The organism is Streptomyces sp. x-80 (genome assembly GCF_046549095.1).
GTDB lineage: Bacteria > Actinomycetota > Actinomycetes > Streptomycetales > Streptomycetaceae > Streptomyces > Streptomyces celluloflavus.
Map to the genome: position 1 here is coordinate 448,083 of NZ_JAJPWM010000002.1, position 57,671 is coordinate 505,753.

Here is a 57,671-nt window from a genome sequence, read left to right on the forward strand (position 1 = left end):
TGAACCACGGAAGCGAGGCCGCCGCATGAGAATCGAAGGCCTCCACTGTCCTCACCACGTCATGCCAACGTGTATGTCAGCCCCTGACAAGCAGTGCCCTGGCCGCGTAGTACGCATGCAGCACCCGGACTCCGCCGAGAGCATCCCGCCAAGGACGGCACACCCTTCTGCGGTTCGACAAGTCGCGCGGAGGCATCACCGTGCTCTCCATTCGACTGCGCCCGTGGGGGCGTGAACGACGGGATGGGCGAGGAGAGCACAGAGCCCTTTCGGCCGAAGGTACCGAACTGGGCGTCGGCGCGTGCACCGCTGTGGCGCCGAGGAGTCGGCAGCGTAGAAGTTGATCGCGAGCACCGGAAGGTCGCGGGACGAGACTCATTCAGCATGCATAGCCCCCCCCGCGCCCCCTCCGTTTGGCATGGACGTCACGGACCAAGCGCGGTGCTTGAACTGATCACCTTTGAACAAAAGGGGCGAAGTTGATGACCTTGACGCTTTCGGGCTCCGCCTGACCGAACGCGCCTGGTACGGAGCGGGACGACGGATAGGTCCTACCTCAGGGTTCATGCAGGGTAGAAGAGATTACCCAATGCAAACATACAGACGCGACAGCCGATGCCACAAAGAAAGAAATTTGCCACATTCAGGCAAATCCTGTCATATTTCGATCAGCCAACCTCGGGGCCGGCCCACATCTGCAATGCTGCACGAAAGGAAACAGCGGGCTTAGGTCAGCTGCACTCTTTGTGGAATCGGGAGAATTCTGCCCATGCGCACCGAGACGATGACGGTCACGCCTGACATCTGCACCAACTGGATGAAGAACAGGATCTGCAACCGCGTACCATTGCGTGGTTATAACGTCGAGAAGTTCCGGGAAATCCTGCAGGCGAAACAATTCCGAACAACCCACCAAGGCTTCGCGCTAGACTTGCACGGTTGCCTTATCGATGGACAGCATCGAGCACAGGCCATCATCGACACGGGAATCTCCGTGACCGCACAGGTCACATACGACCTGGACCCGGATATCTTCGCCGCCATCGATGGGGGCCGTGTGCGGACCGCGGGCGACCACGTGGCCCAGGCATCCGGAATGGCGCAGAACAGTGCCAACTATTACGGCGCAGCGTTGAAGATCCTGCGCAACCGAGCTGAGGGCCTGCACTGGACCCGTTGGTCTACGGGAAAAATCACTGCTGACGAGATTCCCGACCTCATGGCGTCCTGGCCCATCCCGGAATCCCGGATCAACTACATGCTTGCGAAGGGGCGACAGTGCCACGCCAGCGGCACAGGACTGCTCATCAGCCACCAGATCATCCTGGAGAAGTGGACCGAGCACGTCGCTGAGTTCTTCTTCAGGGGCATCGGTGACGCAAGTCGCGAGTACGTTGGCAAGGACCCCAGGGCCGTTTACACGAACACCATGCTGAACGTGAACAAGGGCGCCATCAGCAGGGACAGCGTCCAACAGTCAGGGCAAGCAATCAAGGCCTTCAACGCACTCGTCGCAGGTGAGACCATCGGCACCCTGAAGAAGATGAAGATGGGCGGCGTCAAGGTCGTACGTAACCGTAAGACGGGCGAGGAGATGGAGCAGCACTACCTCGCAGATCGCTTCCCCAGTGTCATCGACATGCAGACCATCAGCCAGAGCTGGCTGCACATCGCGGACCAGTAACAGCCCTGTCGGATTGGTCGATCCTGGGTGTTGAGTTCGGCATGGCGGCATGGCGAATCTAATACTCCAGCAGCATCTCGCCAGCTGACCTATGAGTTTCGATGGCCACTGAAAGCAGTAGGGCAGAACAAGCAACTTCGGCACAAGCTGATGGCATTCGTGGGCGCACGCGTCCGCGTTGGTACTGCGACGGGAAAAGTAGGCGGACAATGGCCACATAACCAGAGGAACATTTGGAATGTCCTAGTGCCGTGGGTCCGCATGATCGCCTGCTTGAGTGGCCGACTTGCTCGCGTGGCATTGGCTCAGGATGCGAGTCGCGTGCGTGCGTGGACTGCCCGACACTGGGCACCAAGCACGGGATCGGGTGCGCAACCGCTCAGCAGCTTCCCCAGGAAAAACAGCACCGCGCAGCAGCGTCGCGCAGCCCCCGGCAAGGATTCGATCCCACTCCTAAAGTGGGTGTCGCAGGTTCGAATCCTGCCGGGGGCACAGACCGAAGGGCCAGTTCGGAGGGTTGATCCTCTCGAACTGGCCCTTGCTCGTGATGCACGACCGTGCCGCAGAGTCCACTACGGGTCCACATTCCGGATTCCAAGAACTCCTGACGAAAAGCTCTGCGCGCTGATGGGGTCACTCCGGGACTGAATATCCGGAGCGCGGGGAGGCACGGCCGTGCCGTGGGATGTCTGGGATGTCGACGATGACGAGTTGTGGGCGGGCAGTGATCGAGCCGCCGGCGCCCAGAGTCAAGCGTCGGGGCCGGCGTCCGGGCGCAGGTAGCACGTTTAGCGGCTGCAACCGGAGTCCATGAACGTTCCCCGTGGGCCGACGGTGCCGCCGTGCGCGACGCGGTACGGCACAACGCGGCACGACGCGGTACGGCACACCGCGAGCGCTCCCCCGCTTCGCGCGGAGGTGGTCCGTCCACAGGGCGCGATAAAAGGCAGCGGTCGACAAAAGACAAAGGCAAGGAGTTTTCCCACTCCTTGCCGCTCTCAACATATAGCGGATGGGGTCCCTTGTGGCAAGGCCCCGGTTGCGGCGCAGAATCTCCGGCCGAGGACAGAATCTGCGGAAACGAGAGTCGCGAAATGCGTGTGTTGTTGTCGACGTACGGGTCGCGCGGGGACGTCGAACCATTGGTGGGGCTCGCGGTGCGGTTACGGGTGCTCGGTGCGGAGGTGCGGGTGTGGGCGCCGCCAGATGAAGGCTTCGCGCAGCGGCTGGCCGGTGTGGGGGTGGCGCTGGTGCCGGTCGGCCGGTCGGCGCGCGCTGACGGCAGCGGCGCCGGAGCCGTCGGCGCTGCCCCGGCGCGCGGCCGAGTTGATCGCCAACCAGTTCGATGCGGTCAGCGCGGCGGCCGAGGGGTGTGATGCGTTGGTGGCAACCGGCGTGATGCCGGCCGCGGCCGGCGCGCTTTCGGTGGCCGAGAAGCTGGGCATCCGCTCCGTGTCCGTGACCTTCCAGCAGCTAACCCTGCCGCCGCCGCTGGCGTACCCGGGCCGGCCGTTCCCGCCGGAGGTGACCGACAACCGGTTGCTGTGGGACCTGGACGCGCAGAGCATCAACGCGCTGTTCGGTGCAGCGCTCAACACCAGCCGGGCGTCGGTCGCTCTGCCTCCGGTGGACAGCGTCCGCGACTACGTCATCGGCGACCGGCCGTGGCTGGCGACGGACCCGGTCCTGGACCCGTGGCAGGAGATGCCGGGCCTCGACATCGTCCAGACCGGCGCGTGGTTCGTGCCCGATGTCCGCCCGCTCCCGGCCGAGTTGGTGGCGTTCCTGGATGCCGGTACACCGCCGGTGTACGTGGGCTTCGGCAGCATGCCCATGCGCACCTCGACGGACACCGGCCGGATGGCCATCGAGGCGATCCGCGCGCAGGGCCGCCGCGCGCTCCTCGCCGGTGGCTGGGCCGATCTGGCCCTGATCGACGACCAGGACGACTGCTTCGCCGTCGGCGAGGTCAACCAGCAGGCACTGTTCGGCCGGGTCGCCATCGTCGTGCACCACGGCGGCGCGGGCACCACGACGGCGGCCACCCGGGCCGGCGCGCCTCAGGTGGTGGTACCGCAGGCGACGGACCAGCCGTACGGGGCCGGCCGCGTCGCCGGTCTGAGTATCGGCGCGGCACACGACGGTCCGACCCCGACCACCGAGTCCCTGTCGGCCGCACTCAGGACGGCCTTGGCCCCGGGGACCCGCGCACGGACGAAGGCCGTGGCCGGCACGGTCCGTACCGACGGGGCGGCGGTGGCCGCGAAGCTGCTGCTCGACGCCGTCAGCCGGGGAAAGCCGCCCATGTCCGCGTGAACCACGCGGAATCTCCGGGCCAGAACCCAGAACCCAGAACGCGAGAACGCAGGGCGCGAGAACCCAGGACACGAGAACCCGCAGACCCGCGAACCCCGAATCCGCGAATCCGCGAACCCGGCGACCTGAACCGACAACAGCCATCGGGTCCGCGTCGGGCGGAGCGTTGTTCGCCAGGGCCACCGGGCTCGTCGCGCCGGCCCGCACGCCTTGCCGCGCACCCGACGGTCGGCCGCCCGCACGCCTTGCCGCGCACCCGACGGTCGGCCGCGAGCCACCCCAGATCGGAGCGTATGCCGTGAACCCCCTGACCACCAGCGCGTTTGACCTTCCCGACCACCTCTTCCCCAAGGCCGACCCGACGCTGATCGACGGCGACGAGCGGCACTTCGCGGCCATCGCGGAGAGCCTTGAGCAGACGATCGCCGAACTGTCCGGCCGCCTCGATGCCGAGCGCAGGGCGCCCGGCGGCGTGGGCCGGCAGGCGATGGACCGGGACGCGGAGATCCACCGGCTGACCGCCCGCCTGCGCGCGCTGCGTCGCTTCGGTCTGGACCTGTGCCTCGGACGCATGGTCGGCTCGGACGGCCCCGAGCCCGTGTACGTAGGACGGCTGGGCCTCACCGACAGCGCGGGGCGTCGGCTGCTGCTCGACTGGCGCTCCCCTGCGGCTGAGCCGTTCTTCGGAGCCACCCTCGCCAGCCCGATGGGGCTGGCGAGCCGCCGCCGGTATCGCTGGGCCCGCGGCCGGATCAGCGACTACTGGGACGAGGTGTTCACCTCCGACGGGCTTGAGGGGCACGTCGCGCTCGACGACCAGTCCGCCTTCATCGCCGGCCTGGGCGGCAACCGGTCGTCCCGCATGCGGGACGTACTCGCCACCATCCAGGCCGACCAGGACGCCAATTCATCCGGGCGGGCTCCCGCGGCGCTCTCGTCGTCGACGGCGGTCCGGGTACGGGCAAGACCGTCGTCGCGCTGCACCGCGCCGCCCACCTCCTCTACTCCGACCCTCGCCTCGGTCACCGCCGGGGCGGCGTGCTGTTCGTCGGTCCGCACCAGCCGTACCTGGCCTACGTCGCCGATGTCCTCCCGAGCCTCGGTGAGGAGGGTGTGCAGACCTGCACGCTGCGGGATCTCGTCGCCGAGGGAGCCGGAGCGGCGATCGAGCCCGACCCGTACGTGGCTCTGCTGAAGTCGTCCGCGGCTCTGGTGCGGGCGATCGAGCCGGCCGTCGGTATCTACGAGGAGCCGCCCACCGAGGGGGTGACGGTGTCGAGCCACTGGTCCTACATCTGGCTGAGCGCCGACGACTGGACGGCGGCGTTCGAAGCGGTGGAACCCGGTACTCCGCACAACGAGGCGCGCGACCGGATACGGGAGAAGCTGCTCACGATCCTGATGGACAAGGACGACAGCGACGCTGCTCCGGAGGTCGCTGCTGCGGGACAGGGAGCTGATCAGGACCCTCAACCGCGCCTGGCCGATGCTCGAAGCGACCGACCTCGTCGGCGATCTGTGGTCGGTGCCCGCCTGTCTGCGCAAGTGTGCGCCCTGGCTCGGCCCTGATGACGTTCGCCGGCTCCAGCGCGCGGACGCCCATGCCTGGACGGTGTCCGACCTGCCACTCCTGGACGCGGCACGGCAGCGGCTCGGCGACCCGGAGGCGTCATTCCGCAAGCGCCGGAACGACGCTTCCGTCGCCGCCGACCGCGCGCGCAGGGCCGTCGTCATCGACGGTCTGCTGGCGGCCGATGACGACGGTGAGGGTGCGGTGACGATGCTGCGTGGACAGGACCTTCAGGGCAGCCTGATCGACGAGAGCGCACTGCCCGGCGCCGACCCGGATCTCCTCGCCGGACCGTTCGCGCACATCGTCGTGGACGAGGCGCAGGAACTGACCGACGCGGGGTGGCAGATGCTGCTGCGCTGCCCGTTCCGGAGCTTCACCATTGCCGGGGACCGCGCCCAGGCCAGGCACGGGTTCGCGGAGTCGTGGCAGGAGCGGCTGGCGCGGGCCGGGCTCGACCGGATCGACGTCGTCTCCCTGAGCATCAACTACCGGACGCCGGAGGAGGTCATGGCGGAGGAGGTCATGGCGGAGGCCGAGCCGGTCATACGGGCCGAACTCCCGGACGCCAATGTGCCGGCCTCCATCCGCAGCAGCGGCATCCCCGTCGTCCACGGCTCCGATTCGGATCTGGACTCGGTCCTCGGCACCTGGCTCGCCGCGCGCACCGACGGGATCGCCTGCGTCATCGGCGATCCCGCGTTCCGGGCGACGTCCCGCGTACGGTCGCTGACCCCGGAGCTGTCGAAGGGGCTCGAATTCGACCTGATCGTCCTCATCGACCCGGAGGTGTTCGGCAAGGGTGTGGAGGGAGCGGTCGACCGCTATGTCGCGATGACCCGGGCGACGCGGCAACTCGTCATCCTCACGAGCTCCTGACGTCGGCCGGACGAACGCCCGCCGGCGGGCGAGGGGGTGGCGTTCCCGGACGTCGGCACACCACCGGTGTACGGGGCTTCGGCAGCATGCGCGGTACGCCGTACCAACAGCGGACCGCCAACGGCTTGCGTCGGTAACGGAGTTGGAAACGGGCCGGGGGACATGCGATGGCGACCACCCGGCATCTCGCCCTCGGACTTGCCGTCACTGGCGGCGCGTGGCGCCGGAGCACTCACGAACGTGCGCTGCCGGAGCAGCAGCCTGCTCACAGCGCCCGGTCTCACCGGTCCGCCTGTGCCGTCTCGACGATGCGGCGGAGTTCGGCGATGTGCCCGGCCAGGGCCCGTCGCCCTTCCGATGTGAGCGCGAGCCAGGTGCGCGGATGAGAGCTGCCGCGCACCTTGGTGACGGTGACGTAGCTCGCCGCTTGGAGGACCTTGACGTGTTTGCTCAGCACCGAGTCGCTCACCTTGAGCGCATCGCGGACCACGGAGAACTCCATGGCGTCCACCGCGGCGAGCGTGGTGCAGATCCGCAACCGGTTCGGTGCGTGGATCACCTCGTCGAAGGCCGCGTCGGTCATCGGCCGGCCTGGATGTCGTGCCGCGCGACCGCGTCGACGCGGTACCCCACGGCGATGGTGAACACCCCGACCACCAGCCCGGCGCCGGCGATGGCCCAACGCATCCCCGCACCCCACTCCAGGTACATCCCGGCCACGACGACGAGCACGGAGGCCAGCGCGTAGATGCCGAAGAGCCTGGTGGCGCCGGGAGTTGCCGTGTAGCGGTCGAAGGAGACGCCCGTCGCCCGCCGGACCGTCAGGCCGAGGACGGCCACCACTGCGACGAGCAGCGGAACGGCCCACGAGGCCATCCGCAGGCTCATCGAGAGGAAGAGCAGCGCGAGCGTGACCCCCATCCCCACGTGGTACCACCAGGGGCTGGCGACGTGCGCCGCCACCTGGGTGCGGGAAGCGGCGACGGCGTCGAGGGCCTCGCGTGCGGAACTGGCGTCCATACCGTGAGAGTTGTGTGTACTGTTTTCCATGTTGGAAAACAGTACAAGCCACTTTCCAACACGGCAAGTGGTGACATCGGTGCGGTGCGGAGCCGGCTGACCACCCGCGGCGGGCGGCTCGGCACACGCTCGGCACCCGAGGGGTGCGGGGCGTGACGAGGGGACCTACCTCAGGGCTACCCTCCCCGAGGCGGACGCGGCACCCGGTATCGCGGCCGTCCGGGAGGCCCTGCGGGCATCCCGTGCCGCTCCCGTCACCGAGTCCGAACTCGAACCGGTCCGTACCTTCTGCGCCGCCCAACTGCTCGGCGCGTTCGACTCTCCGGCGGCCAAGGCCGATCTGCTGCGCGATGGCGTCTCCGCCGGCAGACCGGTCGACTGGGCGGAGCACCTCCCGGACCGCCTCCGGCGGACGACGGCAGCGGAAGTCGACGCGGCGTGCGCCGAACTGTTCCCCGTCGACGCCATGACCCTGGTCGTCCTCGGCAAGCCCGGTCCGGTCTCCGAGGTGACGTCCCGGTGGACCGCGGGGCTCGACGGTCAGGGCGGCGGCTGCCGGAGCTCGTCGGTCAGTCGCCGGCAGGCCGGGCGCGTGCCGTACCGGGGCGGCGGGGTTCAGGCGGCGGTGATCCCGGATGCCGCGAAACGGGCTTCCGGCCGCCTCTTCCGGGCGGGCGGCGGGCGGCGACGGTCACCGTGCCCGGTCCCCGACGCGGGCTTCCGGCCCAGGTCAGCGAGGTGGCGGGCCGGCGCCGCCGCCGGGCCGGGTGGGGCGGCGGTCGTGAGTTGTCCACAGGCTCAGCGGGCGCACCCGCGAACTCGTACGCTTCAGGGATGGCTCTGGCGGACGTGGAAGTGGTCGTGGACATGGATGTGGACAGCGCGTCGGATGACGTGAGCGAGGCGGTGCAGGTGCTGCGCCGGGTGTTCGGGTACGACGCCTTCCGCGGCAGTCAGCAGGAGATCATCGAGCACGTCATAGGGGGCGGGGACGCGGTCGTCCTGATGCCGACCGGCGGCGGGAAGTCGCTCTGCTACCAGATTCCCTCGTTGGTGCGCAGCGGGGTGGGCGTGGTGATCTCGCCGCTGATCGCGTTGATGCAGGACCAGGTCGACGCGTTGCGGGCGCTGGGAGTGCGGGCCGGGTTCCTCAACTCGACGCAGGACCTGGAGGAGCGGCGGCTGGTGGAGGCCGAGTTCCTGTCCGGGGAGCTGGATCTGCTGTATCTCGCCCCGGAGCGGCTGCGGGTCGAGCAGACGCTGAATCTGCTGGACCGGGGGAAGATCTCGCTCTTCGCGATCGACGAGGCGCACTGCGTCGCCCAGTGGGGGCACGACTTCCGGCCGGACTACCTGGCCCTGTCGATGCTGCACGACCGCTGGCCCGAGGTGCCGCGGATCGCCCTGACCGCCACCGCGACCGACGCCACGCACACCGAGATCACCTCCCGGCTGCGGATGCCGGACGCCCGGCACTTCGTCGCGAGCTTCGACCGGCCCAACATCCAGTACCGGATCGCGGCGAAGAACGAGCCGAAGCGGCAGCTGCTGGAGCTGCTGCGGAGCGAGCACGCCGGGGACGCGGGGATCGTGTACTGCCTCTCGCGCGCGTCGGTGGAGAAGACCGCGCAGTTCCTGGTGCAGAACGGGATCGACGCGCTCCCCTACCACGCGGGGCTGGACGCCCGGACCCGCGCCGAGAACCAGTCACGGTTCCTGCGCGAGGACGGCATGGTCGTGGTCGCCACGATCGCGTTCGGCATGGGCATCGACAAGCCGGATGTCCGGTTCGTGGCACACCTGGATCTGCCGAAGTCGGTCGAGGGGTACTACCAGGAGACGGGCCGTGCGGGGCGTGACGGGCAGCCGTCGACGGCCTGGCTCGCGTACGGGCTCCAGGATGTGGTGCAGCAGCGGAAGATGATCGACGGGTCGGAGGGGGACGACGCGCACCGGCGGCGGCTGTCCTCGCATCTCGACGCGATGCTCGCGCTCTGCGAGACGGTGCAGTGCCGGCGGGTGCGGCTGCTGGCGTACTTCGGACAGCAGAGCGGCCCATGCGGCAACTGCGACACCTGCCTCGCCCCGCCGCAGACGTGGGACGGCACGGTGCCCGCGCAGAAGCTGCTCTCGACGATCGTGCGGTTGCAGCGCGAGCGGGGGCAGAAGTTCGGGGCGGGCCAGATCATCGACATCCTGATGGGGAAGAAGACCGCCAAGGTCATCCAGTTCGACCACGACGCGTTGAGCGTCTTCGGCATCGGCGAAGATCTGCGGGAGGCCGAATGGCGGGGCGTGGTACGGCAGTTGCTCGCCCAGGGGCTGCTCGCGGTCGAGGGTGACTACGGCACCCTGGTGCTCACCGAGGCGAGTTCCGAGGTGCTGCGCGGCGGGCGCGAGGTGCCGATGCGGCGCGAGCCGGAGAAGGCCCCGCGCGCGGCGAAGGCGAAGTCCCGGCGGGCGGCACCGGTGGATCTGCCCGAGGAGGCGCTGCCGGTCTTCGAGTCCCTCCGGGCCTGGCGGGGCCGCACGGCCAAGGAGCAGGGCGTCCCGGCGTACGTGATCTTCCACGACGCGACGCTGCGCGAGATCGCCACCGCCCGGCCGTCGAGCACGGCCGAACTGGGCACGGTCAACGGCGTCGGCGAGAACAAGCTCGCGAAGTACGGGCAGCAGATCCTGGATGTGCTGGCGGGGCGGGAACCGGACGGCGGAGCGTCGGACGGCACCACCTCGGATCCGGCGTCCCCGGCGTCGGGGTCGGGGTCAGCCCCGGCGGCATCAGCATCGGCCTCAGAATCGGCATCGGCATCGGCTTCGACATCGGCTTCGGGCAGGTCGTCGGCGGGGGCGGGCAGGCCGGGGGCCGGTGCGTTCGGGGCCGGTGCGCTGGAGGAACCGCCGGAGGAGGGCATCCCGCCGGAGCCGGAGGACGACATCGACTGGTGAGCCGAGGAAGTCGAAGGTCCGGGAGAGCCGGGGGTGCGGGAGCGGGGGAGGGTCAGGGCTGAGCCGGAGGTGCCGGCCGGTCCGGCGGCCGGGTCCCGTGGCCGGCGGCGGGGCCGGGTGCCGGCTCGGACGGGGGCAGGCGGAGGACCGCGCGGGCACCGCCGTCGGGGGCGTTGGTGAAGCGGAGGCCGATGCCGAGGACGCCGGCCTGGCCGACCGCGATGGTCAGGCCGAGGCCGTGGCCCTTGCCGCGGCCGGGGGCGTCGGTCCGGAAGCGCTGCGGGCCGTGGTGCAGCAGTTCGCCGGGATAGCCGGGCCCGTGGTCGCGCACCTCGACGGTCGGGGTGCCGCCGGGCGGCACGTCCACGGTGACCACGACCGGCGGCCCGCCGTGCCGGTGCGCGTTGATGACGAGGTTGGCGACGATGCGGTCGAGGCGCCGCCGGTCGGTCTCGACGACCGGGTCGGCGGCGATCCGCACCTCGGTGTCGAGCCCGGTGGCGCGTACCGAGCGTTCGACCAGCGTGCCGAGTCCGTACGGGGCGAGGTCGGCGTGCTCGGTGCCCGAGTCCAGCCGGGAGATCTCCAGCAGGTCCTCGGTGAGCCGGTGCAGCGCCCGTAGCCGGTCGTTGATCATCTCCTTGGGACGGCCCTCGGGGAGCAGCTCGGCCGAGGCGAGGATGCCGGTGAGCGGGGTGCGCAGTTCGTGCGCGACATCGGCGGTGAAGCGCTGTTCGGCCTGAAGGCGGCTCTGGAGCGAGCCGGCCATCGAGTCCAGGGCCGCGGCGACCGCCGCCACCTCGTCATGGCCCGCCGGACCACGGGACGGCTGGTCACGTGAACGGCCGCGGGGATCACCCGCCGGCCCGCCGCCCGGCACCGGACCCGGTCCAGGGCCGGAGCCAGGGCCCGCGGCATCGCCGACCCGTGCGTCGAGGTCGCCCGCGGTGATCCGGCGGGCGACGGCCGCGGTGGCGACCAGCCTGCGGCTGATGCGCTGGGCGAGGAAGAGCCCGGCGAGCGCGACGGCGGTGGCGGCGAGTACGGCCGAGCCGAGGATGGCCGTATCGAACTTCTCCAGGGAGCGCTGCGTGGTGCCGTACCGCGTCCACACCGCCATGACGTGATCGCCCGCGGGTGCCGCCGCCCACATGACGGACTGCCCCCGGTACGTCCCGACCATGCTGCCGCGATCGCCTTCGCGCACCAGCTGTCGCAGCGGTTCCGGGATGTCGGGCGGATCGAGGACGGAGTTGATGCCCTCGCGCGAGGTGCCGTACTCGAAGAGGTCCAGCGCGGTGTCGAGGTCCGCGCGGGCCTCCTTGCGGACCTGGCCGACGGTCTGCCGCGCCACCGCGTTGTGGACGAGGACGCCGAGGACCGCGGCCACCGCGCAGCACACCGCCGTCACGGTCAGCGCGATCTTCCAGCGGAGGGAGAGCGCCCGGCGTCTCACGGACCGCCTCCCGGGGGCGACGGCCGCACTGCGACGGAGGGCGCGCCGGTGCGCCGGAGGCCGGCGGTCCGCTTGCCCGCGCCCGGAGCGGCCGTCGGCTTACGGGCCTCGTCGAGGGTGAGGTCCCACAGGCCCATCGAGTCGCCGTTCCAGACATAGTCGGTGACGCTGACGTAGCGCGGGTCCTCGGTGGGCTGGCGGACGGCGAGATGCCCGGCGGCCAGTTCGACTCCGGCCAGCACACCGCGCACGAACAGTACGCGGGTGACGACCTGGTCCCGGACGCTGTAGACGCGCAGTTCGCTGGTGCGGCGGTCGAGGTCGACGACGGTGATCAGGTCGGGTCTGCCGTCGTCGGTCAGGTCGTACAGGAGGGGACGGCGCACGGTTTTCGGGTCGGGTGGCGGGCGTCCTTCGGCGGCCAGGTCCGCGTCGAGGACGGCGAGCGGGTCGGCGGCCGTCATATCGCCGCCGGGGATGCGCGGCACGCCCGGTACGGGTTTGAGGGCGGCCGGGTTGTCCTCGCGGTTCGGCGGAGCGGGCGAATACTCCGGCCACAGTGCGAGCGGCGCCTTCACCTCCCTGGCCCGCCCGTCGCTCTTGAGCCCCTCCAAGCTCGCGCATCCCGACCCGAGAGCGAACGGAACCAGCACGGCAAAGGAGGCCAGCGCCACCCGCGCCCGCCGTCGCCGCATGCTGCCACCGCCTTCCCCGGGCGCACCGGCCGGCCATCCGGTCCGGGTCGCGCGCCTCTCGTCTGCGTCATGCCTGCCACGTTCGGTGCGCACGATCGTCACGCCCGCCACACCCGTCAGATCTGTCGCGCCTTCCTTGCCTTCCTTGCCTTGTGCCGCATCCAGCAGTGCATAGCGGAACAGAACATCACCAAATTACCCAAGGTGGCGGAGGAGGGAATCTCCAGAGGGCCATTCCGACGGCTGCCCGGCCGGCTGCCGGAATGGCTCTCCCAGCGGCCGGTCTGGCTGTCGGCCTGGCTGTCGGCCCGACCGGCGTCCTGACGGACGCGCGTGCCGGATGCGTGCCGGATGTGCCGATGGCGGTTCCGGCCGCTGTTCCAATGACGGTCCCGTTAGCGGTCCCGTTGGCGGTCCCGTCGCCGGTTCCGGTGGCCGTCCCGGTAGTCGTTCCGGCGCCCGTTCCGGCGCCCGTTCCGGAGCGTTCCGGCAGCCGCGCCGGCGGTGTTCTGTGACACGACTGACCGTAGAGATCTTGGTGACTGTTACACAACGGACGGATCGCCGTTAAGGACGCTCCATAGCGTTCACCCTGTCAGCAAGCCGCCGCCCACCGCCCGTACCGGGTTCCGGGCCGCGCGGCCCTCAGCACCCGGGGCGGTACCGGCCGCCGACAATGAGGAGTACCCATGCGGGCCCAGCGCCGCTCCGTGATCCGTTCCGCCACCGTCGCGACCGGCGCACTGGCCGCGCTGCTCCTGCCGATGGGCGCCGCCTCCGCCGCCGACTCCACCCTGCCCACGGACGGCCGGACCTCGATCATGCTGCCCGACGACGGGCTGGCCGGGGTGGCCGAGCGGGTCGGTCACCTGCCCAAGGCCGCGCTGATCGGCGGCGCGAGCGCCCTGGCCGTCGCGGGTGTAGGCATCGCATGGCGCCGCCGACGGCACGGGCACCCCGCCGTCCGCACGCACCAGGCGCACCAGGGAAGCCACGCGTAACACGCCTGAACGGGATCCCGGTCCCGCCGGATCCCCGCGCCGTACGGCACCACCGGCCGTCCCGCACCCTCTCCGCCCACACCCCCTCGGCCGCAGGCCCCGGCCCGGCTCCGGCCCCGGGCCTGCCCGCACCTGTCGCCGGCCACCTATCGCCGGTCACCGCTCCCCGCCGTCCCCTCCCCCGCCAGCCGCTGCACCTCCGCGTACCCCGGCACGCCGTACCCCGCTTCGGCCGCCCCGCCCGGTTCCCGCCCCGTACGGACGGACTCCGCCGCCGCCAAGGTGGCCCGCAGGGCCGTACGGAAGAGGAGCGAACCGGTGCTGATGCGGCGCACACCGAGTTCCGCCAGCCGGCCGACGGTGTGCCGTCCGGGGGCGAAGAGGATGTTCAGCGGGGCCGGTACCGCGGCGACCAGGGCCGATACGTCCTCGTCCGCGACGACGCCCGGTACGAAGATGCCGTCCGCACCCGCGGCCAGATAGGTCTCGGCGCGCGCGAGGGTCACCGACAGGGGCGGCGGGGTGTCCACCAGCCAGTGGGTGTCGATGCGCGCGTTGAGGAAGAGCCCCGGCACCCGTTCCTTGACCGCGCGGATCAACTCGGCCTGGCAGGACGGGACTTGCAGCCCGCCGCCGCCCGGCAGCCCGTCCTCCAGATTGATGCCCGCCGCGCCCGCCGCCGCCACCTCGGCCGCCAGGCCGGCGACGCGCTCGGCGCCGCCGCCGAATCCGCCCTCGATGTCCACCGTGTACGGGCACGGCAGCCGCTCCCCGAGCCGCCGCGCCAGGGCCAGCGTCGCGTCCCTGACCTCGGCGAGGCCCTGCCCGTCGGGCCGGCCGTGCGCCGCCGCGACACCCAGGCTCGTCGTACCGATCGCCGCGTACCCGGCACCGGCGAGCGCGACGGCCGAGGCGACATCCCAGGCGTTGGGCAACAGGAGCGGTCCGTCGGCGCGATGCAACGCGTGGAAGACGGACGCGTAGGGGGCGGGCTCCCGGGAGGCGGGCTCGCGGGAGGCGGCGGAAGCGGGGCCGGAGGTGCTCATACGGGCACCGTAGGGGCGGCACGTTTCGGTGGCCGCCGAAGCGTCACGGCGGACAATGGACCCATGACGAACAGGGCATACAGTTCCGAGCTCGCCCAGCTGGCCGGGCTGCTCGCGGACCGTACCCGGGCCGCGTTCTGCCTTGCGCTGCTCGACGGCCGGGCCTGGACGGCCGGTGAGCTGGCGGCGTACGCGCAGGTGGCGCCGTCGACCGCGAGCGAGCATCTGAACCAGCTGACCGAGGGCGGACTGCTCGTCGAGCGGCGCCAGGGCCGGCACCGTTACGTCCAGCTCGCGAGCCCGCTCGTCGCCGAGCTGCTGGAAACCCTGACCGCCCATCTCGATCCGCCGGCCACGAAGCCGCGCGGGCTGCGCGCCGCCAACGCGTCCGCGGCGCTCGCCCGTGGCCGCACCTGTTACGACCACCTGGCGGGGCGGCTCGGGGTGGCCGTCACCGACGCGATGACCGGGCGCGGGCTGCTCGACCAGGAGGGCGGGTTCGCGCTCACCGACGCGGGCCGCGCGTGGCTCACCGGCGAGCTGGGGATCGAGCCGGCCGCGCTGCGCGCCGGACGCCGGCCGTCGGCCCGTGGCTGCCTCGACTGGACCGAGCGGCGGCAGCATCTCGCGGGCGCGGCCGGCGCCCGGCTCTGCGACCGGCTGCTGGACCTGCACTGGATCCGGCGGATCGGCACCGGCCGCGCCGTACGCCTCACCCCGGACGGCGCGACCGCGCTGCACGACCTCCTGGGCCTCGACGGCCACGCGGCGGACCTCATATGAACCGGCGGATCTGACGCGTACGAGCAGATCCGACGTGCACCCGTCCGTCCGCTGCGACCCGGCAGACCTGACTCGACCCGGCGGATCCGGCGTGCACCAGCGGACCTGACGCGGACCGGCACCCGCAGCCCGCCACCCCGCCGGCACCTCAGCAGGCACACCGGCCCCGCCCGCCGCCGCCCGTCAGGACCCCCCGCACTCCCCCGGCCGCGCGTACACCGTGATGCGGGCGCCGTGGACCTCGGTGCTGCCGCACACCTCGAACGCGCCCCGCAGCGTGGTGCGTTTGGCGATTTCCTGGTCGTTGCCGTCGAGGGGCTGGTCGTCCGGGTCGCCGGCGACGACGATCCGGCGGGCGGTCAGCATCCGGTCGCGGATCGTGTCGCCGGACCGCTCGGTGCCGTAGAGGGTGTGCGAGGCCACCGGTCCCTTGGCCAGTGCGAGGTCGGTCAGGCCACGGAACTGATGCGGCTCCACCGCCGCCCAGACCCGGCGGCGGGACGGCATGAACAGCAGCCCGTCGCCCGGCCGGGCCACCTCGCGGACGGCCTGGGCGACCGCGGTCACGTCATCGACCCGGCTGTCCGGGCTGCGCAGATGGACGTCGACGGGCAGCAGCGCCGCCAGGACCAGCACCACCGCCATCGTCCACCGCAGCCGCCGGCCGCGGGTCTGGCCCCGCTCGCCGACCGGCCGCAGCAACCGGGCCAGCGCGGCGCCGGCGAGCAGCGCGAAGCCGGTCACGTAGTAGAGGACGTAGCGGTCGACGTAGGCGGGCTCGACGTGTGAGAGGAGGAGCAGGAGGAGGGTGGGGAGCAGGAGGAGGGCGATGCCCATCGCGCGCAGGCCGATCGGGCCGCGGGAGCGCACCGGAACCCGGGCGCAGGCGATACCGGCGACCGCGAGCACCGCGAAGGTCAGCAGTTGGACGGGGTCCGGCCACATGAGCCAGCTGACCTGCGCCGACTGCCGGATGCTGAAGATCGCGAGCGGGGCCAGACCGGCGAGTACGGCGGCGGCCGACAGGAGCCAGGAGCGCCGGACGCGGCGCGGCAGCCGCGCCAGGATCAGCGCGGCGCCGTGCGCCGGCAGTGCCAGCGCGGCGAACTCGTGCAGCAGGCAGGCGACCAGCATCAGGGCCGTATAGCCGAGCCAGAGCGCTCGGCGGGGCCGGGCGGCGGCCGTCACCAGCAGATACGTGGCCCAGACGACCAGCGCGCAGACCATCGCGTAGGAGCGGCCCTCCTGCGCGTACTGCTGCACGACGGGGATCAGCGCGAAGGTGACGCCCGCGAGCAGCCCCGCCCGCCGCCCGACCAGGCGTTGGCCCAGCAGCGCGACACCCGCCGTGGCGGCCGTCATCGCGGCCACGGACGGCAGCCGCAGGCCGATCACCGGACCGAGGAAGCCGTCGAGGGTGCCGTCGTAGACGATGAACCAGACGTGCATCAGCACGTAGTACAGACCGTGCACGACATCGACGTGTTGCAGCGTCGGCCACAGGTCGGCCAGGCTGCGGTGCGCCATGTCGTAGGTGACGGCCTCGTCCCGCCAGATGGCGCCCTGCCGTCGGATACCCCACGCGCCCAGGAGCAGCATCAGCCCCGAGGGTGTCAGCACCACCGCGCACCGAGCCGCCCACGCACTCAAGGCGGGCACGGCGGACGCGTACGTCTTCTGTGCTTGCGCTACATCGATGACGGACTCCGAGGACGAACTCCGGTGGCGTACCGGCGTACTTCGATGGCCTGGGTGGACGCCCCGGTCCGGCGGCCTGCGGCGGTGGACCGGGACGGGGCCCGGCTCCCCGGGGCCGGGCCGGACGGTGGCTCCGGACCGGTGGCCCGGCCCGGAGCGACCCCGGTCAGCTGATGCGCGTCAGCTTCGCGCCGAACGTCGGCTCGACCAGATCCTTCTGCAACGCCACCGGCACCTTCTGCACGCTCTCGCCGTTGCCGACCGTCAGGACACCGATCTCGGTACCGGCCTTCGCCGTGTGCGGCACGGCCTTGCCGCCGTTGCCCATGGAGAAGGTCGCCTTCATCCCGGGCCAGCCGACCGCCTTCAGGTCCTTGGTCGCGACGACCGGCGTCCGGCCGCCGAGCCCGTCGTCCACGTAGCCGACGACCTGGCCCTTCTTCACCACGGTGTCCGAGACCAGCGCGTCCCGCACCGCCTTGATCACCTTCTCGCTGTTCTTCAGGGCGAGCGCCAGGTGGGCGTTGGAGTCCTTGCTGGTGGTGTGCTGGCCCATGGTCACGCCGAGCAGCGTCTGCGTCTCACCGCCGACGGTGCGGTAGGCGACCCACATGAACGCGCCGCCGGCCGCCGAGCTCGAACCGGTCTTGATGCCGCGCACCACGCCCGGCATCGTCGTGAGCAGGCTGTTGTTGGCGTACAGCGTCTCCGGCAGGCCCTCGATCTTGACGTTCTCCATGGCGACGATCTCGCGGAAGACGTCGTTCTTGATCACCTGTTCGGCGAGCTTGAGCTGGTCGGCGGGGGTGCTGACGGTCTTCTCGTCCAGGCCGCTGGGGTCGGTGTACGTCGTCTTGGTCATCCCCATCTGCTTGGCGGCGTCGTTCATCTTCTTCACGAACGCCTCCTCGGACTGGGCGTCCCAACGCGCCAGCTGGCGGGCGGCGTTGTTGCCGGACGGGATCATCAGCATCTGGAGCATCTGGTACTCGCTGAACTTCTGTCCCTCCTTGACCGGCACCCTCGACTCGTCCCCCTTCTTCGAGTCCGCCTCCGCCTTGGCGTCTATCGTGATCGGCTCGCCCTGCTCCTTCTTCTTCAGCGGGTGGTCGCGCAGGATCACATACGCGGTCATCACCTTGGCGACGCTCGCGGTCGGTACCGGCTTCTCCTGGCCCGACGTGCCCAGGCTGCCCACGCCGACGACCTCCGCCGTGGCCTGCCCCTGATCGGGCCAGGGCAGATTGAGCTCACCGCCCTTGAAGGTGAACGCGGCCTCCGCACCGACGGCCAGCTTCGGGGCCGGCACCGGGCGCACCGCCTGGACGACCACGAAGATGATCGCCAGCAGGACGGCCAGCGGGGTCCAGATCTTGAACCGGCGGACGGTCGTACGCAGCTTGGTCTCGGGCGGCGGCGGGGTGTTGGTGAGCTTCGCCAGCAGGTCGAGCGGCGGCAGCGGCTCCTGCCGGGTCCGCTCGGAGTCGGGCAGCGCGCCGGATCCGGCCTTCGGCTGGGCGGCCGCGGAGGCTCCGGTCTCGGTGGGGGCGGCGTCGCCGACGGCAGCCGCGGTGGCTCCGGTGACCGCCGCGGACGGCTTGGCGCCGGAGGTGGCGTCCTTGTCCTTCGCGGCGGGAGACGACTGCTCGCCGCTGTCCTTGTCCGACGCCTTGTCCGACGCCTTGCCGAGGGCCGCGGCCCCGGCCCAGCCGGGCGCCCGGTCCGCCGTCTTGCCGAGCGACCGCTCCGCCGCACCGGTGTCCGCCGACTTCAGCGCCACGAACTGGCTGGTCCGCTCGGCATCCCGCTCGGCCGCGCGCGCCCCGTCCGCGTCCTCGGCGCCGTCGCCCTCGCTGCCGCCGTCCTTGCCCTGACGGCTTTCCTTGCCCCGGTCCTTGGCCTCGCTGTCCTCGGCCTTGCTGTCCTTGGCCTCACTGTCCGCGCCTTCGCCGTTCCCGGCTTCGCCGGATCCGGACTTGGACGTCGTCTTGGACGCTTTCCCGCCGGATGCGGACTTGCCGGATGCGGCCTTACCGCCGTCCACGGGCTCCGCGCTGCCTGCGGACTCGGCGTCGTCGGCCCCGGGCTTGAGACCGTCGGACTTGTCCCCGGACTTGCCCCCGACGGGCTTGTCCCCGACGGACGGCGCGATCTTGAAGATGGCGGTCGGCTGGTCGACGGGCTGCTCCGCCTGGTCCTCGGTGGCACCGCCCCCCTTCGCCGCCCCGTTCGCCTTGCTCTTCGCGATAGTGAACGTACGGGTTACGGTATCGACGGACGCCTCATCGTCGGCACCCTCGGCCAGAGCCGCGCCGGCACCCTCGCCGCGCCCCTGGCCCGCGCTCCGGCCCTCGTCCTCGGCCTTGCCCTTGCCCTTGCCCTGGCTCTGACCCGCGCTCCGGCCCTTGCCACCGCTCTTCTGCGCGCCGAGCGTCGCGAACACGGCCGTCGCCTTGTCCACCGCCTCCGGTGCGGGCTCGTCACCCCGGACGCCGTCCTCGGCCCCGCCCGCCGACCTGGCGCCGGCACCCGGCTCGACCTCCGTCCCGGACTTGGCCTCCGCCCCTGCCTCGGACTTGGCGCCACCCGCAACCACGGCCGCTGCCGCGTCCGCAGCCCCGTCCACGTCGGCATCGCCGTCCGCGCTCCCGGCGACGGCCTCCGCCACCGCCGCCTTCGCGCCGGTCTCCGCGCCCAGCTCCGCACCGGCGGTCACCGCTGCCGGCTCGCCCTTCGGCCCAGCCTCCGGTCCGTTCTCCGGAGTGGCCTCCGCCTTCGCTTCCACCTTCTTCTCAGCCTTCTTCTCAGCCGTCATCGCGGGCTTTGCTCCCGGCTTTGCGACGGCATCATCGTCGCCATCACCGGCCATCCGAGCAGCGCCCACCGGGCCACCGGCCCCGCCGTCGCCGTCCCCGCCGTCGCCGTCCCCGCCGTCGCCGTTCCCGCCGTTCCCGTCCCCGTCGTCCGTGGGAGCCGTACGCGCGGCCGTGGCGCCCCGCGGGCGATCACCGCCGCCCGGGGTCCCCACAGTGCCCACAGCGCCCACAGTGGCCCCCTGAGCCGCCTCGGACCTCTGCGCGGACCCGTCAGCGGGTTCCCCGGCCGACACCTCGTCCGGCTCCCGACGGAAGACCGCCAAGCGCGGATCACGTTCGCTCCGCGCCGTCTCCCCCGACGGCTGCTTCCTGCCCGACTTGTCCGGGGACTCGCCCGCCACCGATGTCTCCTTCGTACGTCGTACTGCTGCCTGGCCCAGTGTTCCCAAGTGTCCTGTGTTCGCGCGGCAGCACCCCGCCGCCACGCGAACCACGGCCCGCCGCACCCCACGGAAGGCGTCGCCGACGTGCTAGACGAGCACGACATACCTACAGGTTCCCTACCGAACCCACCACGCACTCTCGACAGATGAATGTGAGAGGGGTCACCCTGTCATTCATCCACGCGGGGAGGCATGGATGGGCAGGAGCCGCAGAACAATTCCGGAGGAGCTTCTGCTGCTCGCTTTGGACCCGACCACGGGCACCACAGCGCAGCCGCAGTCGCTCGACCTCGGCCTGGCCGGGGCCCAGCTAGTAGAGCTGGCTCTGGCAGGACGGATAGCCCCGGACGGGGATCGTATCGCCGTGGTGATGCCACGGCCGACAGGAGATCCGACTCTGGACTCCGCGCTGGAACTGCTGCGCCGACGCGGCAGTCCGGTGCGGGCGGTCCACTGGATCGGCGGGCCCCGGCTGGGGCTCCGCCAGACGTATCTCTCGCATCTGGAGCGGTGCGGCATGGTGCATGCCGTGGCGGGACAGATGTGCGGGGTACTGCCGACGACGCGCTACCAGGCGACGGAGACGGCCATCAGCCGGGAGATCAGGGCCCGGCTGGACAACGCGATCCGCACCGGCGTACCGCCGGACCCGCGGACCGCGGCGCTCGCCGCGCTGGCCCATGCGGTCGGGCTCGGCAAGCATCTCTACCCGGGGAACGAAGGGCGCTCCTCGCGCTCCCGTCTCCGTGACCTGATCCGGCACGACCCGATGGGCGGGCTGGTCGCGCACGCCGTCATGGATGTGCAGAACGGCGCCGCCGCACAGCCCCGGCGGGCCCAGGCCGCGGGTGCGGCCCCGGGACCGGGACCAGGGCCTGTCCGGCAGCCGGCGGCCCGTGCCACGGCGGACGCGGCCGGTGTGCCGCTCCAGTCGCGGCACGGCCACGGCAGCATGGCCCGAGTCGGCGCCCGCTGACGTACGGCACCGTGGCGCCGGGCATCACTCGCACCCTCCGCAGCACGGACGCCCCGGCACCGCGTCCGCCCTGACCGCACCGACCGCACCACCGTCCCCACCATCCCGTTCGGGAGCCGCGGCAAGAAGCGCGGGGTGGCGGGCCGGCCGTTCCGGACGACGGCCGTTCCGCCACCCCGCGTGCGCATGCTCGATTGCCTTCTGTGTGCATTTCACTGCGCAGCGTCGACCTGGAGTGGCACTCTGCTGAGCAAGAACAGAGAGCAGTACGGAGCCGGAGGTGCACGTCCCGTGGCGTCCAACGTCAATCCCACCGTCAGACGACGCCGGTTGGGCCAGGAGCTGCGCAGGCTCCGGGAGCTCAAGGGCATGACGGCGGAAGAGGTGGCCGAGCGTCTGCTCGTTTCCCAATCGAAGATCAGCAGGCTGGAGAACGGCCGCCGCAGCATCAGCCAGCGCGATGTCCGTGATCTGTGCGGTGTCTACGAGGTGGACGATCACCGCATAGTGGATTCACTGATGCAGATGGCCAAGGATTCGCGGCAGCAAGGCTGGTGGCACGCGTTCGGCGACATCCCGTACAGCGTCTACATCGGTCTGGAGACCGAGGCGGCCTCGCTGCGGGTCTACGAATCGCTGCTGGTGCCCGGCCTGTTGCAGACCCCGGGCTACGCCGAGGCGGTGATCCCCGGCACGGTCCCGGAGCTGGCGCCCGACCAGTTGGAGAAGCGCATCCAGGTGCGGATGCGGCGCCAGGAGCGGGTCAATGACCCCGATCGCCAGCTGCGGCTGTGGGTGGTGCTGGACGAGAGCGCGCTGCGGCGGGTGGTCGGCAGCCATCTGATCATGCGCGAGCAGCTGGACTATCTCGTCGAGGTGAGCCTGCTGCCGCATGTGACGGTCCAGGTACTGCCCTATGACACCGGTGCGCACGCCGGGATGTCGGGGACGTTCTCCATTCTGGAATTCGACGATGCCGCCGATTCGAGCGTGGTCTACATCGAGGGTGTCACCAGCGATCTCTATCTGGAGAAAACCAACGATGTGCACAAGTACACGATCATGTACGAGCATTTGCGCGCACAGGCGCTGAACGCCGACAAGAGCCGGCAGTTCATTGCCGATACGGCACAGATGCACGCGGACGCCTCGGGGTAAGGCGAGACCGCGTCGAGGACGAGGCGGGGACGGGCCGGGGACGGGTTGAGGACGGGCCAAGGACGGGTTGAGGACGAGGTGAGAGGGCCGGACATCGCCGCGGATTAAGACATCCCGACGAAAAGGGCCGCACGGTACACCGGGGTCACCCTCCTTGAAAAGAGATCAGGGAATACGCCATTCGGACGGGTGAATGCCCCCTGTCGCCAGTGATGTCGGCGCGTAGCGTCAGCACTACCGAATCCGCAGCAACTCAGAATGAGTCGGAGTGAACATGGTTATTCAGCCCAATTCCGCATTCTCTTGGACGAAGTCCTCGTACTCCGGTGGCAACGGCGCCTGCGTGGAAATCGCCGTCCCGACCACCGAAGCCATTGCGGTACGTGACTCCAAGGACCCTGACGGTCCGCGTCTCACCTTCGACAACTCCGCGTGGAGCAGCTTCGTCTCGGGTGTCGCCGGTGGCGCGTACCCCCTCGCGTGATCTGACCGCTCGCCTATCGCAGTTCGCGTAACCGCACCACAGACACGGGCCCTCTCGACTGGATCGCCGTCCCGGCCGAGGGGGCTCGGCCATGTCCGCCGACGGCCGGGCACCGGGTTCGAGCCCGTCACACCCGTACGGCCGTCACACCGAGCGGCCGCCGCGCCGAGCGGCCTCCCGTATCCGTCGGCGCCCCGTACCCGTCAGCCTTCCCGCTCAGCGCAGTTCGGCGACGTACCGGTCCGTCCCCGGGACGGTCGGGATGAACGGCGCCACCAGTTCCACCCGGCCCAGCCCGGACCGCGCGACATCGGCCCCCAGATCCGCGAAGTGCGTGGCCCAGCCGTCGCGCGGGTCCTCCTGGAGGAACCACAGCAGCGTCAGCCGGGTGCCGACCCCCTCGACCTGCTTCACATACGCCATCCGGTCCGCCGGCAGCGGTGTCGGCCGGAAGACGGTGACCATCGCGGCCGGTGAGCCCGCCAGGCGCCGCGGCAGCCGCCGGGCGCAGAGCCACTCCAGCAGTTCGGCTCGGCGCTCGGGCCGGTCCGCGTCGATGACCTCCAGGACGAGCCCCGCGTACGGGTGGTCCAGCGCGTGGAAGTCCCGGGGGCCCGCCGCGCCGTCCCGGTAGACCGTCGCCGCATGGTCCTGGAAGGCCGTGAAGACATGCGTACGGCCCTGGTAGACGCGGCCGTCCCGGTGGAGGCGCTTGTTGATGCCGACGGTCCACTTCATGTGCGCGTCGTAGCGGCCCTCGGTGACCCAGTACGTGGAGAGGTAGCAGCCCGCCGTGACGGGCCGGGCGACCGCGGACCGCTCCGGGTAGCGCAGCAGTTGCAGTTCGCGGGTGGCAACCCAGCGGCGGCCGGCAAATATCCACGGCATCGCCATGGCACCCGCGATGTAGTGATCGTCCTCGTACCAGCGGTTGTAGGCGTATTCATGGCCCGGATGCGGTTCGACCATGGTGATCAGCGCATGCCCGGGGTGCACGCCGTACGGACCGACGGCCGCCAGGTCGGCGTAGACCGCGTTCATCTCACCGGGCTCACGCGTCTCATCACGAGGCTCACGCACCTCATCACGCGGCTTGCGCGGCTCACTTGCCTCGCTCGCCCCGCCCGCTCCGTTCGCCTCACCCGCTCCGTTCGCCTTGTCCGTCTCGGTTGCCCTGTCCGTCTTGGCTGCCTCGTTCGTCCCGACTGCCTCGTTCCTGATGTCTTCCGTCATGACAGACAGGTGTAGCTGACGCATCGTCAGAATGGGAGGGGGCGCGAACTCGGCCGGCCCTGGCCCGAACGCCGAGCAGGGCGGAATGGCTCAAAGTTGAACAAAGCAGACAAAAAAGCCAACCGGCTCACCATGTGGGCACCCCTGCACAGACGCAGAGCGACCGCCTAAACTCGCTGCATCCCACAACTATCGCCGGTCAACGCAGCATCTGGCGCGTAGTACGAGCGATTGGAGTCGCCATGCCGGACGCGATCCCTGCCGACGCATCCGCCCCCGTCCCCCCGCTCGCCGCCCGCGCGGCGCGTACCGGCAGCTCGCCCGTACGGGACATCCTGGCGCTCACCGCCCGTCCCGAGGTCATCTCGTTCGCCGGTGGCCTGCCCGCGCCGGAGCTGTTCGACGCGCCGGGTATCGCGGCGGCCTTCCAGCATGTGCTAACGGAGCACCCGCGGCAGGCGCTCCAGTACTCCACCACCGAGGGCGATCCGGCGCTGCGCGCGGCCGTCGCGGCGCGTACCACCGCGCGCGGGCTGGCCACCGCTCCGGACGACCTGCTCGTCACCACCGGTTCGCAGCAGGGCCTCTCGCTGCTGTCCACCGCGCTGCTCGAACCGGGCGATGTGGTGCTGGTCGAGGACCCCTGCTATCTCGCGGCGCTCCAGATATTCTCCTTCACCGGCGCCCGGGTGGTGCCGGTGCCGACCGACGACGAGGGCCTGGACCCGGCCGCGCTGGACGAGATCGCCGCCCGCGAGCGCCCCAAGCTGCTCTACATCGTGCCGACCTTCCAGAACCCGACCGGCCGGACGCTGTCCGCGGAGCGGCGGGCCGCGGTCGCGGCGGTGGCCGCCCGGCGCGGACTGTGGATCGCCGAGGACGATCCGTACGGCGAGCTGCGCTTCGAGGGCGAGCCGGTGCCGTGGGTCGCCTCCTTCCCCGGCGCCGAGGACCGTACGGCGCTGCTCAGTTCGTTCTCCAAGGTGGTGGCGCCCGGTCTGCGGCTGGGCTGGCTGCGCGCCCCGGCCGCCCTGCGGCGCGCCTGCACCATCGCCAAGCAGGCCGCCGATCTGCACACCTCGACCGTCGACCAGGCAGCTGCGGCCCGGTACCTGGCGGTCGAGGACCTGGACGCACATCTAGTGCGGGTCCGCGACGCGTACCGCGAGCGGCGCAACGCCCTGGTGGACGGGCTGGCCGCCGCGCTGCCCGAGGGCTCGCGGTGGAACCGTCCGGCCGGCGGGATGTTCGTGTGGGCGACGCTGCCCCAGGGGTACGACGCGACGGCGCTGCTGCCCGAGGTGGTCCGGCACGATGTCGCCTACGTCCCCGGCGCACCGTTCTTCGCCGGGCCGCCGGACGCCGCCGCCGTCCGGCTGTCGTTCGTGACGCATGCGCCGACGGAGATCGTCGAGGGGCTGGGCCGGCTGGCGGAGGCGCTGCGGAACGCCCGCCGGGCGGGGTGAGGCGTCCGGGTCGGGGGTGAACCGGCAACCGGCCCCAACTCCTGGGCCAGGTACTGCGGTTGGGCGACGTCCGGTGACTCCTGGCGCGCACCCGGCACACCCTCGTCCGTCCTGCGGTGCCGCGTGGGGCCGGATTGCGCGAGGCGCGCGAGGCGGCAGATCTTCGATCCGGCCCCGGGACGGGCGGGCCGGGAGACGGACGGCCGGACTGGCAGGCCGGGAGACGGACGGCCGGACCGGCAGGCCGGGAGACGGGCGGCCGGACCGGCGGACGAGCGGCCCTGGCCTTCCCGACACCCCCGGGCTTACGCTGACGACCCGTCAGACGGCCTCCGGAGCCCGGGAGATACTCATGCTGCTGCGCGACAAGACCGTCATCGTCTCCGGCGTCGGGGCCGGACTCGGCCATCAGGTCGCGGCGGCCTGCGTGCGGGACGGCGCGACGGTGGTCCTGGGAGCCCGTACGGAGGCGAATCTCGCCGCGTCGGCCGCGCGGATCGACCCCTCGGGTACCCGCACGGCCTGGCGGGTGACCGATATCGGCGACGAGGCGCAGTGCGAGGCGCTGGCGGCGCTGGCCGTGGAGCGGTTCGGGGGCATCGACGCGGTGATCCATGTCGCGGCGCTCGACTCGCTCTTCGGCGGCCTGCGGGACGCCGACTTCGAGTCCTGGCGCGCGGTCGTGGACGTCAACCTCTTCGGCACGCTGCGGATGACCCGCGCCTGCCTGCCGTCGCTCACCGCGCGCGGCGGCGGGTCGGTGGTGCTGATCGGCACCCAGTCGTCGGTGGCCGCGCCCTCGCAGGTGCAGCAGGCGGCGTACGCGGCGTCCAAGGGCGCGCTGGTCTCCGCGATGTACTCACTGGCGCGCGAGCTGGGCCCGGACCGGATACGGGTCAACACCGTGCAGCCCGGCTGGATGTGGGGCCCGCCGGTGGCGGCGTATGTACGGTTCACGGCGGATGCCGAGGGCGTACCGGAATCCGAGGTACTGGGCCGGCTGACCGAGCGGATGGCGCTGCCCGAGCTGGCGACGGACGCGGACGTGGCCGAGACCGCGGTCTTCCTGGCCTCCGACCGGGCGCGCGCCATCACGGGCCAGTCACTGCTGGTCAACGCGGGTGAGCTGATGCGTTAGCGCCGTGACCGGCCGCGCTGGTCACGAGCGGACCGCCGCGTTCGGTGCCGTCGTGAGCTGATGCGTTAGTGCCGTGACCGGCACTGTTCGCCCCGTGCGGAGCATCGTCCGGTGCGTGTGATCGTAAGGCGGCCGGAAGTCCTGGTAGCTCCGCTACCAGGACTTTTGGGCAACGCGGCGAGCGTACGTGTGGGCGGCGCGACGGGGCAAAGCTTGCCGGGAGGGGCACTGGCCGCCCCCGCCCCCTCCCCCTCCCCTCCACCCCCTCCTTCAAGGAAGCACATATCCATCGGTGCGCGGCAGCGCATACGGGCGAGTCGGCGCATCCGGGCAACCCGGCGCGGACAGGCAAGTCGGTGCGTATGGGCAAGTCGGTGTAGCCGGACAACTCGTTACGTACGGGCAAGTGGGTGCGTACGGGCAGACGGCGCCCGGCGAAGTGTCCGCTCATCGTGTGTTCGGCGTCACGTTCGGGACAACGCCCAAGCGGGTCAAGAGACGGCAAAATCGTTCGGTTAGCTGATCCCCGTTCATATCCATGACTCTTCATGCTCTTGACCGGTCCGCTCGTTGAGCGGTTCAATCCCCCAAGTCCCCGCTCCTGTGCGGGGATACCGCCCCACAGGACGTCACGGCGAAGTGATCCACGTTCACAAGGCGGACCCCTGGAGGGGGCATGAACAGTCTCGACTGGGCCGTGCTCATCGGCTACTTCGGCGTGATGATCGCGATCGGTGTGTGGTCGCACCGGCGGGTGGACGACGTCGGCGACTTCTTCACCGCGGGCGGCAAGATGCCGTGGTGGCTGTCCGGTATCTCCCACCACATGTCCGGCTACAGCGCGGTGATGTTCACCGGCTACGCGGGCATCGCCTACCAATACGGCATCACCTCCTACGTGACCTGGTCCTTCCCCATCGCCATCGGCATCGCCATCGGCGCCAGACTCTTCGCGGGGCGGCTGAACCGGCTGCGCTCGCGGCTCGGTGTCGCCTCGCCGCTGGAGTACCTCAAGGACCGCTACAACATGCCGACGCAGCAGGCGCTCGCCTGGTCCGGCGTACTGCTGAAGATCGTGGACGTGGGCGCCAAGTGGGCCGCCATCGCCACCCTGTTGTCCGTCTTCACCGGGATGTCGCTGAACCAGGGCATTCTCATCACCGGCGTGATCACCGGCATCTACTGCACGGTCGGCGGGCTGTGGGCGGACGCGCTCACCGAGCTGGGCCAGTTCGTCATCCAGTTGCTGGCGGGCGTGGCGATGCTGGTCACCGTCCTGGGTGAACTGGGCGGCTTCAGCGCGCTGTGGACCGTATGGGACAAGCTGCCGGACACCCACACCCAGCCGACCGTCGGCCCGTACACCCTCACCTTCCTGCTCGCGTATCTCTTCATCAAGACCTTCGAGTACAGCGGCGGTATGTGGAACCAGGCCCAGCGCTATATGGCCACCCGCGACGCCAGGCAGGCCAAGCGCTCGGCGCGGCTGTCGGCGGCGCTGTGGTTCGTCTGGCCGCTGGTCCTCTTCTTCCCGATGTGGGCCGCGCCCCTCCTGGTCAAGGCGACGAAGCCGGACGCCTCGGACTCGTACGCGCTGCTGACCGAACGCCTGCTGCCGCACGGTCTGCTGGGCCTGGTGGTCGTCGGCTTCTTCTCGCACACGATGGCCATGTGCTCCTCGGACGCCAACGCCATCTCCGCGGTCTTCACCCGCGATATCGCGCCCGCGCTGCCGAAGCTCGGCGCGAAGGCCCGCAGCTGGTCGCACAAGGCGGGGCTGCTGGCCGCGCGGCTGTCGACGGTGTCCTTCCTCGCGCTGTCGATGGCCATCGCGACGCAGGTCAACTCCCCCACCTTCAAGGACATCATCACGGTCGTCATCAAGTGGGTGGCCGGACTCGTCGGGCCGATCTCCATCCCGTTCCTGCTCGGCATGCTGCCGGTGTTCCGCAGGTCCGGTCCGACGGCGGCCCTGGTGTCCTGGGCGGCCGGCCTGTTCGCCTTCTGGCTGACGAACTACGGGCTGGACGGCGTCCAGCTGCAAATCCAGATCGTGTCGCCGGTCGCGACCTCGCTGGTGCTGTTCGTCCTGATCGGGTTCCTCAGGCCGGAGGACACCCCGGAGCGGGATGCGCTGCTGGCGCGTATCAACTCCGGTGGTGACGGCGACGGGGACGGGGAGCGGGGTGACGGTGCGGCCGCGGGGGCGGCAGCTGTCGCGGGGGATGTGCCCAAGAACGGGTGGGACGGGCTTACGGGACCGCCGACGGGCGGGCGTACGGGCTGACAGCGGGCTGACGGCCCGGCGGACGTGCGACAGGCAGGCGGCAGGCGGAGGTGGCAGTCGGGCAGTCGGGCGGGCGGGCGGCCCAGGCGGAACCCGGCCCGAGCTGTCCGGCCGCTCAGGAGGCCCCGGCCCGTCGGGCCCCGGCCGGTCGAGCGGCGGCTCGGGCCGGAAGACGGCGTGGCCCGGTCAGGCGCGCGGGTAACGGGCGAGCCAGCCCGGTGCCGAACCGGCCGGGCTGTGCAGCGCGGCCCCCTGTGTCATCTCCATCGCGAAATCGTCGGCCAGCTGCAAGATCGTGTCCCGGCCCTCCAGCTCGACCAGCCACACCGGCGGCAGCGCCGTCTCGCCGTGCAGTGTGCCCAGCAGATTCCCGCAGACGGCGCCGGTCGAATCGCTGTCCCCGCCGTGGTTGACGGCGAGCAGCAGCCCATGGCGGATGTCCTCGGCGACCAGCGCGCAGTACACACCCATCGCCAACGCCTCCTCCGCCGTCCAGCCCTCCCCCAGCGACTCCACCCGCTCCGCCGTCGGCGTGCCCTGCCGTACGGCGGCGAGCGCGCGCTGGAGGGCGTCGGTGGTCTCCTCGTGGCCGGGGCGGGCGGCCAGCTGCGCCAGCGCCTTCCGCACGGCGCCGTCGAGGTCCTCACCACGGGCCAGCGCATGGCTGATGACCGCGAACGCGCCGGCCGCCAGATAGCCGGTGGGGTGGCCGTGCGTCTGCGCCGCGCACTCGGCGGCGAGCTGGAAGACCAGCTGCGGCTCCCAGCCGACCAGCAGACCGAACGGCGCGGAGCGCATCACCGCGCCGCACCCCTTGGAGCCGGGGTTCTTGGGCTGCTCCAGCGTGCCCATCGTGTCGTCGCCGAGACCCGACAGACAGGCCCGGCCGGGCGCCCTCCGGGAGTACAGCCACTCCTCGCGGGCGAGCCAGCCGTCGTCCTTCTTGCGCTCGTCCGGGCCCCAGTCGCGCTGGGTGGCGGCCCAGCGCAGATAGGCGCGGTGGACGTCGGTGGGTGGGTGCCAGGCGCCGGTGTCACGGCGCACCTGGGCCCGGATCAGGCCGTCCACCGTGAACAGGGTCATCTGGGTGTCGTCGGTGACCGCACCGCGCCGCCCGTAGGCCGGCACGTAATCCGTGACGCCCTCCTGGCCGTGCGCCTGGCGGATCGCCGCCAGGGAGTCGAATTCGATACCCGCGCCGAGGGCGTCGCCGATGGCGCCGCCGAGGAGGCAGCCGCGCACCCGGCTGCGGAAGTCCTGCTGTTCGGCGCGGCCCCAGATAGCGGTGTTGTCTGCCGCTGCGCTCACTGCGCCCCTCCCGAAGCTCGCCTCGTCCCGGGGCCCGGTGGGCTCCCCTGGCGCAGCACTGTAATCGACCACGAGTGATCAACTTGGGGTCGGCGGCGTATTGCGCACAGTCACCGGGGAGACGGTTTCCGGTCGGTACACAACCGGCGGGTAACGTTCACCGGCCTCCACCGGTCTCCCACCGGCCGTCAGCAATCTCCACCGGCCTTCACCGACCCGTCGGCCCGATCGGCTCCGGGTGAGGGTGCGGCGCATCGGCAGGAGTACGGACGTGCCGCTCCGCACATCGCCTCGAACACCCACCCGTTCGATACTGCTACGGGCGGCCGCTGGGCATGCTCTCCTCATGTCCGAGTACGAGTGGGACCGCACCACCATGGCCGTCGTCGCCTCCGCGCTCTCCGGCGACAGCGACGGCGCGGTGGAACTCCTCCGGCCGCTCCCGCAGCGCGACGTCTGCCATATCGCGGTCCGGCTGGCCGCGATGGCCGCCGATGCGCTGATCGCCGCGGCCCAGGACGCCGGAGGCGACCGGGAGGAGGCGCTGTCGCAGTGGCAGCAGTGCATCCTCCAGCACGAGACCGAGTACGAGGAATGAGACGAAGTACGGGGGATGCGGCGGAGTACAGGGAATCGCGGCGGAGCACGGGAAACGGGGCGGAGCGCGGCCGCGCCGTCCATGAGCCCGGGTCCCGGAGCCCGGAACCCGGATGCCGGGCGGCTCCGGCGCGCCCCGGAGCCCGGCCCCGCTCCCCCGGCTCAGGCTCCGGCTCCCGCGCCTCCGGCTACGGCTACGGCTACGGCTACGGCTGCTCCAACACCGGCAGCAGCTCCGGAAGATGGCCGTCCGAGGCGCGCGCCACGGACTGCCGCTCGTCGCTGACCGGGCCGTACAGCGTCGTACGGGGCCGGGCCGGGCGGCCCGCCTCGTCCGCGATGGCGACCAGGTCCTGGACCGAGCGGTACGAGCCGTAACTGGAGCCCGCCATCCGGGAGATGGTCTCCTCCATCAGCGTGCCGCCCAGGTCGTTGGCGCCCGAGCGCAGCATCTCGGCGGCGCCCTCCTTGCCGAGCTTGACCCAGCTGGTCTGGATGTTGGTGATGTGCGGGTGCAGCAGCACCCGGGCCATGGCCGTCACCGCGCGGTTGTCGCGGGTGGTGGGACCGGGGCGGGCGATACCGGCGAGGTAGACGGGGGCGTTGGTGTGGATGAAGGGGAGGGTGACGAACTCGGTGAAACCGCCGGTCTCCTGCTGGATCTCGGCGAGCAGCCGGAAGTGGCCGAGCCAGTGGCGGGGCTGGTCGACATGGCCGTACATCATCGTCGAGGACGAGCGGATGCCCAGCTCATGGGCGGTCTTGATGACCTCGACCCAGGTGGCGGTGGGGAGCTTGCCCTTGGTGAGGACCCAGCGGACCTCGTCGTCGAGGATCTCGGCGGCCGTACCGGGGAGGGTGTCCAGACCGGCGGCCTTGGCCTCGGTCAGCCATTCGCGGATCGACAGACCGGTGCGGGTCGCGCCGTTGACGACCTCCATCGGCGAGAAGGCGTGCACATGCATACCGGGGACGCGCTCCTTGACGGCCCGCGCGATGTCGAAATAGGCCGTACCGGGCAGGTCCGGGTGGATACCGCCCTGCATACAGACCTCCACCGCGCCCACGTCCCACGCCTGTTGCGCGCGGTCGGCGACCTGCGACAGCGAGAGGGTGTAGGCGTCGGCGTCCGTACGGCGCTGGGCGAAGGCGCAGAACCGGCAGCCGGTGTAGCAGACGTTGGTGAAGTTGATGTTCCTGGTGACGATGTAGGTGACGTCGTCGCCGACCGTGGCACGGCGCAGCTCGTCGGCGATCGTGCAGAGCGCGTCCAGCGCGGGGCCGTCGGCGTGCAGCAGGGCCAGCGCCTGGTCGTCGGTGAGCTTGGTGGGGTCGTCGGCGGCGACGGACAGCGCCGCGCGGACATCGGTGTCGATCCGGGACGGCACCATCCCGGGGGCGGCGGCCTCGCGCAGCGCCTCCCAGTCGCCGTACACCTCGTCGAAATCGTCGCGCCGGTCGCCCGTGCGGCCCTCGGTGTCGATGGTGTGGTGCAGATCCGTACGGCCCGAGGCGCCCAGTGAGAAGCCCTCGTCGGGCTCCTGCCAGGGCCGGCCGACGACGGGCGCGTCCTCAAGGGCCAGGCCCGTCTCCGGGTCGGCCAGCGCGCGGACGTGCGGCAGCAGCCGGGGGTCCAGCCAGGGCTCGCCGCGCTGGATGAATTCGGGGTAGATGGGCAGCCGTTCGCGCAGGTCGAACCCGGCGGCGGCGGTGCGGGCGGCCAGGTCGTCGATCTGCGGCCAGGGGCGTTCGGGGTTCACATGGTCGCGGGTCAGCGGGGAGACGCCGCCCCAGTCGTCGATCCCGGCCGCGATGAGCAGCTCGAATTCCCCGTCGACCAGGTTGGGCGGCGCCTGGATGCGGGTGGAGGGGCCCATGATGTGCCGGGCCACCGCGATGGTCGCGGCCAGCTCCTCCAGTTCGGCGTCCGGCATACCGCGCATGGCCGTGTCCGGCTTGGCGCGGAAGTTCTGCATGATGAGTTCCTGGATGCCGTGGTAGGCACGCTGGACGCGGCGCAGCGCGAAGAGGGACTCGGCGCGCTCCGCGTAGTTCTCACCGATGCCGATCAGCAGTCCCGTGGTGAAGGGGACGTTGGAGCGCCCCGCGTCCTCCAGGACGCGCAGCCGGACGGCCGGTTCCTTGTCGGGCGAGCCGTGGTGCGGGCCGCCGGGCTCGCTCCACAGCCGCTCGGCCGTCGTCTCCAGCATCATGCCCAGGGACGGGGCGACGGGCTTGAGGCGCTGGAAGTCCGTCCAGGACAGCACTCCGGGGTTGAGGTGCGGCAGCAGCCCGGTCTCCTCCAGGACCCGGATGGCCATGGCACGTACGTACGAGAGCGTGTCGTCGTAGCCGTGCGCCGCCAGCCATTCGCCGGCCTCGGGCCAGCGCTCCTCCGGCTTGTCGCCGAGCGTGAACAGGGCCTCCTTGCAGCCCATTTCGGCGCCGCGGCGCGCGATGTCGAGCACCTCGTCGGGCGACATGAACATCCCGTGGCCGTCGCGGCGCAGCTTGCCGGGGACGGTGACGAAGGTGCAGTAGTGGCACTTGTCGCGGCAGAGCCGGGTGAGGGGGATGAAGACCCCCTTCGAGTACGTGATGACGCCGGGGCGGCCCGCGGCTTCCAGGCCCGCGTCGCGCACCCGGGCCGCCGAGGCGCACAGGTCCTGGAGGTCGTCGCCGCGGGCCTGGAGCAGCACCGCGGCCTCGGCGATGTCCAGCGCGACGCCGTCGCGGGCCCGCTTGAGCGCGCGGCGCATGGAGTTCGCCGTCGGCCGCTCCGGCCGGTCGGCCGCGACGCCCGTGCCGAAGTCGCCGCCTCGGTCGGATCCCTGGTCAGGTCCCTGCACGCTGGAAGTCATCCTCCGAGCATACGAGCGCCCACCGACAGCGCCGCCGCCGGACAACCGGTGGCCGGTGTGCCGCTGATCACGTCAGACGGAGGTTCCCTCCGCAGCGGATCGGGGCGCGTCCGCGAACGCGGGGTGCGTCCGGCCACCGGAGCGGGCGCCCCGGTTACAGGCCGGCCAGGAGCTCGTCGGAGTAAGTCCTGGTCAGGAACTCCAGGTTGTGGCCGTCGGGGTCGTCGAGATAGAGGCCACGGCCGCCGTCCAGGTGGTTGATCACCTGCGGCTGGCTGTGCTGGGGGTCGGCCCAGTAGGGCAGCTCGCGGGCCTGGATGCGGGCAAGGACCGCGTCGAACTCGTCCTCCGTCACCAGAATCGCGTAGTGCGTGGGGACGAACTCCCGCCCGGCGGCGACATGCTCCGCGTAGTCCAGCACCACGTTGTCCAGCCGGACGGCGGCGAACGGGCCGTACTCCTTGGGCTCGGGAGCACCCAGAAGGCCGGCCAGGAATCGCGCGGAGGCGAAACGGTCGGTGCTGTGCACGATCGTGTGGTCGAGTCGAGGCATGGTGATCTCCTTGGACCGCTGATCTGCGGATCTGATCGGTGGATCTGATCTGTGGATCTACTTGGTGGATCTGCTCGATGGGTCTGATCTGTGGGTCTGCTCGGTGGATCTGCTCTGGCGTGCCGGCTGTGCGGTTCGTGGGTTCCGGCTACGCGTCTCCGGCTCCGCGTTCCGGGCTGGGGGTCTCCCGCTTCGTGATTTCCGCTTCGCGTTTTCCGCTCCGTGTTTTCCGCTCCGCGGATCTTCCCCATCGACGCTACGACCGGCCGGGGCCGCCGCGGATCGGTCTGCGGTACCGGACCCGCCCCGGGCGCGTACGCCGATGGTCCTAGGCAGCCGGCCGGTCGCGGGGCCGACGCGCCCGCGATGCCCCCGGGCGGGCGCCCCCTCTCACGAATGGCCGAACCCGTCACAAGTACTGCGCGAAATCGTCCAGGGTCCGCAACACCGCCGCCTCGCCGGCCGGTGGCAGTTGCAGCACCACCTCCGTCAGGCCCAGGTCCCGGTAGTGGGCCAGCTTTCCGGCCGACGGTTTGACGGCGTACGGCACCACCACCGGGTCACCGGCCCGCCCGGTGTCCTCCCACACCCGGCGCAGCTCCGGAAGGCTCTCGCCGAGGCCCCGTCCGCCGATCGGCAGCCAGCCGTCCGCGTACTCGGTGATCTGCCCGAAGAGCCGGGGGCCGGCCGCGCCGCCGACCAGGATGCGCGGTGCGCCGTTCGCCGGCTTGGGGTACGCGAACGAGGCCCGTACGGATCCGAACTCACCCTTGTACGCCGTCGGTTCCGCCGCCCACAGGGCCCGCATCAGCGCCATCCGGTCGCGCGTCAGCTCGCGCCGGGTGGACCACTGGACACCGTGGTCGGCGGCTTCCTCCACGTTCCAGCCGAAGCCGACGCCGAGCGTGAAACGGCCGCCGGAGAGGAAGTCGAGGGTCGCGATCTGCTTGGCGAGGGCGACCGGATCGTGCTGGGCGACGAGGGTGATGCCGGTGCCCAGGCCGAGCCGCTCGGTGACGGCGGCGGCCTGGGCGAGCGCGACGAACGGGTCGAGGGTGCGGCCGTATTCGCGGGGCAGCGGCTCACCCATGGGGGCGGGCGTGTCGCGGCTCGCCGGGATGTGGGTGTGCTCGGGGAGATAGAGGCCGGCGAAGCCACGCTGCTCCAGCTCACGGGCCAGCCGGTCCGGCCGGATCGTCTCGTCGGTCAGGAAGATCGTGGTCGCGATCCGCATGCGGGGTACCTCCGCGTCAGACGTGTGAGTGACCGCATGTTCCCTCACCGACCGCGGGTTATCCACAGCCCTTTTCCTCCGTGTCACACCCGCGTACAACAGTTCTCAGACGACGACACGAGGCGATACACGGCGATACCCGGCACTACGAATCGGTATGCGGCGGTACGGGGCAGTACGCGGCCGCGGAAGAGGACAGGGGGCGGCATGGACCGGCGCGACGTTCTGAGGCTTTCGGCGGGCGCGGGGGCGGCGGGCGCGCTCACGCTCAACGGCGTGAGTTTCGCCGACGCGGCGCCCGCGGCCGGGCGCCCCGCGGGGGCGGGCGGCACCGGGGGCGAGCAGACCCGCAGGGTCACCGGGCGGCTGCCGGCGGGCGCACCGGACTTCGTCTATCTCCCGGTCGAAGTGCCGCCCGGCGTCCGCGAGATCGCCGTCGCCTACCGGTATGACAGACCCGCCGTCCCCGAGGGCACGTCCGGTAACGCCTGCGACATCGGCATCTTCGACGAACGCGGTACGGCCCTGGGCGGTGCGGGCTTTCGCGGCTGGTCGGGCGGGGCGCGTACGGAGTTCTTCCTGCGCGCCGACGACGCCACGCCCGGTTACCTCCCGGGCCCCGTCAACGCCGGCACCTGGCATATCGCGCTCGGTCCGTACACCATCGCGCCCCAGGGCCTGGTCTACGACGTCAGCGTCACCCTGCGCCACGGCCCCCGGGGACACACCCCCGCGCCCGTCCATCCCCCCGAGCGCGCCCGGGGCCGCGGCCGGGCGTGGTACCGGGGCGACAGCCATCTGCACTCGGTCCACTCCGACGGCAGGCGCACGCCCGCCGAGATCGCCGCGCTGGCCCGCGCCGCCGGGCTGGACTTCATCAACACCTCCGAGCACAACACCACCTCCGCACACGGCGCCTGGGACGGTCTGTGGGGTGATGACCTGCTCATTCTCACCGGCGAGGAGATCACCACCCGCAATGGCCACGTGGTGGCGATGGGCACCGACGCCGGCACGTTCATCGACTGGCGCTACCGGGCCCGCGACAACGCCTTCGGCAGATACGCGCGCGCCATCCGGCGGGCCGGCGGCCTGGTCATCCCGGCGCATCCGCACGCCACCTGCCTCGGCTGCAACTGGAAGTTCGGCCTGACCGAGGCGGATGCGGTGGAGGTCTGGAACGGCCCGTACACCCCCGATGACGAGATCACCCTCGCCGAATGGGACAACACCCTCGTCGCCCACACCCGCGGCCGGGCGGCCTGGCTGCCCGCCGTCGGCCACAGCGACGCCCATCGCGACCCGGACGTCGTCGGCCTCCCGCAGACCGTCGTCCTGGCCGACGATCTCTCCCGGCGCGCCCTCCAGGACGGCATCCGGGCCGGCCGGGTCTGGATAGCCGAGTCCTCGAAGATCGACCTCGCCTTCACCGTCAGCGGCGGGCGCGGTGAGCACGCCGGCATCTCCGAGCGCCTCGCCGTCCCCCGCACGGACCAGGCCACCGCCCGGCTGACGGTCTCCGGCGCCCTGGGCTGCACGGTCAGCTTCGTCACCGACCAGGGCAGCGTGTACGCGGCGCCGCTGCCGCCCGCCGGCACCGGCACCGTCAGCTGGCGGACCACTCCCGACCACGCCGCCTATATACGCGCCGAGGTCCGCCACCCCGCGACCGTCCCGGGCCTCCCGGGTCCGATGGCCGCCCTCACCAACCCGGTCTTCCTGGGCCGCGACTGAATCCCGGAACCGCGGCCGTCCGGACCACGGAATAACCGGAGTGACCCGCCGGTTACTGCGCACAGCTCCGGTTCTGCCTATCGAGGAGGAATCTCCGATGCGTGCACTCGTTGTCGATCATTCCGCGCCCGGCCGTCTCGCTCTCGGCACCGTCCCCGACCCGGTCCCCGGGCCCGATGAGGTACTGGTCAGGATCAGCGCGGTATCGCTGAACTACGGCGAACTGCCCAAGTCCGAGGAGGTCGCCGAGGGGACCGTCCCGGGCTGGGACGCGGCGGGCGTGGTCGAGCGGGCCGCCGCGAGCGGTCACGGGCCCCGGCCCGGCGACCGGGTCGTCACTTGGGGCCGCAACGCCGGCTGGGCCGAGCTGCGCGCCGTCCCGGTCGGTGAACTCGCGGTACTGCCCGACACCGTGGACTTCAGCACGGCCGCCGCCCTCCCCGTGGCGGGCCTGACGGCGCTGCGCGCGCTCCGTACGGCCGGTGTGCGGCCCGGACAGCGCGTGGCCGTCACCGGTGCCTCGGGCGGGGTGGGGCGCTTCGCGGTCCAGCTCGCCCATCTGGCGGGCGCCGAGGTGTACGCGCTCGTCGGCAGCCCGGCCCGCGGCGAGGGCCTGGCCGCGCTCGGCGCGGACCATGTGCTGACCGGCCCGGCCGGTATCGACACCCCGGTGGACATCGTGCTGGACAACGTCGGCGGGTCCCTGCTCGCCGAGTTGCTGGACCGTACCGCCCCGGAGGGCAAGGTCATCTCCATCGGTGCCACCTCGGGCGAGCCGACCCCGATCCGGCCCTACCAGCTGGTCATGAACCGGCTGAGCCTCATCGGCATCCAGTCCGGCGGTGATACCGGCGCCGACCTGGCCCACCTCGTCCGCCTCACGGCCGAGGGCCGCCTCCAGCCGAGCGTGGACCGGGTGGCCGACTGGGCACAGGCCGGCGAGACCGCCACCGCCCTCATCAACCGCGAGATTCGCGGCAAGGCGGTCCTGACCCTCGGCTGACCGGCGCGGGCCCGCGGGCGGGGCGGTCCGCCCACCGCGCGGCCCACACCGGGCGGACCGGTACCCGCGGACGGGACCACGTCGCCCGGCACGGGCCGGAGGTGGTGCGCAGACCGCGCGGGACGGACGCCGCGCGGACGGGTGCGGGTCCGTCCGTCACAGCGGACGGGTGCGGACCGCCCGCCGAAGCGGACGGTCCGCACCCGTGGGGACGCCGCCCTGACCGGCTCCCGCCGCTGCCCCCGGCTCCTACTCCTCCACCACCATCGCCGGGGTGGACCGCGTGAGCACCTCGCCGCGGAAGAATCCCGGGCTGCGGCGCTGCATCACCAGCATGATCAGGAAGCCGACGAGCAGCAGGCCGACGCCGATGATGAAGACCGAGCCGATACCGAAGACCGAACTGCCGGAGCCGTAGGCGGGGTTCCACATATCGATCAGCGTCTTGAGGAAGACGGCCGTCAGAACGACCCCGCCGAGGGCCGGGAAGACGCCCTTGAACAGCAGGTCGCGGACCGAGTTGCGCAGCTCGCCGCGGAAGAACCAGGCACAGGCGAAGGCGGTGATCGCGTAGTAGAAGCAGATCATGAGGCCGAGCGCGTAGATGGTGTCGACGAGGACGTTCTCGCTGAGGAAGGTCATCACGGCGTAGAAGACGCCGGTGGCCACGCCGGCCGCGACGGTGGCCTTGCCCGGGGAGCGGAACCGCGGGTGGATCCGGGCGAAGGACGGCGGCAGCGCCTCGTACGCGCTCATCGCCAGGACCGTACGGGCCACCGGGATGAAGGTGGTCTGGAGGCTGGCGGCGGCCGAGGCGAGGACCGCGATGAAGAGCAGCACACCGAGCGCGGTGCCCATGACGGGGTTGGCGAGGGTGGCGAAGACGTTGTCGGCGGTGTCCGGGTTGCCGAGCCCCGGCCCCTTGTCGCCGACGCCGGAGAACATCTGGGCGGCCACCGCGGTGAGCAGGTAGGAGCCGATCAACACGACCATGGCCAGCAGGGCGGCGCGGCCGGGCGTCTGCTGGCTGCCCGCGGTCTCCTCGTTGACCGTGAGGCAGGTGTCCCAGCCCCAGAACATGAAGATGGAGAGCGACAGACCGGCCGTGAAGGCGGAGAAGGACTCGACGGAGAACGGGTCGAACCAGGTCCAGGAGAAGTCCAGGGAGCCGGCGAACTCGCCGGAGCGGGCCTTGACCACGGCCATCACGATGAAGACGGCGAGCACCGCGAGTTGCAGGCCGACCAGCGCGTACTGCACGCCCTTGGTGGCGGTCATCCCGCGGTAGCTGATGGCCGTGGCGACGGCGATGAAGACCAGGCAGGTCAGGACGTGGACGACCTTGTTGCCGTCCAGGGCGGCGATGTCCGGATTGCTGGTGAGTTCACCGAGCAGGAGGTAGAAGAACGAAGTGGCGACGCCGGCCAGGTTGGAGAGCACGATGATCGTCGCGATCACCAGGCCCCAGCCGCACATCCAGCCGATGCGCGGGCCGAACGCCTTCACCGACCAGGTGAAGGAGGTGCCGCAGTCGGGGACCGCCTTGTTCAGCTCGCGGTAGGCGAAGGCGACGAGCAGCATCGGCAGGAAGCCCGCGAGGAAGACGGCGGGCATCTGGAGGCCGACCTTGCTGACGGTCGGGCCGAGGGTGGAGGTGAGGCAGTACACGGGCGCGACGGTCGAGATGCCGATCACCGAGCTGCCGAGCAGGCCGACGGAGTTGCCGCTGAGGCCCTTGTTACGGGTGTCACTGCCGGTACCGACGACGCTCGTTACCGTGTCTCCGGTCTGGGGCCGGGGGTCTACCTGAACCATGAACAGGACGTTAAGCGCTGCTGTTTCCGTATCCGGAGCGTCAAGGTCCGCCGCCGAAACCTTCGCTACACAGGTGAATTTTCAATGATGACCAAGCAATAGGGAGAAGAAGTCGAGTTGCACCTTTGACTTACGGGGCACAACCCAACTCTTCCGCATTGCGATAACCGCAGCGCTGTCCGTTTTATGGCGGTTCAAAAATTTCCCGCCGGTCCCCGCGGCGCCTCACCCCGGCCAGACGATGGACTGCAACTCGCTGTACGCGTGCAGCGCGTACGAGCCCACATCGCGGCCGACCCCGCTGCGCTTGAAACCGCCGAACGGGGCCTCCATGTGCCGGCCGATGGTGTTGACCCCGACCCCGCCGGCCCGCAGCCGCCCCGCGACCCGGAAGGCGCGGGCCACATCGCCCGACCAGACGTAGTCCAGCAGCCCGTAGTCACTGTCGTTGGCGAGCGCGATGCCCTCCTCCTCGTCGTCGAAGGGCACGACCGCCACCACCGGGCCGAAGATCTCCTCACGCACCACCCGCATCGCGTTCGTACAGTCCGCGAAGAGCGTCGGCGCGACATAGAAACCGCGCTCCCGCGCCGGGCGCTCGCCGCCGGTCACCAGCCGCGCGCCCTCCTCGGCCGCCAGCGCCACATACGACTCGATGCGGTCCCGGTGCGCCGCGGAGATCACCGGGCCGACGATGATCCCCCGCTCCCGCGGATCGCCGACCGTCAACCCCTCCGCGTACCGGGCTAGTCCGTCCACCAGCCGCCGGTAGATCCCGCGCTGCGCCAGCACCCGGGTCGGCGCGGTGCAGATCTGCCCGCTGTAGAAGGAGAAGGTGGTGCCGATACCGGCCACCGCCGAGCGCAGGTCGGCGTCGTCGAAGACCAGCGCCGCGCCCTTGCCGCCCAGCTCCATCAGCTGCCGCTTCATCCCGCGGCCGCACACCTCCGCGATCCGCTGCCCGACGGCCGTCGAACCGGTGAAGCTGACCATGTCCACACCGTCCGCCGCCACCACCGCCTCCCCGACCTCCGGACGCGCGCCGGTGACGACATTGACCACCCCCGGCGGCGCCCCGGCCTCGGCCAGCGCCTCGGCCATCCGGAACACCGACAGCGGATCCTGCGGCGCCGGTTTGACGACGACCGTGTTGCCCATCGCCAGCGCCGGCGCGACCTTGCCTGCCGGGTTGGCCCAGGGGTTGTTGTACGAGGTGACGCAGGCGACCACGCCCACCGGGCGGCGCACCGCGAGCGCCCCGACGACGCCCGCCCTCCCCAGCGGCCCGGCCTCGTTGACCTGCGGCGGCAGCCCGGTCTCCAGCGGCTCCAGGGCGCCGCGCGCGTACCGCCGAAAGCGCGCGGCGGCCACCCCGACCTGCATCCCGCGCGCGGTGGCGGCCGTCGCGCCGCTCTCCGCCTGCGCCAGCTCCGCGTACCCGGCGGACTCGCGGCGCAGCACCGCCGCCGTACGGTCCAGGACGGCGGCCCGCTCCTCGGGGGCCGTCCGCGACCAGCTCTCGAAGGCGTCGCGGGCCGCGGCCACCGCCGCGGCCACCTGCGCCCGGCTCGCCTCCGGCGCCCGCCCGACGACCTCCTCGGTCGCCGGGTTCAGCACGTCGTAGTACCCCAGCTCCGGCTCGGCCCACGCCCCGCCGATGAACAGCCGCCGCGCACCGGCCACTTCACCGACACCCGCCGCGTCCGCCCCGGGCCCGCGCCGCGCGGCCCCGTCCCGGCCGGTCACCGGGTGCTCACCGTCCTGGTGTCCCGGCCCGACCGCAGTACCGTCCCGGGCACCGCGCCGGTCACCTCGTCCGCCCGGATCGTCTCCACGCCGTTGACCCGTACGCTCACGATCCCGACCGCCCGCGAGTCCAGCCGCGGGCCGTCGCCCGGCAGATCGTGCACGAGCCTGGCGGGGCCCGCGTCGATCCGCGCCGGGTCGAAGAGCACCAGGTCGGCGTGGTACCCCTCGGCGATCCGGCCGCGTTCCCGCAGCCCGAACAGCCGGGCCGGTTCGTCGGTCAGCAGCTGCACGGCCCGCTCCAGGCCGACGAGCCGGCGCCCGCGCAGACAGTCCCCGAGGAAGCGGGTGGTGTACGGGGCGCCGCACATCCGGTCCAGATGGGCGCCCGCGTCCGAGCCGCCCAGCAGGACGTCCTCGTGCCGCCAGGTCTCCTTGCGCAGCGCCCAGCTGGCCGGGTCGTTGTCGGTGGGCATCGGCCACAGGACCGTACGCAGCTGGTCGTTGGCGCAGATCTCGACCAGGCAGTGGAACGGCTCCAGACCGCGTTCGGCGGCGATGTCCCGCACCACCCGGCCGCTGAGTCCCTCGTTCGCCGCGGAGTAGGTGTCGCCGATGACGTACCGGTCGAAGCGCGCGAGCCGGCGGAAGACCCCGGCCTCCTTGCTGTCGGCGCGGCGCAGCAGCTCGGCACGTACGCCGGCGTCGCGCAGCCTGGCGATCCGTTCGGGCACCGGCAGGCCGAGGATCTCGCCCCAGCCGGGGATGAGGTTGAGCGCGCAGAAGGTGCCCAGCGACATGTTCATCGGGGTGAGGATCGGCATGGTCAGGGCCACGACGCGGCCGCCCGCCGCACGGGCCCGTGCGCTGGCCGTCAGCTGGCGCGGCACCCGTTCCGGGACGGCCGCGTCGATCGTCAGCACGTTCCAGTTCAGCGGGCGGCCGGCCGCCGCCGACATCTGCACCAGCAGGTCGATCTCGGCGTCGTCGAACTGGTCGAGGCAGCCCGTGACGATGGCCTCCAGCTGGGTGCCCTCGTGGTCGGCCACCGCCCGGGACAGGGCGAGCAGTTCGGCGGGGCGCGCGTACCGGGAGGCGACCGGCTGCCCGTCGCCGTCGGAGTGGGTGGTCGACTGGGTCGTGGACAGCCCCCACGCACCGGCGTCCATCGCCTCGTGGAAGAGCCGCTCCATCGCCGCCAGCTGCTCGTCGGTCGGCTGTCCGCCCACCGCGTCGGCGCCCATCACATACCGGCGCAGCGCGCAGTGGCCCACCATGAAGCCCGCGTTGACCGCGATCCGGCCCTCCAGCGCGTCCAGGAAGTCGCCGAAGGTGTGCCAGTTCCAGGGCGCGCCCTCCTCCAGCGCGACCAGCGACATGCCCTCGACCTTGCTCATCATCCGCCGCGTGTAGTCGGCGTCCCCGGGCCGGCCGGGGTGGAGCGGGGCGAGGGTGAACCCGCAGTTGCCGCCCGCGACGGTGGTGACGCCGTGGTGGAGCGAGGGGGTGGCGTACGGATCCCAGAACAGCTGGGCGTCGTAGTGCGTATGCGGGTCGACGAAGCCGGGGGCGAGCACCAGGCCGGTGGCGTCCTCACTGGTCCGGGCCGGCTCACCGGCCGTCCCGGGCGCCGCGATGAGCGCGATCCGCCCGTCCCGGATGCCGAGGTCGGCGACGTAGGAGGGCGCGCCCGTCCCGTCCACGACGGTCGCGCCCTTGATCAGGTGGTCGAGCATGCGTGGCTCCCTTTCTCGGTGCGGTGCGGGTGCGGTGCGGGCGTTCGCGGGCGGTGGGGCGGGGCGGTGTACGGGCGAGGGAGCGCCTCGGACGAGCCCTGACGGCGGCCCGGTGGCCGGCCTGTGGCGTGGGCCTGTGGTGGCTGCCGGTGCCGTGACCGGCGATGTCCGCCCCGTGCGGAGCGTCATCCGGTGCGTGCGATCGCGCGGCGGCCGGAGGTCCTTGCAGCGGAGCTGCCAGGGCTTTTGGCCGACGCGGCGAGCGTGCGTGCCGGGCGATGCGACGGGGCAGAGCCTGCCGGGAGGGGCACTAGCGCCGTCCCGCCGTCTGCCGGAAGCGCGTGGTGCGGTGCACCGGGTCGGTGTCGATCTTCGGGATGACGTGCTCGCCGATCAGCTTGATGGAGTCGATCGTGTCCTGGTAGCCGATACCGATCGGCAGGCCGAAGGAGAGCTGGTCGGCGCCGGCCTGCTCCCACCGCTTGCACTGCCGGAGCACCTCGTCCGGGTCGCCGCAGATCAGCAGCTCCTCGGCGATCAGCAGCTCGATGACCTCCGCGGTGTACTCGGGCAGCAGCTCCGGCCAGCGCGGGATGCCCTCGGGCCGCGGGAAGGTGTCGTGGTAGCGGAAGAGCAGCGACTGGAGGTAGTTGAGCCCGCCGCTGACCGCGATCTCCACCGCCTTCTCATGCGTCTCCGCGCAGATCGCCGTGGACGTCACCATGACGTTGTCGTTGACGAAGTCCCCGACCGGCTCCGCCTCCTCGACGGCCGTCTTGTACGAGTCGACGACCCACTCCATGTCGGCGACCTTCTGCACACTGAAGCCCAGCACTCCCAGGCCCTTCTTGCCGGCCATCGCGTACGAGGACGGCGACCCGGCGGCGTACCACATCGCCGGGTGCGAAGCCCCGTACGGCTTGGGCAGGACCTTGCGCGGCGGCAGCTCCCAGTGCTTGCCCTTGAAGCCGGCGTACTCGTCCTGGAGCCACATCTTGGGGAACTCCGCGATGGTCTCTTCCCAGAGTTCCTTGGTGTGGTTCATATCGGTCACACCCGGCATGAACCCGAGAATCTCGTGACTGCCGGCGCCCCTCCCGGTCCCGAACTCGAAGCGTCCGCCGGAGAGATGGTCGAGCATGGCGACCTTCTCGGCGACCTTCACCGGATGGTTGACCGGGGCGAGCGGGTTGAAGATGCCGGACCCGAGGTGGATGCGCTCGGTGGCGTGCGCGAGGTAGCCCAGGTAGACGTCATTGGCGGAGAGGTGCGAGTACTCCTCCAGGAAGTGGTGCTCGGAGGCCCAGGCGTATTTGAAGCCGGACTTGTCCGCCTGAATGACGTACTCGGTTTCCTCCATCAGCGCGTGGTGCTCGGCCTCGGGGTCGGCCTTCGCCCGCGCCGCGGGCACATAACCCTGCACAAAGAGCCCGAATTCCAAGGGAGTTCACTCCTTCGGGGTGCGGGGGTCGCCCCCCGGACGTTTCCGTACCCGTGCGTGCGGCGACGCGGCCGGGACGGTGCGCGTCCGGACCCGGCCCGTTCGCACCCGCCGCCGCGACCTCTCGAACCGGCACCGGCTGAACCATCTGCTGGAGTAATCAGCATCTGAGTAATCAGTATCTGACGCTCCATCAGATAGTGCCCGACTCTGGCATCGGCCGCACGCATCGTCAATAGCTGACGTGCTGTCAGGTGAGCCCGGATGCCGTTCCGGACTCCGGCAGCCGGTCGGCTGGCAGCTCCCCGTCGGCTCAGCGCAGCGAAACCCCCGCCTGCCATCCCCCGTCGATGACGAACGGCTGGCCGGTGATGTACGACGAGTCCGCACAGGACAGGAAGAGGGCCAGCCTGGCGACCTCCACCGGCTGCCCGATCCGCCCCATCGGGACGAGCTTCCGGTAGAAATCGTCCTTCCGGTAGAAATCGTCCAGCGATCGGCTGCCGATGGCCTTTTCGTCGGCAACGGATCGCGAGTCGGATCCGGAGTTGGACCCGGAGTCGGATCGGGAGTCGGATCCGGAGTTGGATCCGGAGTTGGATCCGGAGTCGGATCCGGAGTCGGATCCGCCGTCGGTTTCGGGCTTGCCATCGGTTTCGGGCTTGCCGTTGTCCTTGGGTGCGCCATCGGCCCTGGGCCCGCCGTCGGCCGTCGCCTTGCCCGGGTCGGTCATCGGCGTATCGATCGCCCCCGGGCACATCGCGTTGACCCTGATCCCCTTGCCCGCCAGCTCCAGCGCGGCGACCCGCGTCATTCCGAGGATCGCCGCCTTGGTGGCCGCGTACGAGGTCAGCAGCGGCATACCGGTCAGCGCCGTGTACGAGGCGGTGTTCACGATCGTGCCGCCGCCGGCCGCCGCCAGCTCGGCCGCCACCGCCCGCATCCCCAGGAACGTACCGACCTGATTGACCTGGACGACCTGCTGGAACTCCGCGAGCGGGGTGTTCACCAGCTCGTTGAAGCGCAGGATCCCGGCGTTGTTGACCAGCCCGTCCAGCTTCCCGAACGCGGCTTTCGTGGCCGCCACGGCCGCCTGCCAGTCCGCCTCCCGGCCCACGTCCAGATGGACATACCGGGCACGCTCCTCGCCCAGCTCCGCGGCCAGCGCCTCCCCCGGCCCGTCCAGCACGTCCCCGATCACCACCCGCGCCCCTTCCGCCACGAAGACCCGCGCCTCCTGCTCCCCCTGTCCCCGCGCCCCACCCGTAACGACAACCACCCGACCGTCCAGCTTCCCCATTTACCCGTCTCTCCTCCCGGCCCTCCGCCACCTCGCGCACTGCCGCACCGCGGCATCGCCCTGCGTTGCCTGCTGCCCGCCGCCTCCCACCTCCCACCTCCCGCCAATGCCAGCTGCCGGCCGACTGCCGCCCGCCGCCTTCCGCCAGCCGCTCCCAGCAGCTGCCGCCCGGATCGGTTACGTCAGCCGCCCCGGTTACGCGTCGAGCTGTCCGGCGACATCCGCCGCGAACGCGGCCATCTGGTCGACCAGTTCGCTCCTGCTCCGGCTGCGGAACCGCACCTGGATCTGCGCCACACCCATCGCCCGGTACTCCCGCAGCGACGCGGCGATCCGGTCCGGCGTCCCCGACAGGGTCCGCCGGCCGACCTGCCACCTCGGCTCGCCGACGTACAGCGGCTCGGCGATCGTCCCGATCTCCACCGGCTCCCCGATCCCGGCCTCCTCCCGCAGGCGTCGCAACTTCGCGATCTGCGCGGGCAACTGCTCGCGCCGGTCGCCCTGCGGCAGCCAGCCGTCCCCGCGGACCGCCGCCCGGCACACGGCGGCGGGCGAGGAACCGCCCACCCAGATCGGCGGTCGTGGCGTCTGCACCGGCCGCGGCGCCTGCCCCAGCCCCGAGAAGCCGAACCGCTTCCCCTGGAACTCCGGGAACTCCTCCGGCCCGAGCGCCGCCTTGAGCGCGTCGATCGTCTCGTCGAGCACCGCCCCACGCCGCTCGAACGCCACCCCCAGCGCCTCGAACTCCTCCCGGACGTGCCCGGCGCCGACTCCGAGAATCAGCCGCCCGCCGGAGAGCGCGTCCAGCGTCGCGTACTGCTTGGCACTGATCAGCGGGTGCTTGAGCCCGACCACCGCGACATGGCTCAGCAGCCGGACCCGCTCCGTGACGGCCGCGAGATGCGCGAGCGTGGCGACCGGGTCGTACCACACGGTGCTCATCGGCCCGGCCAGCCGCCGCGGAATCCCGATGTGCTCACAGCAGGCGATATACGCGAACCCGTACCGGTCCGCGGCCCGCGCGATCTCCACCAGGTCCGCGGGTCCGGCCGCCGCCTCCCACTCCTCCGCGTAGATCGTGCTCTGCGACTGGACGGGCAGCTGCATCCCGTACGACAGCCGCCCCTCGGGCAGTATCCGCACCATATGGACTCCTTCACCGCGAGCCGTACCGAATGCGCCCCCGACGCCCCGTCACACACCGAAAAAAGAGGCGAACGGAAGGGCGCCGGAAGAAGGGGCGGCAGGGCCGGGCCATCGTCGCGCCTGACGCATCGTCAGACAAGGGCGCGGGCGAGAGTGGCGGGCGAGAGTACCGGCATACGCCACAGGGCAGGCGGCCGGGATACACCCCGCCAACACATGCGGCCACGCGCACCCCATCCCACCCAATCCCGCCCCACCCGCCTCAGCAACCTCGGCGTCAGGAATCAGTAAAGAAAGTAAAGAGAGCTGGAACCCCATGGCGTCTTGCCTGCGTTGTGGTGGGTGACGGCAGCTTCGTCCGCAGGACGAAGCCCGACGAACCCACGAGGAAAGGGACATCCCATGGCTGTAAGCCTGTCCAAGGGCGGCAACGTCTCGCTCACCAAGGAGGCACCGGGCCTGACCGCCGTCACGGTCGGCCTCGGCTGGGACGTCCGCACCACCACCGGCACGGATTTCGACCTCGACGCGAGCGCCATCGCGGTCAACCCGAGCGGCAAGGTCTTCTCTGACCAGCACTTCGTCTTCTTCAACAACAAGGTCACGCCCGACAAGTCCATCGAGCACACCGGCGACAACACCACCGGTGCGGGCGAGGGCGACGACGAGCAGATCAAGGTCAACCTGGCGGGCCTGCCGGCCGACATCGAGAAGATCGTCTTCCCGGTCTCCATCTACGACGCCGAGAACCGCAGCCAGAACTTCGGCCAGGTGCGGAACGCCTTCATCCGCATCATCAACCAGGCCGGCGGCGCCGAGATCGCGCGCTACGACCTCAGCGAGGACGCCGCGACCGAGACCGCCATGGTCTTCGGCGAGCTGTACCGCAACGGCACCGAGTGGAAGTTCCGCGCCGTCGGCCAGGGCTACGCCTCCGGCCTCGTCGGCATCGCCCAGGACTTCGGCGTCAACGTCTAGAGTCAGGCCCCTGACCTGGGAAAACGTCGTATCTGGTGGTGCTGAGTCAGCACAGAACCAGCACGGTACTACCCTGGTCAGCACGAAGACCCCCCAACTTACCCTTGGGGGGTCTTCTCTATGTGCGGCTCAGGTGTGGGTTAGGCGGCCTGTGCGACCTCTGCCGACCCGTTCGGCGCGCCGCCCTTGATGGCCGTGAGCTGGGGGCGCATGGCGTCTTCCATGGCCTTGCGGCCCCGGTTCCAAGAGTCGGGTACGAGGTGGCCGTAGGTGTCGGCGGTGACGCGGATGGACTTGTGTCCAAGCCAGCGGCTCACCTCCAGTAGGGACACGCCTGCGGCGAGCATGGTGGAGGCGAAGAAGTGCCGAAGGTCGTGGGGCTTGTACTTCATGCCGAGCTTCTTCATGGTCTGACGCCAGTGGTAGTAGAAGCCTTCGTGCGTCAGCAGTTCCCCGGCCTTGGTGGCGAAGAAGAGGCCGGGGGCTCCGAGGATGGTGCGGGTGCCGTGCTGCGCTGTGTGGCGGGTGATCTCCTCGGCCAGCCACTGAGCTAGCGGGGCTTCCCGGTAGTCACCTGCCGCGCGGTGCTTGAGCGGCACGAGACCCTTACGGTTGCCCGTGCCGTCACCCTTCTCGGTGGTCTGGCGGTAGATCCGGTACACGTCGCCCCGGCAGCAGTCCTCGGAGGCGGCGAACGCCTCGGAGGGGCGCACGCCCACCCCGGAGATCAGCCACACGTTCAGCTGGTATTCGGCGGGCATCTCCCTGGCGATCTGTACGACCTCGGGCAGGGTGGGAATCTCATCCAGGTCCACAGCGGTGGAGGAGACACGGGGCACCTTGAGGTTCTTGCAGGGGTCCTTGCCGATCCGATCGTTGTCCACGGCGGCCTTGAACATGGCCTTCATGGGGATCACACGGGTGGTGATGGTGGTCGCCATCAGCCCGGCCTCTTCCATGGCCTTGACGACACGCTGAGCGTCGTTCGGGGTGACGCCGCCGATCGTCTTTCGGCCGAGCGTCGGTATCAGGTAGTTGGATGCGAACCCCTTGTAGTCCCGCAGGGTGTTGGGCGCGAGGATCTGCGCGGCCAGCCACTCATCCCACCACGCTTGGACGGTGATCTTGCCTCGATCAGGGTCGAGGTAGACGCCCTGGAGCTTGTCCGCCTCCATCTTGTTGCCGTGAGCCTCGGCCTGCTTCTTGGTGGGGAACGTCTTCTCCCGCTGACGGCCGGAGCGCCCACCCGGCTCGCGGTAGCGGACAGTCCACGGATGCCCGCACCGCAACTTGGTGCACGGGTCAGCCTTGTCCTTTTTGCAGTTCTGGAACGTCGTTGCCACTGGTGTTACTTGCCCTTCTCCAGGTGCCGAGTTGCCTGTTCGTGGTGCCAGCCATCCAGCGCTGATTCGAAGGGGGCGAAGTCGATGCCGGCCAGAATCTCTCGTGTCTTGTCAGTGAGTTCACCGCCAGGTTTGCCGGGTAGGGAAGTCAGATAGCCATCCCGGCGAGCCTTCTTGAGGTGATCCTTGATGGTCTCGGGACGCCGTTCGACAGCTTGCGCAAGGTAGTGCGCGGGAGCGGTTTCGCCCGTCTCCACTGCTGCGACGTATGCCGCTGACAGCACTGCCAAGTAGCGGGGCGACACGCCTACCTGCTCTAGAAAAGCGTGAGCGGCAAACGCATTGAGTTCCATTGCCTCTCGCGTGTCGTGCCGCTCCATCTCTGCACGGTGTTCCTGGCTGATGTTGCTCATGTCGTACTGCGCCTGTGCGTCCGCGATTGCGAGGGCAAGATCCAGGCGTCGGAGGACCGTGGTGGAGATCCCACGCGCCACGTCGCCTTTGGGAGCGTCACCGACTGGGCTGATCTCTACGTGCTGAGGTCCGCCGGTCGGCCGAGGAGTCTCGGGCCACCACATGCGGATGCCCCAAGCGCCTTGCTGCTGCTCGCTCCAGATGCCGCCCGTGCGGCCGTTGTCTGTGTTCACGTGATCAAGGTAGACGCCCACACCCATAGATGTCCACCCGGTTGACAGAGGTAGGTGCGATGAGGGCATCCTTCACTTCCCGCGCGGAGCAGATACGGCCGTGGGGCCAACCACGACGACGGAGGTGTTCGAGGAGCTTGGAGAAGCGATTGACGGTGGATGAAGTAGCCGAGATTCTTCAGGTCCCCAGATCTTGGGTTTACGGGAATTGGCGAACAGAGCGGATCCCGTTTCGGAAGATTGGTCAATCATTGCGGTGTAGGCCGTCGGATTTTGAAGCCTGGTTCGACAGTCGGAGGGTGTGACAGTCATTGGCTATTGGGTTTGCTGGCGGCGGGGAATGGGTCGCAGTTTCTCAAAGGGAAACTGGCAGGCTGGCCACACAGAAGGACGTGATGCCGCTGTGGGCGCGGCTGTGGCTGCTGGCTCAATCACGAGCCGATCTGATCGGTCATGCTCAGTTCGCAGAGGGTGAGTTGTACGACCTGATGAAGCGGCGGGTTAATCGCACCAGTGGGGAGGTGTCCGAGTGCTCTCGCGGGGCGGTGTCCCACGCCGTGAAGCAGTGTGTGGAGTACGGCCTACTGGCCCGTGAATCCCGTGCGCAATGCCTGGTGCTGCCGTCCTCACTGGTGCAGAAGGAAGGGCGCGGCTCGCGACGGTGCATCACTCATCAGATCACTGGCGCTTGAGCTGGTGCTCAACCCGCATGTCCAAATTTTGGGTTGGCCGTTGAGTGGACGCTCAACTCAGTTGAGTGCCTGCTCAAGTGACTCCCATGGGGGAACTGAGAAGCGGGCTTCCCCTTCTTTTATCTGTCTTCTACTGGGAAGGAAGGGAGGCTCCAAAGTTGACGAGCATCTGTGAGGTGTTGCACATCCTAAAAGTTCTCGGATTCCTGTCCGAGACACTGCTTTCAATGATGAGAGAGTAAGAGAAACCTTCCTTCCTTCTCCAACAGGCCATGTCGACCGCTCGCGCGGTCGTCATGGTTTTTCTTTTTGCTCATTTTCTCGACGTTAGAGGCCCGTCACTTGTGATCAGTTTCTGTCCTGTGTGCGACCGGGAGAACAAGAGTCGCCGTGGTTCTTTCTTCTGTTCCGAGAGATGTTCGGAACTAGGAGATGTTATTGCTTCACGTGCTCGTCAGGCTGAGTCTTATCCGATGGATAAGCCGACCACGGTCGGCGCTTGGCGCGCCGCCTACCGAAGGTTTTCAAACAAAGGCGAAATCGCCCCGTATCAGCCAGTGAATAACTAGACAGGAGTCGCATACATGACCACCACTTCCTCGGACGCAGGCAAGGTCCCGCAGGGGCCGGAAAACCTTCCCTATTCCCCAGGGATCAGCGAACCCGTCATCGCCCCGGAGGAGTCAACGCAGGACGTTCCTGACACGTCCGAGAGTATCCGCACAGCGATTGCAAAGGAATATTCCCTCAAGTTCGCTCATGCCGAACTGAGGATCAAGGCCGCCGAGGCCGGCGTCACTATCCCGGATTCCCTCCTGGAGGCATTCGACACCACGAAGCTTGTCGGCGAGGACGGCAGCCCTAACGAAGACATGATCGCTGCCATTATCGGATGCATTCCAAAGGGGAATGTATGGGCTAACGCCTCCACCCCGGAGCAACTGGGTCTCGGCCGCTCGCGCGCTGTTAGCAACAAGCCCAATTTCGAGATCAACCCTAATCGCTACTGACCCAAGGAGAATGATTTGAGCTGGAATACGTCCCGCACCGATTTGTTCATTCCCTCAGTATGGTCCGAAGCCGTTCGCTTCGGATACGACGCTTCCGCCGTCTTCGCATCCCCGCTCGTCAGCAACCGTGACTACGAGGGCGACATCAGCCGCTATGGCGACACTGTGAAGATCAATACCGCATCCACTCCCGAGGTACAGAAGTACACCCCGTTCACGAAGCTCAAGGACGCGGACATTTCCACGTCCAGTGTTGACCTTGCGATCGACCAGAGCGACGCGTGGATGTTCAAGGTCGACGACGTGATCACAGCCCAACAGCGCGGCTCTCTCGCAGCCGGAGCCACAGCCAAGGAAGGCCGCAAGCTGGCTGTCGCCACCGACTTCTACATGTCCGGACTCATCACTGCCTCTAAGGCCGTGGACAAGTCCACCGCCGTAGCTCTGACGCAGGCAGAAAACCTCGGAGAGCAGATCTACACAGCGGGAGTTCTGGAATTGGCACAAAAGCTCGATGACAACCTGATTCCTCACAATGGGCGGTACCTGATCGTGTCACCGCGCATTAAGAAGTACCTTCTTCACTCTCCGCGTTTCACAGCCGCCGACGCTTATGGCTCTTCCGAGCCGATTCGCAATGGAGTCATCGGCCGTATCGCCGGTTTCACGGTGGCCGTGACCACTCTTATGCCCAAGGGCGCTGACATGGTCGCTGGTCATACGGACGGCCTGACCATCGCCGACCAGCTCGTAAAGACCGAAGCCACTAGGGAACCGCAGGGTTTTTTCGACTACGTGAAGGGCCTGCATCTCTACGGCGGCCTACTCCTGGAGCCGAAGGCTATCGTTACTGCCGCCATCACCGACCCGCCGAAAAGCTGACGTAAAGACATTTCGGGGCCTTGGAATGCATTTCCAGGGCCCCGAATCTTTGCATTTCAGGAGCACTTACGGAGCGCAATCGGAATCTCACCTTTAATTCTCCAGATCCGTACATAGCCTGAAGACCGGCCCTCGCCGGCGGTTCCACAATGAAAAGATTCCGCATTACCCCACTCATTTCCAGTGAATGAAATCACCTCGCAATTCCCTTTCTCCATTCCCCTTCTTTCGTGAATTCGTGAGATCATGGGTTTGTTGGTCGGCCGTTGAGAATCACTCCGGCCCGACCCCTTTGAGTCTCTTTCGTTTCGTGGGAAGTGAAGGAAGGGCGGGGAATGCTTAAGTCTGTGTTGATAACCGTCGAAATGACAGTTTGTGACGCGCACCAGACCAGGGGTGCAGATGTCGAGGCTGTGACTGCCATGACGCTGCCTGTTGTTGGTGGTGACTCCTCTCCATCTCTCGACTTGTGTGAGGAATGTGCGCGTATCGCCTCTGAGGCTCTTCTGCGGGCCTTTGGCATGGATGGTGGGGAGGGCGTTCCGGCGGAGGAAGTTCGGCCGGTAGAAGCCGCTGTGTCGCCCCAGGTGGATGCCACAGAGGAGAGTGGGCAGGAAGTCGAACAGTCCGATGACGACGACTTCCGCGACTACTGCTCACGGATCGGCGATAGCCGTGCGGCCCGCAAGGGGCAACGACTGGTGTTCGGTTCTCAGTCCGCACGCGCGCAGTATGAGCGGCACCGTCAGCGTGTGGCCAAGATCAGTGCTGCCGAACGGTCTCACTTTGAGGAATGGTGCAGGCACAACGGGCATGAAGTGAATGCCACGGCGTCGCATGTTGAGTTCCGGGGCTGGCTTTGGGAGCACTTCCCTGCCAAGGGTCGTGAGTACGCAGATGCTTTGAAGGCTCGATCCAGCGATGTGAACGGGACCACGGAACGGGATGAGAATCGTGTGATTCGTGAATGGGCACGCGATCACGGATACGTGGTGTCGGCCCGAGGGCGCATTTCCATGCAGGTTCGGCACGCCTACCATCTGGCGCAGCGTGAGTCTGCTGACAAGGAGTCTCACGCAGCTTGAACAGTCTCTATGGTCCGGCCGTTGGTAGTGGCGGCCGGGCCCGGCACGAATATGAGCAACTTCCCCTAATTGGAATGGAGTTCGCAGCGTGACCCCGGTTCTGTACGGTCCGATCGGTCGGGCGGTCAAAGAGACCAAGCCCTATGCGGAGACGGACCCGGTAGGGATCTACGCGGCCTGTCTGTCCATGTGGTCGGCAGCGATCAGCGGAACGGTCCGGGTGAACCGCCGAACTCCCCTTCTGTGGACAGCTCTTGTTGGCCGTACAGGTCTGGGCAAGGGCCTTGCGTATGGTGCGGCCGAACACATCATGAGCCCCGCAATCGGTCGGTTCCTCGACACTCACACGGTTTCGGGGCTCACCTCCGGCGCCTCCCTGGTCAACCACCTGTGGGAGCAGCAGAACGCGACGGCCGAAACGGAGAACGGCCGAGACGTGCGGACCCTGGTAGTAGAAGAGGAATGGAGCGAATCCCTACGACGGGCCCGGCGCGATCATTCCTTCACTCCCAACCTACGTATCGCGTGGGATGGGAAGACTTTGCGCAACACCACGAAGGAGGAGCACCAGGAGGTGACGGGCCCGGCATTGGTGATGCACGGGCACATCACGCCGTCCGACTGGAATGAGTACGTGTCGGTGAAGGAAGCGGCCGGGGGTACCTTCAACAGGTTTCTTCCCATCATGCTGTCTGCTGTGCCGATGCTTGATGACGACACTTTCACCCTGCCTGCGTTGGACGTTGACGATCTCGCAGAGGCGTACGCGTGGGCCACGGCCAGGCCGAGGACGATCACACTCGGCACGAATGCGAAGCCGCTGTGGAGGCTGGTGCGCCGGTACGGGCGCATCCTGAACGCCACCCTTCCCGAGCACCAGGCCGTGTTCATCCAGCGCACCGAGGAGCAGACATTGAGGGTTGCGGCCTGTCTCGCTGCGGCCGAGTGCTCCACCACGATCACGCACGCGATGCTGTCGGCCGCCCTCTCCTTCGTGCGCTACAGCATCCATTCCGTGACGACCCTCGTTGCCGCGTCCGAGACGGGGAAGCCTCGCAGGCCGCTTACTCCAGCCGACAAGGTACGTGCGGTTATCGCACGGGAGGGAAGCATCAAGCGGGGTGATCTCGTACGAGCGTCGAAGATTCCAGCCGCTCAACTTGATGCCGTGCTATCCGAGATGGACGACGTTGCCACCGAACGGCAACGGACTCATGGCCGTCCGGCAACCGTGGTGAGCCTGACCCAACCGGAGCGCCAGGAGCAGCGCCCCAATGTCGTGAGCCTCGCTGAGAAGCGGCGGGCCAGGCCGCATTCCCCTTACGCTCCGCAGCCGCCGGCACAGACACAGCGTGAGCAGAATGCTTCTGCGGATCCCTTCGCGACGCTCCGCGCGAATCTCAATCGGTAGCCGCCACGACAAGAGCCCCGTCCATGCGCCTGGAGTAGGAGACGCACGGACGGGGCTACTGGTGGTCGCTTACGGGGCTACCGGATTACGTCGTCCGGGGTCGGTCCCGCGCCGAGTTGTGCGGCGTGCTCCGGGCAGGCGTAGAGGGTGGTTCCGGGGCCGCTGCTGCTCTCGATCCAGCGGACGGCAACAGGGGCGTTGGTGAGCTTGTGGCACGTGATGCACAGTGCAACGCGCGCAGCCGGTATCGGGCCGGTTATCCCCTCGCGAGTCATGCGGCGCTGCCCTCGGTGGCGAACACGGACACGGGGAACGGGGCGCCTTCGTACGTGTACGGGTAGTCCACTCCCATGGTTGCGAGCACTGCCGCGCGTCGCCGTTCCCGGATCACGTGCAGTTCGAGCGTGGTCTCGGCCTGCCGCCGGAACAGTGCCTGGGCCTCATCTTTGGTCGGGCTGGTCCAGGGGCGGGACCAGGGGTTCACGGAGACGGGCCCGGCGGGGGCGGGATGAGTGGAGAGGTGTTTCGCGGTGTGGCGTCCGGGCCGGTGAGAGGCGAGGACGGAGAGCACCCAAGCGAGGGTGCGGGCGATACGATCGCGCATGAGTCGGTCAGCTCCAGCTAGCTGTTCGGCGGAGCCCCGGCGGACCGATACCAGCGGTCTTCCGGGGCGCTTTCGTTCGCGACGATAGCCCTTAACGTCAGTACACGTAAAGAGACGTAAATGGACGTCCCCGTAAGTGCGGTCTTGTCACGATGCCGCTAGCTTCGTGGACATGGACTACGGCCCGGACGACGAGATCGAGCGCGACGCACCCGAACCCCCGTTTCAGCAGCTCGCGGGCATCCTTCAGGCGCGCATCCAGCGCGGAGACTGGAAACCCCGTCGCCCCATCGCGTCGGAGTCTCGGTTGTGCGAGGAATTCGGACTGTCCCGCCCGACCGTTCGCCGGGCGATTGCTGTCTTGGTGGAAGCCGGCGTGCTGTTCGTCGTGCCGCAGCGAGGGACATACGTACAGAGCTGCAACAAGCCCGTCGGCGGAAACGACTAGGGTCGGTTCCGGGCGTGCCTCGCGTGCTCCGGGACAGGCAAAGCCCCACCTGGATGGGTTCCAGGCGGGGCCGGTACGGAGCGGTCTAGGAAGCGTCGCGCCGCAAGTGTTCCAAGGTGGGATCTAGGGCCGAGTCGTACGTCCCGGTCCCTCGGCAGTGCTTACAGGCACCCATACGCGCAACTGTCTGCGCGTCGTTTCCGAAGGGGTCGACACCAGGGACGTACGCGTACGAGTTCTGTACCGCCCCGGTTCCCTGGCACCACCGGCACGTCGCGCCCGTAGGCTCAGATTCGGGCGTGTACCCGCGCTCGGTCACCGAGACTGCCCCTGCACCATTCCGTTGCCCGAGCACGCGCCACACGTCTCAGGCGTGGGGACCTCGTTGCCCTGCGCATCCGACTTGAGCTGCACAATCACCCCTTGTCCACTGCATGAGGAACACACCTGCATGCCAACCGGGTCTTCGTCGCTCATGAGCTTAGCCCTTTCGCTGTGATCGGTTCTGGCATCCGGCCGACTGCCCACCGTCACGCAGACAGTCGGCCGGGGTGGTGCCCGCCCCCCGCCGGGATTCCGCACGTCCGTGGGGATGGAATGGGATTCGTCCGGGAGGGGGCGGAGTCTTTTAGATCAGCCGGGGGGAATTCTTGGGGAGATCGAGAGGGAGCGTCCTGGTGTCGTCAGGGTGCCCGTAGTCCTTGTGGAGCCGCATGGCTTTGTGTGCTTTGTCTACGCCGTCGGCATTGTTGGACTTGATCGCTGTCCGCATCTGTTTGCGCAGTGCGGCGCACTGTACGCAGGCGGTGGAGTCCACTTGCCCGCTTCGCGGTAGGGCCAGATTCAGCAAGTGCTGTACGGACATTGCTTACTCTTCTCCCGATGTCGTCTCAGCGCCCACAACGATTCACAGGCGGCCGGAAAGGGCGAGCGCCGGGATCAGCACAGCCGCGATGATCACGACGCTGACAAATGCGGCCCATCCGTACTGGCCGATCA

At 69.7% G+C, this 57,671-nt stretch carries 44 protein-coding genes, 1 tRNA gene and 2 pseudogenes (1 of these 47 only partly in view); 25 read left to right on the top strand and 22 right to left on the bottom strand.

Annotation, left to right across the window (positions count from 1 at the left end; all coding sequences use genetic code 11):
- Positions 1-769 precede the first annotated feature (769 nt).
- The 4 genes and pseudogenes from ACLJWH_RS04900 to helR all read left to right on the top strand — a co-directional run bounded on the left by ACLJWH_RS04900 (position 770) and on the right by helR (position 6,449).
- Complete coding sequence (locus ACLJWH_RS04900; RefSeq protein WP_411140302.1) at positions 770-1,684, top strand: hypothetical protein; 915 nt, start codon at positions 770-772, stop codon at positions 1,682-1,684.
- Between the two features lie 426 nt (positions 1,685-2,110).
- Positions 2,111-2,176 (top strand) — tRNA-OTHER (locus ACLJWH_RS04905).
- 602 nt (positions 2,177-2,778) lie between these two features.
- Positions 2,779-4,000, top strand: a pseudogene (locus ACLJWH_RS04910) (glycosyltransferase).
- Positions 4,001-4,298: 298 nt separating this feature from the next.
- A pseudogene (gene helR, locus ACLJWH_RS04915) lies at positions 4,299-6,449 on the top strand (RNA polymerase recycling motor ATPase HelR).
- 280 nt (positions 6,450-6,729) lie between these two features.
- Here helR and ACLJWH_RS04920 read toward each other — a convergent pair.
- Positions 6,730-7,032, bottom strand: a complete 303-nt coding sequence (locus tag ACLJWH_RS04920; protein WP_411140303.1) for a transcriptional regulator — start codon at positions 7,030-7,032, stop codon at positions 6,730-6,732.
- Complete coding sequence (locus tag ACLJWH_RS04925) at positions 7,029-7,469, bottom strand: hypothetical protein (protein ID WP_411140304.1); 441 nt, start codon at positions 7,467-7,469, stop codon at positions 7,029-7,031. Before ACLJWH_RS04925 ends, ACLJWH_RS04920 begins: the two co-directional genes overlap by 4 nt.
- 867 nt (positions 7,470-8,336) lie before the next feature.
- Here ACLJWH_RS04925 and recQ point away from each other — a divergent pair.
- The gene (gene recQ / locus ACLJWH_RS04930) at positions 8,337-10,418 is read left to right on the top strand and encodes a DNA helicase RecQ (protein WP_411140429.1); all 2,082 of its coding nucleotides are present in this window, start codon (positions 8,337-8,339) and stop codon (positions 10,416-10,418) included.
- A gap of 52 nt (positions 10,419-10,470) precedes the next feature.
- On the opposite strand, the gene ACLJWH_RS04935 is transcribed toward recQ, so the two are convergent.
- Together ACLJWH_RS04935 and ACLJWH_RS04940 are read right to left on the bottom strand one after the other, a co-directional pair.
- A complete protein-coding gene (locus ACLJWH_RS04935; RefSeq protein ID WP_411140305.1) occupies positions 10,471-11,874 on the bottom strand; it encodes a sensor histidine kinase in 1,404 nt (467 codons plus the stop codon).
- Positions 11,871-12,569 carry a hypothetical protein gene (locus tag ACLJWH_RS04940; RefSeq protein WP_411140306.1) on the bottom strand — a complete coding sequence of 233 codons (699 nt, stop codon included), beginning with the start codon at positions 12,567-12,569 and terminating at the stop codon, positions 11,871-11,873. Before ACLJWH_RS04940 ends, ACLJWH_RS04935 begins: the two co-directional genes overlap by 4 nt.
- A gap of 69 nt (positions 12,570-12,638) precedes the next feature.
- Here ACLJWH_RS04940 and ACLJWH_RS04945 point away from each other — a divergent pair, with 69 nt between their 5' ends.
- Positions 12,639-12,893: a hypothetical protein gene (locus ACLJWH_RS04945; protein ID WP_411140307.1), complete on the top strand. Its 255-nt coding sequence runs from the start codon at positions 12,639-12,641 to the stop codon at positions 12,891-12,893.
- 365 nt (positions 12,894-13,258) lie between these two features.
- On the top strand, positions 13,259-13,570 hold the full coding sequence (locus ACLJWH_RS04950) for a hypothetical protein (RefSeq protein ID WP_411140308.1): 312 nt from the start codon (positions 13,259-13,261) through the stop codon (positions 13,568-13,570).
- Positions 13,571-13,716: 146 nt separating this feature from the next.
- Here the strand turns inward: ACLJWH_RS04950 and ACLJWH_RS04955 are convergent, their stop codons facing one another.
- A complete protein-coding gene (locus ACLJWH_RS04955; RefSeq protein ID WP_411140309.1) occupies positions 13,717-14,616 on the bottom strand; it encodes an isocitrate lyase/phosphoenolpyruvate mutase family protein in 900 nt (299 codons plus the stop codon).
- A gap of 63 nt (positions 14,617-14,679) precedes the next feature.
- On the opposite strand from ACLJWH_RS04955, the gene ACLJWH_RS04960 reads away from it, so the two are divergent.
- Entirely contained in the window at positions 14,680-15,399 is a 720-nt protein-coding gene (locus ACLJWH_RS04960) for an ArsR/SmtB family transcription factor (protein ID WP_411140310.1), read from the top strand.
- A gap of 183 nt (positions 15,400-15,582) precedes the next feature.
- Here the strand turns inward: ACLJWH_RS04960 and ACLJWH_RS04965 are convergent, their stop codons facing one another.
- On the bottom strand, positions 15,583-17,022 hold the full coding sequence (locus tag ACLJWH_RS04965) for a glycosyltransferase family 39 protein (RefSeq protein ID WP_411140430.1): 1,440 nt from the start codon (positions 17,020-17,022) through the stop codon (positions 15,583-15,585).
- A gap of 241 nt (positions 17,023-17,263) precedes the next feature.
- Entirely contained in the window at positions 17,264-20,314 is a 3,051-nt protein-coding gene (locus tag ACLJWH_RS04970; RefSeq protein ID WP_411140311.1) for a serine hydrolase, read from the bottom strand.
- A 238-nt stretch (positions 20,315-20,552) separates the two neighbouring features.
- On the opposite strand from ACLJWH_RS04970, the gene ACLJWH_RS04975 reads away from it, so the two are divergent.
- From ACLJWH_RS04975 to ACLJWH_RS04985, 3 genes are all read left to right on the top strand, one after another.
- Complete coding sequence (locus tag ACLJWH_RS04975; RefSeq protein WP_411140312.1) at positions 20,553-21,332, top strand: GOLPH3/VPS74 family protein; 780 nt, start codon at positions 20,553-20,555, stop codon at positions 21,330-21,332.
- A 291-nt stretch (positions 21,333-21,623) separates the two neighbouring features.
- Positions 21,624-22,490 (top strand): helix-turn-helix domain-containing protein, encoded by an 867-nt coding sequence (locus ACLJWH_RS04980; protein ID WP_411140313.1) that lies wholly within the window; start codon positions 21,624-21,626, stop codon positions 22,488-22,490.
- A gap of 274 nt (positions 22,491-22,764) precedes the next feature.
- On the top strand, positions 22,765-22,974 hold the full coding sequence (locus ACLJWH_RS04985; protein ID WP_411140314.1) for a DUF397 domain-containing protein: 210 nt from the start codon (positions 22,765-22,767) through the stop codon (positions 22,972-22,974).
- Positions 22,975-23,190: 216 nt separating this feature from the next.
- Here ACLJWH_RS04985 and ACLJWH_RS04990 read toward each other — a convergent pair whose 3' ends face one another.
- Complete coding sequence (locus tag ACLJWH_RS04990; RefSeq protein WP_411140431.1) at positions 23,191-24,015, bottom strand: hypothetical protein; 825 nt, start codon at positions 24,013-24,015, stop codon at positions 23,191-23,193.
- A gap of 434 nt (positions 24,016-24,449) precedes the next feature.
- Here ACLJWH_RS04990 and ACLJWH_RS04995 point away from each other — a divergent pair, with 434 nt between their 5' ends.
- From ACLJWH_RS04995 to ACLJWH_RS05005, 3 genes are all read left to right on the top strand, one after another.
- Positions 24,450-25,673: a PLP-dependent aminotransferase family protein gene (locus ACLJWH_RS04995; RefSeq protein WP_411140315.1), complete on the top strand. Its 1,224-nt coding sequence runs from the start codon at positions 24,450-24,452 to the stop codon at positions 25,671-25,673.
- A gap of 352 nt (positions 25,674-26,025) precedes the next feature.
- Entirely contained in the window at positions 26,026-26,811 is a 786-nt protein-coding gene (locus ACLJWH_RS05000) for an SDR family oxidoreductase (RefSeq protein ID WP_411140316.1), read from the top strand.
- Between the two features lie 676 nt (positions 26,812-27,487).
- Entirely contained in the window at positions 27,488-29,098 is a 1,611-nt protein-coding gene (locus ACLJWH_RS05005) for a sodium:solute symporter family protein (protein ID WP_411140317.1), read from the top strand.
- 186 nt (positions 29,099-29,284) lie between these two features.
- Here the strand turns inward: ACLJWH_RS05005 and ACLJWH_RS05010 are convergent, their stop codons facing one another.
- On the bottom strand, positions 29,285-30,406 hold the full coding sequence (locus ACLJWH_RS05010; protein WP_411140318.1) for an ADP-ribosylglycohydrolase family protein: 1,122 nt from the start codon (positions 30,404-30,406) through the stop codon (positions 29,285-29,287).
- 346 nt (positions 30,407-30,752) lie between these two features.
- On the opposite strand from ACLJWH_RS05010, the gene ACLJWH_RS05015 reads away from it, so the two are divergent.
- Entirely contained in the window at positions 30,753-31,004 is a 252-nt protein-coding gene (locus ACLJWH_RS05015) for a hypothetical protein (protein WP_381679869.1), read from the top strand.
- Positions 31,005-31,209: 205 nt separating this feature from the next.
- Here the strand turns inward: ACLJWH_RS05015 and ACLJWH_RS05020 are convergent, their stop codons facing one another.
- The 3 genes from ACLJWH_RS05020 to ACLJWH_RS05030 all read right to left on the bottom strand — a co-directional run bounded on the left by ACLJWH_RS05020 (position 31,210) and on the right by ACLJWH_RS05030 (position 35,651).
- Positions 31,210-33,762: a bifunctional FO biosynthesis protein CofGH gene (locus ACLJWH_RS05020; protein ID WP_411140432.1), complete on the bottom strand. Its 2,553-nt coding sequence runs from the start codon at positions 33,760-33,762 to the stop codon at positions 31,210-31,212.
- A 256-nt stretch (positions 33,763-34,018) separates the two neighbouring features.
- Entirely contained in the window at positions 34,019-34,417 is a 399-nt protein-coding gene (locus ACLJWH_RS05025) for a VOC family protein (protein WP_411140319.1), read from the bottom strand.
- A gap of 409 nt (positions 34,418-34,826) precedes the next feature.
- Complete coding sequence (locus ACLJWH_RS05030; protein WP_411140320.1) at positions 34,827-35,651, bottom strand: TIGR03619 family F420-dependent LLM class oxidoreductase; 825 nt, start codon at positions 35,649-35,651, stop codon at positions 34,827-34,829.
- A gap of 207 nt (positions 35,652-35,858) precedes the next feature.
- Between ACLJWH_RS05030 and ACLJWH_RS05035 the strand changes: the two genes are divergently transcribed.
- Both ACLJWH_RS05035 and ACLJWH_RS05040 read left to right on the top strand, forming a co-directional pair.
- On the top strand, positions 35,859-37,385 hold the full coding sequence (locus ACLJWH_RS05035) for a CehA/McbA family metallohydrolase (protein ID WP_411140321.1): 1,527 nt from the start codon (positions 35,859-35,861) through the stop codon (positions 37,383-37,385).
- A gap of 97 nt (positions 37,386-37,482) precedes the next feature.
- Positions 37,483-38,388, top strand: a complete 906-nt coding sequence (locus ACLJWH_RS05040) for a zinc-binding dehydrogenase (RefSeq protein WP_411140322.1) — start codon at positions 37,483-37,485, stop codon at positions 38,386-38,388.
- A 249-nt stretch (positions 38,389-38,637) separates the two neighbouring features.
- On the opposite strand, the gene ACLJWH_RS05045 is transcribed toward ACLJWH_RS05040, so the two are convergent.
- The 6 genes from ACLJWH_RS05045 to ACLJWH_RS05070 all read right to left on the bottom strand — a co-directional run bounded on the left by ACLJWH_RS05045 (position 38,638) and on the right by ACLJWH_RS05070 (position 47,572).
- Entirely contained in the window at positions 38,638-40,203 is a 1,566-nt protein-coding gene (locus ACLJWH_RS05045) for an APC family permease (protein ID WP_411140323.1), read from the bottom strand.
- A gap of 225 nt (positions 40,204-40,428) precedes the next feature.
- Positions 40,429-41,886: an aldehyde dehydrogenase family protein gene (locus ACLJWH_RS05050; protein WP_411140433.1), complete on the bottom strand. Its 1,458-nt coding sequence runs from the start codon at positions 41,884-41,886 to the stop codon at positions 40,429-40,431.
- Positions 41,887-41,945: 59 nt separating this feature from the next.
- The gene (locus tag ACLJWH_RS05055; RefSeq protein WP_411140324.1) at positions 41,946-43,685 is read right to left on the bottom strand and encodes an N-acyl-D-amino-acid deacylase family protein; all 1,740 of its coding nucleotides are present in this window, start codon (positions 43,683-43,685) and stop codon (positions 41,946-41,948) included.
- Between the two features lie 310 nt (positions 43,686-43,995).
- Positions 43,996-45,126: an LLM class flavin-dependent oxidoreductase gene (locus ACLJWH_RS05060; protein ID WP_411140325.1), complete on the bottom strand. Its 1,131-nt coding sequence runs from the start codon at positions 45,124-45,126 to the stop codon at positions 43,996-43,998.
- 313 nt (positions 45,127-45,439) lie between these two features.
- The gene (locus tag ACLJWH_RS05065; protein ID WP_411140326.1) at positions 45,440-46,426 is read right to left on the bottom strand and encodes an SDR family oxidoreductase; all 987 of its coding nucleotides are present in this window, start codon (positions 46,424-46,426) and stop codon (positions 45,440-45,442) included.
- A 195-nt stretch (positions 46,427-46,621) separates the two neighbouring features.
- Positions 46,622-47,572 carry a TIGR03619 family F420-dependent LLM class oxidoreductase gene (locus tag ACLJWH_RS05070; protein WP_411140327.1) on the bottom strand — a complete coding sequence of 317 codons (951 nt, stop codon included), beginning with the start codon at positions 47,570-47,572 and terminating at the stop codon, positions 46,622-46,624.
- Positions 47,573-47,974: 402 nt separating this feature from the next.
- Here ACLJWH_RS05070 and ACLJWH_RS05075 point away from each other — a divergent pair, with 402 nt between their 5' ends.
- Complete coding sequence (locus tag ACLJWH_RS05075; protein WP_411140328.1) at positions 47,975-48,550, top strand: TerD family protein; 576 nt, start codon at positions 47,975-47,977, stop codon at positions 48,548-48,550.
- A gap of 140 nt (positions 48,551-48,690) precedes the next feature.
- Here the strand turns inward: ACLJWH_RS05075 and ACLJWH_RS05080 are convergent, their stop codons facing one another.
- Positions 48,691-49,893 carry a tyrosine-type recombinase/integrase gene (locus ACLJWH_RS05080; protein WP_411140329.1) on the bottom strand — a complete coding sequence of 401 codons (1,203 nt, stop codon included), beginning with the start codon at positions 49,891-49,893 and terminating at the stop codon, positions 48,691-48,693.
- 5 nt (positions 49,894-49,898) lie between these two features.
- Positions 49,899-50,540, bottom strand: coding sequence for a hypothetical protein (locus tag ACLJWH_RS05085; RefSeq protein WP_411140330.1), 642 nt, complete (start codon positions 50,538-50,540; stop codon positions 49,899-49,901).
- 59 nt (positions 50,541-50,599) lie between these two features.
- Between ACLJWH_RS05085 and ACLJWH_RS05090 the strand changes: the two genes are divergently transcribed.
- The 6 genes from ACLJWH_RS05090 (at position 50,600) to ACLJWH_RS05115 (ending at position 55,620) form a co-directional block, all read left to right on the top strand.
- Complete coding sequence (locus tag ACLJWH_RS05090) at positions 50,600-50,845, top strand: helix-turn-helix domain-containing protein (RefSeq protein WP_411140331.1); 246 nt, start codon at positions 50,600-50,602, stop codon at positions 50,843-50,845.
- An 87-nt stretch (positions 50,846-50,932) separates the two neighbouring features.
- A complete protein-coding gene (locus tag ACLJWH_RS05095; protein WP_411140332.1) occupies positions 50,933-51,232 on the top strand; it encodes a hypothetical protein in 300 nt (99 codons plus the stop codon).
- Between the two features lie 584 nt (positions 51,233-51,816).
- Complete coding sequence (locus tag ACLJWH_RS05100; protein ID WP_411140333.1) at positions 51,817-52,242, top strand: hypothetical protein; 426 nt, start codon at positions 51,817-51,819, stop codon at positions 52,240-52,242.
- A gap of 15 nt (positions 52,243-52,257) precedes the next feature.
- A complete protein-coding gene (locus tag ACLJWH_RS05105) occupies positions 52,258-53,124 on the top strand; it encodes a hypothetical protein (protein ID WP_411140334.1) in 867 nt (288 codons plus the stop codon).
- A 347-nt stretch (positions 53,125-53,471) separates the two neighbouring features.
- Entirely contained in the window at positions 53,472-54,209 is a 738-nt protein-coding gene (locus tag ACLJWH_RS05110; protein WP_411140335.1) for a histone-like nucleoid-structuring protein Lsr2, read from the top strand.
- Positions 54,210-54,297: 88 nt separating this feature from the next.
- Positions 54,298-55,620 (top strand): DUF3987 domain-containing protein, encoded by a 1,323-nt coding sequence (locus ACLJWH_RS05115; protein WP_411140336.1) that lies wholly within the window; start codon positions 54,298-54,300, stop codon positions 55,618-55,620.
- A 271-nt stretch (positions 55,621-55,891) separates the two neighbouring features.
- Here ACLJWH_RS05115 and ACLJWH_RS05120 read toward each other — a convergent pair whose 3' ends face one another.
- Positions 55,892-56,224, bottom strand: a complete 333-nt coding sequence (locus ACLJWH_RS05120; RefSeq protein WP_411140337.1) for a hypothetical protein — start codon at positions 56,222-56,224, stop codon at positions 55,892-55,894.
- 172 nt (positions 56,225-56,396) lie between these two features.
- On the opposite strand from ACLJWH_RS05120, the gene ACLJWH_RS05125 reads away from it, so the two are divergent.
- Positions 56,397-56,672 carry a GntR family transcriptional regulator gene (locus tag ACLJWH_RS05125; RefSeq protein ID WP_411140338.1) on the top strand — a complete coding sequence of 92 codons (276 nt, stop codon included), beginning with the start codon at positions 56,397-56,399 and terminating at the stop codon, positions 56,670-56,672.
- 907 nt (positions 56,673-57,579) lie between these two features.
- Here ACLJWH_RS05125 and ACLJWH_RS05130 read toward each other — a convergent pair.
- On the bottom strand, positions 57,580-57,671 hold the 3' portion of the coding sequence (locus ACLJWH_RS05130; protein ID WP_411140339.1) for a hypothetical protein. 205 nt of this gene lie beyond the right edge of the window; the window shows 92 of its 297 coding nt (coding positions 206-297); its start codon lies beyond the right edge, outside the window — the gene reads right to left on this strand; its stop codon occupies positions 57,580-57,582.

Bases quoted from the DNA above. Each gene is read 5' to 3' on its own strand.
- ACLJWH_RS04900 (WP_411140302.1), top strand. From the start codon at position 770: ATGCGCACCGAGACGATGACGGTCACGCCTGACATCTGCACCAACTGG.
- ACLJWH_RS04920 (WP_411140303.1), bottom strand. From the start codon at position 7,032: ATGACCGACGCGGCCTTCGACGAGGTGATCCACGCACCGAACCGGTTG.
- ACLJWH_RS04925 (WP_411140304.1), bottom strand. From the start codon at position 7,469: ATGGACGCCAGTTCCGCACGCGAGGCCCTCGACGCCGTCGCCGCTTCC.
- recQ (WP_411140429.1), top strand. From the start codon at position 8,337: ATGGATGTGGACAGCGCGTCGGATGACGTGAGCGAGGCGGTGCAGGTG.
- ACLJWH_RS04940 (WP_411140306.1), bottom strand. From the start codon at position 12,569: ATGCGGCGACGGCGGGCGCGGGTGGCGCTGGCCTCCTTTGCCGTGCTG.
- ACLJWH_RS04945 (WP_411140307.1), top strand. From the start codon at position 12,639: ATGCCTGCCACGTTCGGTGCGCACGATCGTCACGCCCGCCACACCCGT.
- ACLJWH_RS04950 (WP_411140308.1), top strand. From the start codon at position 13,259: ATGCGGGCCCAGCGCCGCTCCGTGATCCGTTCCGCCACCGTCGCGACC.
- ACLJWH_RS04955 (WP_411140309.1), bottom strand. From the start codon at position 14,616: ATGAGCACCTCCGGCCCCGCTTCCGCCGCCTCCCGCGAGCCCGCCTCC.
- ACLJWH_RS04960 (WP_411140310.1), top strand. From the start codon at position 14,680: ATGACGAACAGGGCATACAGTTCCGAGCTCGCCCAGCTGGCCGGGCTG.
- ACLJWH_RS04975 (WP_411140312.1), top strand. From the start codon at position 20,553: ATGGGCAGGAGCCGCAGAACAATTCCGGAGGAGCTTCTGCTGCTCGCT.
- ACLJWH_RS04985 (WP_411140314.1), top strand. From the start codon at position 22,765: ATGGTTATTCAGCCCAATTCCGCATTCTCTTGGACGAAGTCCTCGTAC.
- ACLJWH_RS04990 (WP_411140431.1), bottom strand. From the start codon at position 24,015: ATGAACGCGGTCTACGCCGACCTGGCGGCCGTCGGTCCGTACGGCGTG.
- ACLJWH_RS04995 (WP_411140315.1), top strand. From the start codon at position 24,450: ATGCCGGACGCGATCCCTGCCGACGCATCCGCCCCCGTCCCCCCGCTC.
- ACLJWH_RS05000 (WP_411140316.1), top strand. From the start codon at position 26,026: ATGCTGCTGCGCGACAAGACCGTCATCGTCTCCGGCGTCGGGGCCGGA.
- ACLJWH_RS05005 (WP_411140317.1), top strand. From the start codon at position 27,488: ATGAACAGTCTCGACTGGGCCGTGCTCATCGGCTACTTCGGCGTGATG.
- ACLJWH_RS05015 (WP_381679869.1), top strand. From the start codon at position 30,753: ATGTCCGAGTACGAGTGGGACCGCACCACCATGGCCGTCGTCGCCTCC.
- ACLJWH_RS05020 (WP_411140432.1), bottom strand. From the start codon at position 33,762: ATGCGCCGCGCGCTCAAGCGGGCCCGCGACGGCGTCGCGCTGGACATC.
- ACLJWH_RS05025 (WP_411140319.1), bottom strand. From the start codon at position 34,417: ATGCCTCGACTCGACCACACGATCGTGCACAGCACCGACCGTTTCGCC.
- ACLJWH_RS05030 (WP_411140320.1), bottom strand. From the start codon at position 35,651: ATGCGGATCGCGACCACGATCTTCCTGACCGACGAGACGATCCGGCCG.
- ACLJWH_RS05035 (WP_411140321.1), top strand. From the start codon at position 35,859: ATGGACCGGCGCGACGTTCTGAGGCTTTCGGCGGGCGCGGGGGCGGCG.
- ACLJWH_RS05040 (WP_411140322.1), top strand. From the start codon at position 37,483: ATGCGTGCACTCGTTGTCGATCATTCCGCGCCCGGCCGTCTCGCTCTC.
- ACLJWH_RS05045 (WP_411140323.1), bottom strand. From the start codon at position 40,203: ATGGTTCAGGTAGACCCCCGGCCCCAGACCGGAGACACGGTAACGAGC.
- ACLJWH_RS05055 (WP_411140324.1), bottom strand. From the start codon at position 43,685: ATGCTCGACCACCTGATCAAGGGCGCGACCGTCGTGGACGGGACGGGC.
- ACLJWH_RS05065 (WP_411140326.1), bottom strand. From the start codon at position 46,426: ATGGGGAAGCTGGACGGTCGGGTGGTTGTCGTTACGGGTGGGGCGCGG.
- ACLJWH_RS05070 (WP_411140327.1), bottom strand. From the start codon at position 47,572: ATGGTGCGGATACTGCCCGAGGGGCGGCTGTCGTACGGGATGCAGCTG.
- ACLJWH_RS05075 (WP_411140328.1), top strand. From the start codon at position 47,975: ATGGCTGTAAGCCTGTCCAAGGGCGGCAACGTCTCGCTCACCAAGGAG.
- ACLJWH_RS05090 (WP_411140331.1), top strand. From the start codon at position 50,600: ATGAGGGCATCCTTCACTTCCCGCGCGGAGCAGATACGGCCGTGGGGC.
- ACLJWH_RS05100 (WP_411140333.1), top strand. From the start codon at position 51,817: ATGACCACCACTTCCTCGGACGCAGGCAAGGTCCCGCAGGGGCCGGAA.
- ACLJWH_RS05120 (WP_411140337.1), bottom strand. From the start codon at position 56,224: ATGCGCGATCGTATCGCCCGCACCCTCGCTTGGGTGCTCTCCGTCCTC.
- ACLJWH_RS05125 (WP_411140338.1), top strand. From the start codon at position 56,397: ATGGACTACGGCCCGGACGACGAGATCGAGCGCGACGCACCCGAACCC.